The sequence below is a fragment of the Cobetia sp. 29-18-1 genome (assembly GCF_029846405.1).
GTDB lineage: Bacteria > Pseudomonadota > Gammaproteobacteria > Pseudomonadales > Halomonadaceae > Cobetia > Cobetia amphilecti.
Genome location: NZ_JARWKS010000015.1, coordinates 56,733 through 111,912, shown reverse-complemented (window position 1 = coordinate 111,912; position 55,180 = coordinate 56,733). Strand labels below are relative to the sequence as shown.

At 64.8% G+C, this 55,180-nt stretch carries 53 protein-coding genes and 1 other RNA gene (2 of these 54 only partly in view); 28 read left to right on the top strand and 26 right to left on the bottom strand.

The annotated features are described in order from the left end of the window. Nucleotides 1–873, bottom strand: the 5' portion of a protein-coding gene (locus QD208_RS12655; protein ID WP_240548769.1) for an alpha/beta hydrolase. It extends 66 nt beyond the left edge of the window; the window shows 873 of its 939 coding nt (coding positions 1–873); it begins with the start codon at nt 871–873; its stop codon lies beyond the left edge, outside the window. Between the two features lie 462 nt (nt 874–1,335). Between QD208_RS12655 and QD208_RS12650 the strand changes: the two genes are divergently transcribed. Together QD208_RS12650 and QD208_RS12645 are read left to right on the top strand one after the other, a co-directional pair. Then, nucleotides 1,336–3,516, top strand: coding sequence for a malate synthase G (locus QD208_RS12650; RefSeq protein WP_279836991.1), 2,181 nt, complete (start codon nt 1,336–1,338; stop codon nt 3,514–3,516). 197 nt (nt 3,517–3,713) lie between these two features. Next, nucleotides 3,714–4,130 (top strand): PaaI family thioesterase, encoded by a 417-nt coding sequence (locus QD208_RS12645; protein ID WP_043336979.1) that lies wholly within the window; start codon nt 3,714–3,716, stop codon nt 4,128–4,130. A gap of 38 nt (nt 4,131–4,168) precedes the next feature. On the opposite strand, the gene QD208_RS12640 is transcribed toward QD208_RS12645, so the two are convergent. Continuing rightward, complete coding sequence (locus QD208_RS12640; protein ID WP_043336980.1) at nt 4,169–4,588, bottom strand: DUF423 domain-containing protein; 420 nt, start codon at nt 4,586–4,588, stop codon at nt 4,169–4,171. A 99-nt stretch (nt 4,589–4,687) separates the two neighbouring features. Between QD208_RS12640 and thiS the strand changes: the two genes are divergently transcribed. From thiS to QD208_RS12620, 4 genes are all read left to right on the top strand, one after another. Then, a complete protein-coding gene (thiS, locus tag QD208_RS12635) occupies nt 4,688–4,888 on the top strand; it encodes a sulfur carrier protein ThiS (RefSeq protein ID WP_043336981.1) in 201 nt (66 codons plus the stop codon). A gap of 79 nt (nt 4,889–4,967) precedes the next feature. After that, the gene (locus QD208_RS12630) at nt 4,968–5,801 is read left to right on the top strand and encodes a thiazole synthase (protein WP_279836989.1); all 834 of its coding nucleotides are present in this window, start codon (nt 4,968–4,970) and stop codon (nt 5,799–5,801) included. Nucleotides 5,802–5,861: 60 nt separating this feature from the next. Continuing rightward, nucleotides 5,862–6,701 (top strand): tRNA (guanosine(46)-N7)-methyltransferase TrmB, encoded by an 840-nt coding sequence (gene trmB, locus QD208_RS12625; RefSeq protein ID WP_082388702.1) that lies wholly within the window; start codon nt 5,862–5,864, stop codon nt 6,699–6,701. A 189-nt stretch (nt 6,702–6,890) separates the two neighbouring features. Next, a complete protein-coding gene (locus tag QD208_RS12620; RefSeq protein ID WP_279836988.1) occupies nt 6,891–7,808 on the top strand; it encodes a putative RNA methyltransferase in 918 nt (305 codons plus the stop codon). Between the two features lie 263 nt (nt 7,809–8,071). On the opposite strand, the gene QD208_RS12615 is transcribed toward QD208_RS12620, so the two are convergent. Next, on the bottom strand, nt 8,072–9,001 hold the full coding sequence (locus QD208_RS12615; RefSeq protein WP_279836987.1) for an AEC family transporter: 930 nt from the start codon (nt 8,999–9,001) through the stop codon (nt 8,072–8,074). 267 nt (nt 9,002–9,268) lie between these two features. Between QD208_RS12615 and QD208_RS12610 the strand changes: the two genes are divergently transcribed. Further along, the gene (locus tag QD208_RS12610) at nt 9,269–9,862 is read left to right on the top strand and encodes a hypothetical protein (RefSeq protein ID WP_052384509.1); all 594 of its coding nucleotides are present in this window, start codon (nt 9,269–9,271) and stop codon (nt 9,860–9,862) included. Between the two features lie 63 nt (nt 9,863–9,925). Beyond that, a complete protein-coding gene (locus QD208_RS12605; protein ID WP_279836986.1) occupies nt 9,926–10,642 on the top strand; it encodes an SCO family protein in 717 nt (238 codons plus the stop codon). Nucleotides 10,643–11,180: 538 nt separating this feature from the next. Here QD208_RS12605 and QD208_RS12600 read toward each other — a convergent pair. Both QD208_RS12600 and QD208_RS12595 read right to left on the bottom strand, forming a co-directional pair. Further along, a complete protein-coding gene (locus tag QD208_RS12600) occupies nt 11,181–11,888 on the bottom strand; it encodes an FKBP-type peptidyl-prolyl cis-trans isomerase (RefSeq protein ID WP_043333314.1) in 708 nt (235 codons plus the stop codon). 139 nt (nt 11,889–12,027) lie between these two features. Next, nucleotides 12,028–12,633, bottom strand: a complete 606-nt coding sequence (locus tag QD208_RS12595) for a TIGR02444 family protein (protein ID WP_279836985.1) — start codon at nt 12,631–12,633, stop codon at nt 12,028–12,030. 183 nt (nt 12,634–12,816) lie between these two features. On the opposite strand from QD208_RS12595, the gene QD208_RS12590 reads away from it, so the two are divergent. Both QD208_RS12590 and QD208_RS12585 read left to right on the top strand, forming a co-directional pair. Beyond that, nucleotides 12,817–14,751, top strand: coding sequence for an ATP-binding cassette domain-containing protein (locus QD208_RS12590; RefSeq protein WP_107335718.1), 1,935 nt, complete (start codon nt 12,817–12,819; stop codon nt 14,749–14,751). Nucleotides 14,752–14,754: 3 nt separating this feature from the next. After that, on the top strand, nt 14,755–15,519 hold the full coding sequence (locus QD208_RS12585) for a pseudouridine synthase (protein ID WP_279836984.1): 765 nt from the start codon (nt 14,755–14,757) through the stop codon (nt 15,517–15,519). Between the two features lie 121 nt (nt 15,520–15,640). Here QD208_RS12585 and QD208_RS12580 read toward each other — a convergent pair whose 3' ends face one another. Together QD208_RS12580 and QD208_RS12575 are read right to left on the bottom strand one after the other, a co-directional pair. Further along, complete coding sequence (locus QD208_RS12580) at nt 15,641–16,873, bottom strand: patatin-like phospholipase family protein (RefSeq protein WP_131431122.1); 1,233 nt, start codon at nt 16,871–16,873, stop codon at nt 15,641–15,643. A 348-nt stretch (nt 16,874–17,221) separates the two neighbouring features. Next, entirely contained in the window at nt 17,222–17,653 is a 432-nt protein-coding gene (locus QD208_RS12575; RefSeq protein ID WP_054556479.1) for a YqaA family protein, read from the bottom strand. Nucleotides 17,654–17,796: 143 nt separating this feature from the next. Between QD208_RS12575 and thiD the strand changes: the two genes are divergently transcribed. Both thiD and QD208_RS12565 read left to right on the top strand, forming a co-directional pair. Then, complete coding sequence (thiD, locus tag QD208_RS12570; RefSeq protein ID WP_043333319.1) at nt 17,797–18,597, top strand: bifunctional hydroxymethylpyrimidine kinase/phosphomethylpyrimidine kinase; 801 nt, start codon at nt 17,797–17,799, stop codon at nt 18,595–18,597. A gap of 92 nt (nt 18,598–18,689) precedes the next feature. Continuing rightward, the gene (locus tag QD208_RS12565; protein WP_279836983.1) at nt 18,690–19,367 is read left to right on the top strand and encodes a chalcone isomerase family protein; all 678 of its coding nucleotides are present in this window, start codon (nt 18,690–18,692) and stop codon (nt 19,365–19,367) included. A gap of 243 nt (nt 19,368–19,610) precedes the next feature. On the opposite strand, the gene dctP is transcribed toward QD208_RS12565, so the two are convergent. Further along, nucleotides 19,611–20,702, bottom strand: a complete 1,092-nt coding sequence (gene dctP / locus QD208_RS12560) for a TRAP transporter substrate-binding protein DctP (RefSeq protein ID WP_234368071.1) — start codon at nt 20,700–20,702, stop codon at nt 19,611–19,613. Between the two features lie 455 nt (nt 20,703–21,157). Here dctP and QD208_RS12555 point away from each other — a divergent pair, with 455 nt between their 5' ends. From QD208_RS12555 to dtd, 3 genes are all read left to right on the top strand, one after another. Beyond that, a complete protein-coding gene (locus tag QD208_RS12555; protein WP_159055814.1) occupies nt 21,158–21,820 on the top strand; it encodes a TRAP transporter small permease in 663 nt (220 codons plus the stop codon). Between the two features lie 78 nt (nt 21,821–21,898). Further along, nucleotides 21,899–23,173, top strand: coding sequence for a TRAP transporter large permease (locus QD208_RS12550; protein ID WP_054556427.1), 1,275 nt, complete (start codon nt 21,899–21,901; stop codon nt 23,171–23,173). A gap of 140 nt (nt 23,174–23,313) precedes the next feature. Next, the gene (dtd, locus tag QD208_RS12545) at nt 23,314–23,763 is read left to right on the top strand and encodes a D-aminoacyl-tRNA deacylase (protein ID WP_131431125.1); all 450 of its coding nucleotides are present in this window, start codon (nt 23,314–23,316) and stop codon (nt 23,761–23,763) included. A 99-nt stretch (nt 23,764–23,862) separates the two neighbouring features. Here dtd and QD208_RS12540 read toward each other — a convergent pair whose 3' ends face one another. From QD208_RS12540 to QD208_RS12515, 6 genes are all read right to left on the bottom strand, one after another. After that, entirely contained in the window at nt 23,863–24,909 is a 1,047-nt protein-coding gene (locus QD208_RS12540) for a TRAP transporter substrate-binding protein (RefSeq protein ID WP_240548770.1), read from the bottom strand. Nucleotides 24,910–25,167: 258 nt separating this feature from the next. Beyond that, on the bottom strand, nt 25,168–26,574 hold the full coding sequence (locus QD208_RS12535; RefSeq protein ID WP_054556429.1) for a TRAP transporter large permease subunit: 1,407 nt from the start codon (nt 26,572–26,574) through the stop codon (nt 25,168–25,170). After that, the gene (locus QD208_RS12530; protein ID WP_043333327.1) at nt 26,574–27,143 is read right to left on the bottom strand and encodes a TRAP transporter small permease subunit; all 570 of its coding nucleotides are present in this window, start codon (nt 27,141–27,143) and stop codon (nt 26,574–26,576) included. The genes QD208_RS12535 and QD208_RS12530 overlap by 1 nt, the downstream gene beginning before the upstream one ends. A 683-nt stretch (nt 27,144–27,826) precedes the next feature. Continuing rightward, the gene (locus tag QD208_RS12525) at nt 27,827–28,564 is read right to left on the bottom strand and encodes an endonuclease/exonuclease/phosphatase family protein (RefSeq protein ID WP_240548771.1); all 738 of its coding nucleotides are present in this window, start codon (nt 28,562–28,564) and stop codon (nt 27,827–27,829) included. Nucleotides 28,565–28,656: 92 nt separating this feature from the next. After that, nucleotides 28,657–29,301 (bottom strand): thiol:disulfide interchange protein DsbA/DsbL, encoded by a 645-nt coding sequence (locus QD208_RS12520; protein ID WP_153635052.1) that lies wholly within the window; start codon nt 29,299–29,301, stop codon nt 28,657–28,659. A 277-nt stretch (nt 29,302–29,578) separates the two neighbouring features. Then, a complete protein-coding gene (locus QD208_RS12515) occupies nt 29,579–30,226 on the bottom strand; it encodes a c-type cytochrome (RefSeq protein WP_342357211.1) in 648 nt (215 codons plus the stop codon). Nucleotides 30,227–30,635: 409 nt separating this feature from the next. On the opposite strand from QD208_RS12515, the gene yihA reads away from it, so the two are divergent. After that, nucleotides 30,636–31,325, top strand: coding sequence for a ribosome biogenesis GTP-binding protein YihA/YsxC (gene yihA, locus QD208_RS12510; protein ID WP_054556430.1), 690 nt, complete (start codon nt 30,636–30,638; stop codon nt 31,323–31,325). A 142-nt stretch (nt 31,326–31,467) separates the two neighbouring features. Here yihA and QD208_RS12505 read toward each other — a convergent pair whose 3' ends face one another. The 8 genes from QD208_RS12505 to argH form a co-directional block, all read right to left on the bottom strand. After that, on the bottom strand, nt 31,468–31,878 hold the full coding sequence (locus QD208_RS12505; protein WP_279836982.1) for a hypothetical protein: 411 nt from the start codon (nt 31,876–31,878) through the stop codon (nt 31,468–31,470). Nucleotides 31,879–32,130: 252 nt separating this feature from the next. Further along, nucleotides 32,131–32,850, bottom strand: a complete 720-nt coding sequence (locus QD208_RS12500) for an HAD family hydrolase (RefSeq protein ID WP_192839074.1) — start codon at nt 32,848–32,850, stop codon at nt 32,131–32,133. Further along, a complete protein-coding gene (locus tag QD208_RS12495; RefSeq protein WP_279836981.1) occupies nt 32,847–33,941 on the bottom strand; it encodes a tyrosine recombinase XerC in 1,095 nt (364 codons plus the stop codon). Before QD208_RS12495 ends, QD208_RS12500 begins: the two co-directional genes overlap by 4 nt. Next, entirely contained in the window at nt 33,938–34,729 is a 792-nt protein-coding gene (locus QD208_RS12490) for a DUF484 family protein (RefSeq protein WP_279836980.1), read from the bottom strand. Before QD208_RS12490 ends, QD208_RS12495 begins: the two co-directional genes overlap by 4 nt. Nucleotides 34,730–34,809: 80 nt before the next feature. Then, nucleotides 34,810–35,640: a diaminopimelate epimerase gene (gene dapF / locus QD208_RS12485; RefSeq protein WP_215823692.1), complete on the bottom strand. Its 831-nt coding sequence runs from the start codon at nt 35,638–35,640 to the stop codon at nt 34,810–34,812. Then, nucleotides 35,640–36,911 (bottom strand): diaminopimelate decarboxylase, encoded by a 1,272-nt coding sequence (gene lysA, locus QD208_RS12480; RefSeq protein WP_043333334.1) that lies wholly within the window; start codon nt 36,909–36,911, stop codon nt 35,640–35,642. Before lysA ends, dapF begins: the two co-directional genes overlap by 1 nt. Before the next feature lie 60 nt (nt 36,912–36,971). Further along, entirely contained in the window at nt 36,972–37,193 is a 222-nt protein-coding gene (locus QD208_RS12475; RefSeq protein ID WP_240548660.1) for a lipoprotein, read from the bottom strand. Nucleotides 37,194–37,273: 80 nt separating this feature from the next. Next, nucleotides 37,274–38,668 (bottom strand): argininosuccinate lyase, encoded by a 1,395-nt coding sequence (gene argH / locus QD208_RS12470; RefSeq protein WP_279836979.1) that lies wholly within the window; start codon nt 38,666–38,668, stop codon nt 37,274–37,276. Between the two features lie 275 nt (nt 38,669–38,943). Between argH and hemC the strand changes: the two genes are divergently transcribed. From hemC to QD208_RS12445, 5 genes are all read left to right on the top strand, one after another. Next, nucleotides 38,944–39,891 (top strand): hydroxymethylbilane synthase, encoded by a 948-nt coding sequence (hemC, locus tag QD208_RS12465; protein ID WP_043333340.1) that lies wholly within the window; start codon nt 38,944–38,946, stop codon nt 39,889–39,891. A gap of 10 nt (nt 39,892–39,901) precedes the next feature. Next, nucleotides 39,902–40,786, top strand: a complete 885-nt coding sequence (locus QD208_RS12460) for a uroporphyrinogen-III synthase (protein WP_279836978.1) — start codon at nt 39,902–39,904, stop codon at nt 40,784–40,786. Continuing rightward, nucleotides 40,787–42,367: a uroporphyrinogen-III C-methyltransferase gene (locus tag QD208_RS12455; RefSeq protein WP_279836977.1), complete on the top strand. Its 1,581-nt coding sequence runs from the start codon at nt 40,787–40,789 to the stop codon at nt 42,365–42,367. Next, nucleotides 42,364–43,587, top strand: a complete 1,224-nt coding sequence (locus QD208_RS12450; protein WP_043333341.1) for a heme biosynthesis HemY N-terminal domain-containing protein — start codon at nt 42,364–42,366, stop codon at nt 43,585–43,587. The genes QD208_RS12455 and QD208_RS12450 overlap by 4 nt, the downstream gene beginning before the upstream one ends. 533 nt (nt 43,588–44,120) lie before the next feature. Beyond that, entirely contained in the window at nt 44,121–44,705 is a 585-nt protein-coding gene (locus QD208_RS12445; RefSeq protein ID WP_159055812.1) for a DUF2780 domain-containing protein, read from the top strand. 153 nt (nt 44,706–44,858) lie between these two features. Here QD208_RS12445 and QD208_RS12440 read toward each other — a convergent pair whose 3' ends face one another. Then, complete coding sequence (locus QD208_RS12440; RefSeq protein ID WP_279836976.1) at nt 44,859–47,231, bottom strand: mechanosensitive ion channel domain-containing protein; 2,373 nt, start codon at nt 47,229–47,231, stop codon at nt 44,859–44,861. A 606-nt stretch (nt 47,232–47,837) separates the two neighbouring features. Between QD208_RS12440 and QD208_RS12435 the strand changes: the two genes are divergently transcribed. From QD208_RS12435 to QD208_RS12420, 4 genes are all read left to right on the top strand, one after another. After that, nucleotides 47,838–48,803 carry an ABC transporter substrate-binding protein gene (locus QD208_RS12435; RefSeq protein ID WP_234368067.1) on the top strand — a complete coding sequence of 322 codons (966 nt, stop codon included), beginning with the start codon at nt 47,838–47,840 and terminating at the stop codon, nt 48,801–48,803. A 176-nt stretch (nt 48,804–48,979) separates the two neighbouring features. Further along, nucleotides 48,980–49,948, top strand: coding sequence for an iron ABC transporter permease (locus QD208_RS12430; RefSeq protein ID WP_279837000.1), 969 nt, complete (start codon nt 48,980–48,982; stop codon nt 49,946–49,948). 138 nt (nt 49,949–50,086) lie between these two features. Then, nucleotides 50,087–51,145: an iron ABC transporter permease gene (locus tag QD208_RS12425; protein ID WP_279836974.1), complete on the top strand. Its 1,059-nt coding sequence runs from the start codon at nt 50,087–50,089 to the stop codon at nt 51,143–51,145. Nucleotides 51,146–51,298: 153 nt separating this feature from the next. Further along, nucleotides 51,299–52,156, top strand: a complete 858-nt coding sequence (locus tag QD208_RS12420) for an ABC transporter ATP-binding protein (RefSeq protein WP_052384524.1) — start codon at nt 51,299–51,301, stop codon at nt 52,154–52,156. Between the two features lie 204 nt (nt 52,157–52,360). Here QD208_RS12420 and ssrA read toward each other — a convergent pair. Both ssrA and smpB read right to left on the bottom strand, forming a co-directional pair. Beyond that, nucleotides 52,361–52,715, bottom strand: a transfer-messenger RNA (tmRNA) gene (ssrA, locus tag QD208_RS12415). 135 nt (nt 52,716–52,850) lie between these two features. Next, on the bottom strand, nt 52,851–53,327 hold the full coding sequence (smpB, locus tag QD208_RS12410; protein WP_043333345.1) for an SsrA-binding protein SmpB: 477 nt from the start codon (nt 53,325–53,327) through the stop codon (nt 52,851–52,853). Between the two features lie 162 nt (nt 53,328–53,489). On the opposite strand from smpB, the gene QD208_RS12405 reads away from it, so the two are divergent. Together QD208_RS12405 and QD208_RS12400 are read left to right on the top strand one after the other, a co-directional pair. Beyond that, a complete protein-coding gene (locus QD208_RS12405; protein ID WP_043333347.1) occupies nt 53,490–53,927 on the top strand; it encodes a type II toxin-antitoxin system RatA family toxin in 438 nt (145 codons plus the stop codon). An 87-nt stretch (nt 53,928–54,014) separates the two neighbouring features. After that, complete coding sequence (locus QD208_RS12400; RefSeq protein ID WP_166019033.1) at nt 54,015–54,326, top strand: RnfH family protein; 312 nt, start codon at nt 54,015–54,017, stop codon at nt 54,324–54,326. 91 nt (nt 54,327–54,417) lie between these two features. On the opposite strand, the gene bamE is transcribed toward QD208_RS12400, so the two are convergent. Further along, nucleotides 54,418–54,846: an outer membrane protein assembly factor BamE gene (gene bamE / locus QD208_RS12395; protein WP_052384519.1), complete on the bottom strand. Its 429-nt coding sequence runs from the start codon at nt 54,844–54,846 to the stop codon at nt 54,418–54,420. A gap of 78 nt (nt 54,847–54,924) precedes the next feature. Between bamE and fur the strand changes: the two genes are divergently transcribed. Continuing rightward, nucleotides 54,925–55,180: the 5' portion of a ferric iron uptake transcriptional regulator gene (gene fur / locus QD208_RS12390; protein ID WP_043333352.1), read on the top strand. The gene runs 167 nt beyond the window's last position; 256 of the gene's 423 nt are visible here — the first part of the coding sequence; it begins with the start codon at nt 54,925–54,927; its stop codon lies off the right edge, out of view.

The following is a 55,180-nucleotide window of genomic DNA, read 5'->3' as shown; positions in this document are numbered from 1 at the left end:
CAGCTCGGCAAACAGCTCCTGACGAATCGGCTCGGCTTCATTGACCAGATGGTGCTGGGCCTCGGGATGGCGATAGATGCGCGCATTGGGGAACTTGCTGGCCAACACGCCGAGATTCCATTGCCAATCGACGGTGGTGTCCTGCTCGCCCTGCAGGATCAGGGTCGGCAGTGAGCAGGGAGGCAGGGCGCGCAGACGGGGAATCCACTCCCGCATCGCCGTCACCCACTTCACTGCGAGGCGATCGGCCTGCAGCGGATCATTGGTGCTGAGAAACTCGTAGAAGGCCACATCATTGGTATTCGCGCGGTACTTGCGCGGAATGGAGTCGATGAAGGGACGCGCCATGCTGTGCAGCCAGCGTGACTGCGACCAGCCCCACGGCCGCACCAGCGGTGCGAGCAGGGCGATTCCCTGCCAGCGCGATTCATCGCCGCGCATCAGGGCATCGGTGGCCAGCACCGAGCCGCCGGTGCTCTGGCCGATGCCGAACCACGGGTGCGGCGCCAGACTGTGGTCTTCCAGGTAATCCTGGAAGGCCTGCAGGCAGCCGACATAGTCGCCGAAGTCATCGATGGAGGCGGGCTCGCCGGATGACAGGCCATGGCCCGGCAGGTCCCACAAGGCGACCTGCCAGCCGTTGCGCAGCAGGTGCGCCAGCAGATGGCGATAGAGGGCGAGGTGATCGAAGTAGCCGTGGACCACGAAGACGGTGCCGCGCGGCTTGCGCGGTGTCCACAGCTGGGCCCACAGGCGAAAGCCCCCGGCCTCCAGGTGGCCGGCATGCACGGCGATGTCCTCGCTGCGCAGCGCATCGAGACCATAATGGCCCAGGTAACGCTCCAGTGGACTGGACGTCTGGCCCGGCAGCATGTCAGGCAGGCGGATAAAGGGGCCGTGGTCGAGCAGTTCACTGAAATCGGGCATGGTCATCTCCATAATGCTGCCATGCTAGCGGCTGGCGCGGCTGCGAGCTACACAAAGAACAGTGTTTCTTCACTGTTTTGCCCGCCTGTCGCCGAGCAACAACAGCGACGCGGAATCAACGCTGGGCGGGTAATCGGGCTCCATGAGCTTGTTCATTGGTCATAGCAGTCCTTTCGCCGGCCTCGCCATCGGGTATGGTGATGGGATTCGTCCCCGCCCGGCAGGTGACAGCGTCTTCCTGCCCGGCGCCTCGATGGCTCACGCTGGTCGGGCAGTCGCGCCTCAGCAGTCGCGTCAAACGCCGCGCCAGTGAGTGCCGTCTGGCGAAAATCCTTTTGAACACCACTGCTTGCAGTGTTGTCAGCCGTTGAGGGTTTCCAGCGATTCGTTTTCAGGGAGAGCAAACGCATGACCGACCGTATTCAACTTCAGCGCCTGGCCATCGACGCCAGCCTTCACCGCTTCATCGAGCAGGAAGCGCTGCCGGGCACAGGGATCGCGCCGGAGACCTTCTGGGCGGGTGTCGATTCACTGCTGCACGAGCTGGCACCGCGCAACCGCGAACTGCTGGCGACCCGCGAGCAGCTGCAGGGCGAGATCGATGCTTGGCACCGCGAGCATCCGGGCAAGGTAGACCTCGAGGCCTACAAGGCGTTTCTGCACAGGATCGGCTATCTGCTGCCGGAGCCGAATACGGTCGAAGCCAGCACCGCCTTCGTGGATAGCGAGATCTGCCAGCAGGCCGGCCCGCAGCTGGTGGTGCCGGTGATGAATGCCCGCTACGCCCTGAATGCCGCCAACGCGCGCTGGGGCTCCCTCTATGATGCGCTCTACGGCACCGACGCGATCAGCGAGGAAGATGGAGCCGAGCGTGGCAAGGACTACAACCCGGCGCGCGGCGCCAAGGTCGTCGCCTATGCGCGCCAGGTGCTGGATACCATCGCGCCGCTGGCCGGCGGCAGTCACCACGACAGCGAAGGCTACACGATTCGTGATGGTCATCTGCTGGTACGTGCCGGAGGACGTGACCTCAGCCTCAAGTCGCCGGAACGCTTCCTCGGTTATCGCGGCGACGAAAGCGCGCCGAGCGCGATCATCTTCGCCCACAACGGTCTGCACGCCGAGCTTGTGATCGATGCCGAGCACCCCATCGGCAAGACCGATCCCGCCAATGTCAGTGACCTGATCATGGAGGCCGCGCTCTCCACCATCATGGACTGCGAGGACTCGGTGGCCGCCGTCGATGCCGAAGACAAGGTGACGGTCTATCGCAACTGGCTGGGCCTGATGAAGGGCGACCTGACCGAGACGCTGGAGAAGAATGGCCGCAGCATGACGCGCAAGCTGAATGCGGACCGCGAATACACCGGCGCCGATGGCACCACGCGTGTGCTGCATGGTCGCTCGCTGATGCTGATTCGCAACGTCGGTCATCTGATGACCAACCCGGCCATCCTGCTCGAGGATGGCAGCGAAGCGCCGGAAGGCATCATGGATGCCATCTTCACCAGCCTGATCGCGCTGCACGACCTCAAGGGCGACAAGCAGGACCGCGGCGGCATCTGCAACTCGCGCACCGGCTCCGTCTACATCGTCAAGCCCAAGATGCATGGTCCCGAGGAGGTCGCCTTCGCCGATGAGCTGTTCGCGCGGGTCGAGCAGCTGCTGGGGCTGCCGGACTCCACGCTCAAGATGGGCATCATGGATGAGGAGCGCCGCACCACCGTCAACCTCAAGGCCTGCATCGCGGCCGCCAGTTCCCGCGTGGCCTTCATCAACACCGGCTTCCTGGACCGCACCGGTGACGAGATGCACACCTCGATGGAAGCCGGCCCGATGCTGCGCAAGGGCGACATGAAGGGCGCTGCCTGGATTCAGGCCTACGAGAAATGGAACGTGGATGTCGGCCTGGAATGTGGCCTGCGGGGTCGCGCCCAGATCGGCAAGGGCATGTGGGCCATGCCCGACCTGATGGCCGCGATGCTCGAGCAGAAGATCGGCCACCCGCGCGCCGGTGCCAACACCGCCTGGGTGCCGTCACCGACCGCCGCCGTGCTGCATGCGCTGCACTATCACCAGGTCTCGGTGAAGGACGTGCAGCATGATCTGCTCAGCCGTCCGCGTGCCAGCCTCGATGACCTGCTGACCATCCCGCTGGAGCTCGACCCCCAGTGGAGTGCCGAGGAAATCCAGGCCGAGCTGGACAACAATGCCCAGGGGATTCTCGGCTACGTGGTGCGCTGGATCGATCACGGCACCGGCTGCTCCAAGGTGCCGGACATCCATGATGTCGGCCTGATGGAAGACCGCGCCACGCTGCGCATCTCCAGCCAGCACATCGCCAACTGGCTGCATCACGGCATCGTCGACAGCGCTCAGGTGCAGGACACGCTGGAGCGCATGGCCGGCGTGGTGGACCGCCAGAATGCCGCGGACCCCAGCTATCAGGCGATGACGGATGACCTCGAGGGCTCCATCGCCTTCCAGGCCGCCTGCGAGCTGGTCTTTCAGGGTCGCGTGCAGCCGAGTGGCTACACCGAGCCGGTCCTGCATCGCCGTCGTCTCGAGAAAAAGCAGCAGGCGCGCTGATCGCAGGGCGGCTGACGACAGGAAACAGTGAACACGACAACGGCGACCCTGGGTCGCCGTTGTCGTCTGTCGCCTAGCAGGAATTGCCCGGCCACTATTTTGCCAGGCGCATGTTTCCCGAGGCCGCATTTGCCGCTAGCCTTGCCCCAGAAACCGCGTAACCGCGCGATCGGACCCAGTGTGTCGAGGAGAATGTCATGCCCGTGATGAGCGCCGCCGCCATCGAGGATTTCCTCGATGAAGTCTTCCCCCAGCGTCTGGGCACCATCGAGGCCGTCGGCGATCGCTGGGCGACCATGGGGTTGGCCATCGAGGACGAGCATCTGCGTCCCGGCAGCTGTGTGTCCGGGCCGACGATGATGGCGCTGGCGGATGTCTGCCTGTATGTCGCGATTCTCGGCGAGATCGGCCCGGAGCCGATGGCCGTCACCAGTGATCTCAGCATCCACTTCCTGCGTCGCGCGCGCGGCGACCGCGATCTGATGGCCACCGCGCGTATCCGCAAGCTGGGTCGGCGGCTGGCCGTTGGCGAGATCGAGCTTTTCAGCCACGGTGATACGGACCCGGTCGCCATCGTGACCGCGACCTATACCTTGCCGGACAGCGATGACTGACCCCGGGCGGGTCATGGGCAACGCCGTGGGCCAGTCCGCTACAGCTTGTTGATGTCCTTCTCTTCGCTGCCGCGCTGACGCCAGCCGGTGACGGCCAGGCTCAGCCAGCCGGCGATCAGCAGCAGGCCGCCGATGGGCGTGATGATGCCCAGCTGGGTGCGCGCCGTGGTCGCCAGGGCATACAGCGACCCCGAGAACATCAGGATGCCGGCGGCCCACAGCCCCAGCGTCAGCATCTGGCCGCGCAGCGGCTGCACCGAGCGCCAGGCGAGTACCCCGACCGCCGCCAGCACGTGCCACATCTGATAGCGTACGCCGGTCTCGAACACGCGCAGCATGTCCGCGCTCAGGGTGCCGCGCAGGCCATGACTGGCGAAGGCACCCAGCGCGACGGTGGACATGCCGGCCAGTCCCATGGCCAGCCACCAGTGGCGGGAGTGGGAGTCGTTGTGACGCATAGACAATAATTCCTTGAGGGCAGGTGGCGCGGCACGATGTGCCTACGCCTGTCCACGTAAAGCCGCTACAATAGCGGCCTCTTTTCGCGGGAGGACAGCATGCAGATACAGCTCAACGGTGAAGACCACGTGGTGACGGACGACACGACGATTGCCGCTCTGGTCGAGAGTCTCGGTCTCCAGGGCCGCCGACTGGCAGTGGAACGCAATGAAGACATCGTGCCACGTAGCGCGCACGCCGACACCCGTCTGCATGCCGGTGACCGCATCGAGATCGTCCATGCCATCGGTGGTGGCTGATCCGTCCTGTTTCCAGGATTGACACTTTTCACTACTCGCTCGCGCTCAGCGCGTTCACGTCCAGCTCGATGAGGTCATCATGACAGACAGTTCTGCCCCGACATTGAACACCCCCGTCACCCAGGTCGCCGGCGACAGCCCGTTGATCGTCGCCGGTCGCGAGTTCTCCTCGCGCCTGCTGGTCGGTACCGGCAAGTACAAGGACATGGACGAGACACGCTCCGCCATCGAGACGTCCGGCGCGGAAGTGGTCACCTTTGCGGTCCGCCGTACCAATCTGGGTCAGAACGCTGACGAGCCGAACCTGCTCGACGTGCTGTCACCGGATCGCTATACCTTCCTGCCCAACACCGCCGGTTGCTACAACGCGCGTGACGCGGTGCGTACCTGCAAGCTGGCCCGTGAACTGCTGGATGGCCACAACCTGGTCAAGCTGGAAGTGCTGGGCGATCAGGACACGCTGTATCCCAATATCGTCGAGACGCTCAAGGCCGCTGAAGAGCTGGTCGCCGATGGCTTCGACGTGATGGTGTATACCTCCGACGACCCCATCGTCGCGCGCCAGCTCGAGGAAATCGGCTGCTGCGCCATCATGCCGCTGGGCTCGCTGATCGGCTCCGGCCTCGGCATTCTCAACCCGCACACCCTATCGCTGATCATCGAGCGCGCCAATGTGCCGGTGCTGGTCGATGCTGGTCTGGGTACGGCGTCAGAAGCCGCCTTCGCCATGGAGCTGGGCTGTGATGGCGTGCTGATGAACAGCGCCATCGCCCACGCGCGCCAGCCGCTGTTGATGGCAGATGCCATGCGTCAGGCCGTGATTTCCGGCCGTGGCGCCTTCCTGGCCGGCCGCATGCCGACTCGCCTGACGGCACGTGCTTCCTCACCGGGCGCTGGCCTGATCACCGGCTGAGCCCTGAAACATTCGAATCCGATGCTCGCGCATCGTTCATGCAAAGACCAAGACGACCCCATGACTGACGAGACTTCCAAGCCGCAGGACGACACGTCCACTTCTGCTCCCGCTGACGATGCGCAGCAAGAGAGTGTGCAGAACGAGAGCGCGCAGCCCGAGAGCGTGCAGACCGAAAGCGCGCCAGCGACCCCTTCCGTTGCCGATGAAGCCGTCGCCCGCAAGCGTGGCATCAAGAGCTACGTGATTCGTGGTGGCCGCATGACCCAGGCCCAGACCCGTGGGCTCGAAGAGGTCTTCCCGCGCCTTGGCCTGCGTCACGAGCAGGGCGAGCTGGATCTCGAAGCGCTGTTCGGGCGTCGGGCGCCGCTGGTGATCGAAGTCGGCTTCGGCATGGGCAAGTCACTGTGTGAGCAGGCGCAGGCCAACCCGGACACCGACTTCATCGGCATCGAAGTGCACGCGCCGGGCGTCGGCAAGCTGCTGGATGATGTCGACAAGCTGGGCCTGACCAACCTGCGTGTCTATCGTCACGATGCGCTGGAAGTGCTGGCGGATTGCGTGCCGGCCGGTTGCGCCGACACCTTCCAGCTGTTCTTCCCGGACCCGTGGCCGAAGAAGAAGCACCACAAGCGTCGTATCGTTCAGCCGGCCTTCGTCGAGCTGGTGCGTCGCGTGCTCAAGCCGGGCGGCCACTTCCACATGGCCACCGACTGGGCCAACTACGCTGAAGCGATGGCGGAAGAGATGGCCGAAGCACCGGGCTTTGCCAACACCGCTCCGGCGGAAACCGCGCCCTACGTGCCGCGTCCGGACTTCCGTCCGCTGACCAAGTTCGAACAGCGCGGCGAGCGTCTCGGCCACGGCGTGTGGGACCTGATCTTCGTCAAGCAGGACTGATCAGCGCCTCGTGCGCAGTGGCGGCGTCTTCATGACGCTGCATCGCGGCCGCCTTCGGGTGGCCGCTTGCGTGTGAGGCCCATCGCCATGGTGCGGTTCTGCGTGCCAAGGCCATTTGCCTGCGTGGCGGTCTGTGCCGCTTGCCGTGTTTGCTGTCCCTTTCTTTCCTCGTCCCGAGAGTTGCTGACCATGACGACGCCTACCGCCGACTCGGCTGATCGCCCGACCATGACCCCCCTGACGGCCCTGACCTGTCCGCTGGATGCCCAGCCGCTGGTACGTGATGGCCAGAGCTGGTGCTGTGCCGACGGGCATCGCTTCGATATCGCACGCCAGGGGCATGTCAATCTGCTGCCGGTGCAGCGCAAGCGCAGCCTGGACCCCGGCGACAGCAAGGCGATGGTCAGTGCCCGTCAGCGCCTGTTCGCCCTCGGCGGCTATCAGCCGTTGGCGGCGGCCCTGGCCAGCCGTGTGCTGGCATTGGCGGCGGCCCAGACGTCTCAGGCGCCGCTGGCCGTGCTGGATGCCGGCTGCGGCGAAGGCTTCTATCTGCGACAGCTGGCGTGCGCTGCCGGCGAGCAGAATCTCTCGCTGTCGGCGGCGGGGCTGGATATCTCCAAGCACGCGGTGCTGGCCGCGGCGAAGCAGTCACGTGATGCCGCCTGGCTGGTGGGCACCAACGCCGCTCTGCCGCTGGAGGATGCGTGTGTGGATGTCGTCATCTGCGCCTTCGGCTTCCCTGTCTGGCAGGAATTCGCACGAGTCCTCAAGCCCGGTGGCCACGTCGTGTTGCTGGAAGCGGGGGGCGAGCATCTGCTGGCGTTGCGCAAGATTCTCTATCGCGAGCTGAAGCCCGCGCGTGGCGAGGCTGGACTGAGCGCTGCCGAGTCCGCTGGCTTCGCCATCAGTGGCGAGGTCGAGCATCTGCATGCGGGGCTGTCTTTGACCAGCAATGAGCAGATTCGGGACCTGCTGACCATGACCCCGCATCTGTATCGCGCCGAGCGTGATGGCCTGGCGCGTGCGGAAGCCATGACGGCGTTGGAGGTCGAATTGCATGCGGAGCTGAGGGTGTTCTCGCTCGAGGATGCACAAGATAAAGCTTAAATAGAAATTCTTCGCATTTGCCTTGCAAAAGCAAATGAGAATGATTATCTTGTCTGTGCGGTGTCCGGGCAGACATCGCAGGGCGCAAGCCCAGCCGTAGCGGCGGAGTCAGGCCCCCGCTACGGTGTTTCTCCTCATCAAGCTAGTCACGGTCTTGGGCATCCTCATCTGGGGATGCCCTTTTTGTTGTGCGCTGCGCATGCTTTGGGTGCTCAAGTCGCGTTTCGGATGTGCGGTCGACAGCTCGACAGCTCGACAGGAGCTCAGGTCGCCAGCCACAGGGGCAGGGTCAGCATCGCCAGCAGCGTCTGGGCGGTGATCAACGCCGCCATCAGCTCGGCATTGCCGCCCAGCTGGCGGGCCAGAATATAGGCGGAAGTCGCGGTGGGCAGCGCCGCGAACAGAATCGCCACATCGCGCGCCACTCCCTCGAGGCCGAACCACCGGCAGAGCACGACCACCAGTGCCGGCATCGCCAGCAGCTTCAGCAGGCTCGCCAGCCACGCCACGCTGCCACTGCTCACCAGTACACGCGGACGCAGCGCCACGCCCACCGCGACCAGGCCGAGCGGCAAGGCGGCGCGCCCCAGCAGGCTGATGGCGTCGCCACTCCAGCCCGGCAAGCCGATGCCGCTCAGGTTGAGCGCCGTGCCGGCCAGACACGCCAGCACCAGCGGATTGCGGGTCAGTGCCTTGAGCGAGCGCATCAGGCCGCCTTCGCCCAGGGTGCCTGCCCCGATGAAGGCCATCACGCACAGCAGGTTGGCGGCAGGCACCATCAGCGCCAGCGCCACGGCCGCGACGGTCGCCCCGGCACTGCCATGCAGCGCTGCTGCCCCGGCCACGCCGACATAGCTGTTGAAGCGGATGCTGCCCTGGAAGAGCGAGGTAAAGGAGGCGGCGTCGCCCATATGACGGCTCAGCCAGTCCGGCGCGTGACGCCAGCTCAGCCATAGCGCGGCGGCGAACAGCAGCATCGCGCCCAGCATCACGCTGGCCAGTGCCACGACCGGCACGCTGGCCATGTCGGCACGCGCCAGCGTGGACACCAGCATGGCGGGGAACAGCACGTAATAGATCAGGCGTTCCAGTTCGCTCCAGAAGCCTTCGCCGGGGAAGCGCTTCCACCCGAGTAGCGCCCCCGCGAGGATCAACAGGAAGAGGGGGCCGAGCGCCTGCTGTACACTTGCCATGCTGACTCCTTGTCGGGGCTGAGTGCGAATGCCTTGAGAGCGATGTGGCGTGCGCGTGACATGATGTCTCGCCTGCTGCCGCGGTGAGGCGGGCTGGTAAGCTTGTCATGACTCGCTCAGCGCTGCACTTGGACTCAGGTCTTGTTCGCCGGTCACGCGTTGCCGTCATGTCGTGGCTGAGCGCAGACCATTCCCATCACGTCACTTTCTTTCCCATTCGGGGCGCCTTGCCTGTCGATGCGCTGCCGGACCGTTGCCGGAACTGCCATGTATCGCGTAGAAGAAGACAATGCCCGCCCGCGGCTGCTCAATCTGCTGATCATCGTCACGCTGATCACCATCGTGGTCTCGCTGTATTACCTGATCGACTATTACCTGGTACGCGACGGCAGCAACGGCAAGGTGACCTGGTTTGCGCCCAATCAGTCCTGCGAGCTCAATCATGCCCCCTGTACTGCCGAGCTGGGCCGCTTCGGGCGTATTACCCTGGCGCTGGAGGGCGATATCAGTCCGCTGACGCCGCTGGGCATTCGCGTGATGACGGAAGGCGTCTCACCGGAGGGGGTCGAGGTGGACTTCATCGGCCGCCACATGGACATGGGCGTGAAGCGCAGCGTGCTGAATACCACCGATGCCCAGAGCCTCGAGCGCCAGCATTGGCAGGGGGAAGGGCAGCTGGGGTTCTGCAGCAGCGCGACCATGGCGTGGCGTGCGCAGGTGATCGTCACCACCGAGCGTGGCCGACTGGGCAGCTGGTTCGATTTCGATAGCCACCCGCAGGCCACCACGGCAGAGCAGCTCGAAAGCTCGGTCGATCAATTGTTTCGCAGTGATACCCGCCCGACGCATCAGGGCAGCTAGCCGCTGGCGCTGAGCCCGGCCGGCAGGGACGTCGTTTCAGGCAGAAGGCACCGGGAGGCAGGGATGGGCGCAGAGCGAAAGTCACAGGACGGGCAAGCAGGCACTCGCCGACAAGAGAGCCATCAGCTGGACAAGGGCGTCGCCAGACGCTGGTGGCTGCTGAGCGCCGTCGGCCTGGCGGCCGTGATCGGTGCCGGTGTCGCCTGGCAGCAGGCGCAGCGGGATCTGGCGCCAGTCGCGGGCATGCAGGCCTGGGCCAGTCTGGGCGGCCCCATCCAGCTCGAATCACAGCAGGGTGACTTCACGCTCGCGGAGGTGACGATGGGCGAGGCCGCAGACGCGCAGGCCACGCCGGTCGTCGCGCTCTACTTCGGCTATACCCAGTGCCCGGATGTCTGCCCGATGACGCTGGCGGCGCTGCGTCAGGTGATGTCTGAACTGCCACCGCAGGCGGCGGCGCGCGTGGTGCCGGTGATGGTCTCGCTGGACCCCGAGCGCGACACGCCTGCCCGGCTGGCCGAATACACCGGGCACTTCGGGCCGCGCTTTCAGGGCATCACCGGCAGTCAGGCGGCACTCGCCGATGTGGCGCGGCGCTATGGCGTCAGCTATCGGCGTGTCGAGGCACAGGACTCCGCGCTGGGTTACACCATCGATCATGGTGCCGCGCTCTATCTCGTCTCTGCTCAGGGACGCATCTACGATCGTATTCCTTTCACGCCGGGGCCGGCCGGTGTTCGCGCTGGCGTGACGCGTGTCCTGAGCGAGACCGCTGATTGAGCGCTGAGTGGCACCCGCTGATCGAGCCGCGTCTTGAGGCCTTTTTCAGCGGTGAAATACACATTGTCCACAAGTTGGCAAGCGCTCAAGGAAAATTTTGTGGATAATCATGACGCCTCGAACGCGCAACGCAGTGCCGTCAAGTGCTGATTTATAAAGGCTAGTAAAAACAAACTGTTACGCGATATCGACTAAAAATATCAAGTCAGTGGTTGCTTTGCGTTCAACCAGCATCACTGCCGCGACAGGCACCGGAAAGGCCGGTTGTCAACCTGTGGTCAATAGCTTCCCCACAGATTTATCCACAGGCTGGCGGCGTCCGCATCGGGCCTTCTGGAGGGGAGAATCAGCGGACATCAGCCATTGCCGTAGTGATGGCATGCCCCGTTGTCCTGTGCGCAGCATGCGCTTGGATGAGCTTGCCGATAGCCCTCATCCAGCCTTGCCAGAAACGCAAAGAGCCGCCCGATGGGCGGCTCTTTCGTTGCTACCGGCAGCAGTGCTTGCCGGTTACCAGCAGGGGAGGCTCACGCCGCCATTACTGCTTGGCGTCGGCCTTGGTCACGTCGAGCAGCTCGACCTTGAAGGTCAGCGTCTCGTTCGGGCCGATCGGGCCGCCGGTGCCAGCCTTGCCGTAGGCAAGCTCAGCCGGGACGTAGAGCATCCAGGTATCGCCGACGCTCATTTCCTGCAGTGCTTCCTGCCAACCCTTGATGACCTGGTTGACCTTGAAGCTGACCGGCTCGCCACGCTGGTAGGAGCTGTCGAAGACGGTGCCGTCCAGCAGCTTGCCTTCGTAGTTCACCTTGACGGTATCTTCAGCGGACGGGGTCGCGCCGTCACCGGATTCCAGCACCTTGTACTGCAGGCCGGAATCCAGTGTCTTCACGCCGTCCTTCTTGGCGTTGTCGGCGAGGAACTTGTCACCCTCTGCCTTGTTGTCGGTCGCTTCCTGCTCAACCATCTTCTTCTGCTCTTCCATCTTCTTCTGCTGGAAGCGGGAAAGCGAATCCGCGATTTCCTGGTCGCTCATCTTCATGTCGCCCTTGGCGTAGACATCACGCACGGCTTGCGTGAAGGCGTCGAGATCCAGATCGGTGATGTCCTGGGAGAGGCTCTTGCCCAGAGTTGCACCGATGCCATAGCTGAGCTGTGCCTGCTCGTCTGCGAGGCTGTCATCGGCGGCAAAGCTGAACGGGGTGACCAGGAGGGCGCCGAGCGCGACGGCACTGACCAGCTGTTTCATGAAAACTCCTTCAGGATGGAATGGGCCTGAGACGGGCCCGAAACACGCAATTGGCACTGAGGCGGCATGGCCTGCCTCGGGCACTAGTGTTACTCCGACTCTACCAGCCGCGTACAAGTTCCGCATCTCGCTGGCGTTGTCAGGCGCCGGCGGGCACGCGGGCCAGTGCCAGCCGGCGCAGGGCACGTGCCGATGGGTGGTCCCCCAGGGTGAGCGTCGTCTTGCCGCTCAGCAGGGCCAGCGATTGCTGAAAGGCCTGCAGCGGGTCCGCGACATGCGCGAAGGGCGCCCGCAGGCCGGTCGCGCCTTCGGCTGACGACAGCGCAGGACTCAGCCCTTCCAGCTGGGCGAGGGTTTCCTGCTCGGCGGAAAGCTCGCAGGCCTTGAGCTGCTGATAGAGGCGTTCCAGGCGTTGCACCGCGGCCGGGTCCTGGGTCGCGGGCAGCGTCGTCAGCTCCTGCTTCAGCTGGCGGCGCCGCTCGCGCAGCATGCCGGTCATCCAACCCTGCCAGTCGCGCACATCTTCCAGCAGGCGAGTGGGCGAGGCGGCCAGGGCGATGCCGTGGGCGGACAGCCAGTGAATCCACAGCAGCTCGCAGACATCGAGGCCCGCCTCGTCCTGCAGCAGCAGGCAGGTGCTCATCATGTCCGGCGTCGGCTGAGGGTTGCCCGCAGAGCCGACCTCGCCGGGCAGGGCATACAGAGACAGCGCGTAGTCCCATAATCCGATAGAATATGCGCCCATCAAGTCGGCCTCTTCGTGTGTCACGGATGATGTCTCTTCATGTGCCACCGATGATGTCTCTTCATGTGTCACGGATGATGTCTCTTCACGAGTCGCGCCCAGCAGCTTGCTGAGTCGTAGCGCTCGTGTCGGTGGCGGTGAACGGGAGCCCGACGTCCCCCGTATTTTCTGATCGAGGTTGTCATGATTGCACTGCGCCAGCTCGCCCTGCAACGCGGCGGAGCACCGCTGATCGACGAAGCGGACCTGACGCTGCATGCCGGTCACAAGGCCGGTATCGTCGGTCCCAACGGCGCCGGCAAGTCGAGCCTGTTCGGCCTGATCCTCGGCGAGTTGACGCCCGACAGCGGCACGGTATCGCTGGCCGGTGGCGTGCGTGTCGCGCACATGGCGCAGGAAATCGATGCGCTGGAGCGCCCTATCGTCGACTACGTCATGGACGGAGACCACGCGCTGCGCGAGACCGAGCGCGCCCTGGCGGCCGCCGAAGAGAGCGGCGAGCACCAGCGTCAGGCCGAGCTGCACGCCCACTTCGACACCCTCGATGGCTACACCGCGCGGGCACGTGCCGAGCAGCTGCTGGTCGGCCTCGGCTTCAGCCAGGCGCAGCTCAGTCAGCCGCTGGCGGCCTTCTCGGGTGGCTGGCGCATGCGTGCCAATCTGGCGCGCACCCTGTTCACGCCCTCTGACCTGCTGCTGCTGGATGAGCCGACCAACCACCTGGATCTCGATGCGTTGCTGTGGCTGGAGCAATGGCTGGCGCGTTATCCCGGCGCGCTGCTGCTGATCTCCCACGACCGCGACTTCCTCGATGCGGTGTGTGATCACATCATCCACTTCGATCGCCGCAAGCTGGTGGTCTACAAGGGCAACTACAGCCGCTTCGAGCGCACGCGTTCCGAGCGCCTGGTGCGCGAGCAGGTCGAGCACGAGAAGACCATGGCGCGGCGCGCCGAGATCGAGGATTTCGTGCGCCGCTTCAAGGCCAAGGCCACCAAGGCGCGTCAGGCCCAGAGTCGCATGAAGATGCTGGAGCGCATGGAAGAGACGGCGGCGGTCAAGGCCGATTCCCCGTTCCACTTCACCATCCCGTGCTCCGACAAGATCTCGCATCCGCTGCTGGGGCTGGACCGCGCGGTGATCGGCTATCCCGGTCAGCCGCCGCAGCTCTCCGGGGTGCGCTTCTCGCTGCTGCCGGGGCAGCGCATCGGTCTGCTCGGCCCCAACGGCGCCGGCAAGTCGACGCTGATCAAGGCGCTCACCGGCGAGCTTGCGCTGGTCGAGGGCCAGCGGACCGCCGGCGAGCATCTGGCCATCGGCTACTTCGCCCAGCATCAGGTGGACGGGCTCGACCTGTCCTCGACGCCCTTCAATCATGTGCTGCGCCTGTCACCGTCGGCGGGTGAGCTGGAGATCCGCACCTTCCTCGGCAGCTTCGGCTTCCACGGCGATGAGGTCTACGCCACGGTGGAGTCGTTCTCCGGTGGCGAGAAGGCGCGTCTGGCGCTGTCGCTGATCGCGTGGCAGAAGCCCAATCTACTGCTGCTGGATGAGCCGACCAACCACCTGGACCTCGACATGCGCGAGGCGCTCACCGATGCACTGGCGACCTTCGAGGGCACCGTGATTCTGGTCTCCCACGACCGCCACCTGCTGCGTGCCTGCGTCGATGAATTCTGGTGCATCGCCGATGGTCGCGTGACGCCCTTCGATGGTGACCTGGATGACTACCGTGCCTGGCTCAAGGCGCGGGTCGAGGGCGAGCGGCGGGAAGCGCGCGCCCAGAAGGATGCCGATGCGGGGACTGACAGCACGCGCACGCCGGACCGCAAGGAGGCGCGCCGTCAGGCGGCTGAACTGCGCGAGAAGCTGCGTCCGCTCAAGAAGGTCAGCGACAAGGCCGAGCAGAAGATGAGCAAGGCGCAGGGCGAGCTGGACAAGATCGAGGAAGCGCTGGGCGATGCCACGCTCTACGAGGCGGACCGCAAGGCGGAGCTGACCAAATTGCTGGCCAGCCAGGGCGAGATCAAGAGTCGCCTCGATGAGGCCGAAGCCGAATGGTTCGAGGCTCAGGAAGCGCTGGAAGAGATGGAAGCCCAGCTCAAGGCGGCGGACTAGGTCATGCGGCTGGACCGCTGGCTGACACGTCAGCCACAGCTCAACCGTCGTCATGCGCTCTCGGCGCTGGCGGCGGGGCGCGTGCGGGTCAACGGCGCGACGATCAGCGACCCGCTGCATGAGGTCGGCCCCTTCGATGACATCCACCTGTCAGCGAGTGACGCGACCGTCTGCCTGCAGATCGCGCGGCGTCCGCGTCATATCCTGCTCAACAAGCCTGCCGGGGTCGTGACGGCCTGTCATGACCCCGAACACCCCACCGTGATCGATGTGCTGCGTGACACGCTGAATGCACGCGGCGAGGACAGCGGCTGGCTGGCCGAGATCCATCATGTCGGTCGTCTCGACCGTGCGACGACCGGTGCCCTGCTGCTGACCAACGACGGCGATGTCTCGGCGCGCATCAGCGATGCGGGGCTCGAGGGTCCCGCCAAGCGCTATCGCATGGGGCTGGAGCGGCCCCTGACGGAGGCCGAACAGGAAAGCGCCATCGCACAGGTTCGCCAGGGGGTGCTGCTCGAACATGATCCGCGCCCGACACTGCCGGCAAAGCTTGCGTTTCTCACCGCGAACCAGGCACGCCTGACGCTGCACGAGGGACGCCATCACCACGTCAAGCGACTGTGGCGTAGCTTGGGCAATCGCGTGGTGTGGCTGCACCGTGAGTCGGTGGCGGGCTTGAGTCTCGAGGGGCTGGTGCCGGGGGAGTGGCGCGAGCTTACCCGCGAGGAGTGTTCACGGCTGGGGGCCGCGCAGCCTCGCGGGTGAGGCCACCCGGCGGGTGGCGTCTTGCCGACACCGGGTTATCCACACCCGCCTGGTGCGCCGCCAGCGCGTGACGGCTGCGATGGGGTGTGGATAGATCGTTCTGAATCGTCGTCAGCGCTGCTCAGCTGCCGGTCGCCTGACTGGGCAGGTCCTCTGCCGTGATGCTCGCCTGGTCATCGTCGACGGGGCTGGCATCAGGCGTCGACAGGCTGACCAGCTCGCCCTCGGCGTTGCGCGTGAAGTTGCGCACGATGACCCCGATATCCTCCGGCAGCGGCGCAAACTGGCTGCAGCGGCTCAGCACTTCCTGCATGTCCTGATAGCCACTGTCGCGACGCGAGTCGATGGTCGCGCGCGAGAAGTCGATATCCTTCAGTGAGGTCTCGCCCGGGCGCGCCGAGGCCAGCAGACGCACCACGTTGATCGAGGGCTGCTGGGTCATGGCGAGGATGCGCTGGATCTTCGGCGACTGGCGCAGCTCTTCCGGCAGATGGTCGGCGAGATTCTCGATTCCCATGCGCAGCGCCTGATTCTCTTCCAGCAGATTGAGGTGCTCGCCGGCACGGCTGGAATACTGGATGTCCTTCTCGCGCAGCTGCGCCTCCTGCAATGTCTCCGGCACCTTGCCATCGGCACTCCACAGGTCGATCACGTAGCAGTTGACCACCGTTTCGCCATGCGGTCGCTCCGACAGCACCCAACTGACGGGCGTATTGGAGTACAGGCCGCCATCCCAATAGGCTTCGCCATCGACCCACACCGGCGGGAAGGCCGGTGGCAGGGCGCCGCTGGCCAGAATATGGCGGTGGTCCAGCGCTTCATGCGAGGAGTCGAAGTAGCGCAGTGCGCCGCTGCCGATATTCACTGCCCCGACCGACAGGCGAACGTTCTCCGGATGGCGGGCATCCAGGCGCTCGAAGTCCACCAGCCGGTTGAGCGTGTCGCCCAGCGGCTCGGTGTCGTAGAGGCTGGGCGGCTCGCCGAAGAAGCTCTGCCAGATCGGTACCGTCCACAGCGGGCGCGGGCGGAAGAAGCCCGGAATGCCCCACAGCATGGCGGAGGTACGCGCGACACTGCGCTCCCACGGATGAAAGGCGGGACCCATGCTGGCAGCGGGTTGGGCGATGCCATACCAGAATGACTCGAGGGCCTTGAGGCGCTCGCCCTCCGGATTGCCGGCGATCAGGGCGCCATTGATGGCGCCGACCGAGGTGCCGACCACCCAGTCGGGCTGGATGCCGGCTTCGGCCAGCGCCTCGAAGATGCCGATCTGGTAGGCGCCGAGCGCGCCACCGCCTTGCAGCACCAGAATATTGAGCGCATCGGCGCAGAAGTCGCAGGATGTATCACGCATGAAACCTTCTCCTCTCTAGCAGTGCAGCACTCCGCCGGGGAATGCCCGAGGTCAGGGGGACCGTCGCGAGCGAGACGCCATGTGATGGGGGAGGCGTGGGCTCGTGGAGGCGGCGAAAGGGTGACGAGGTGCATATCAAGGGCAGCGAAGCACCTGATCAAGGCAATGAGGCACTGGTGAAAAGCAATCGAAGTGCTTTTATTGTGCAGTGCAGCATGGCGCTTGTCAGCATAGCACGCATCCTCGCCTTGCGTGTCTGCGATCTCATTCAAGCGACTGACTGAGGCAGCAGGGACAAAGAAGAGGGTGAGGCCAGGAACAGGAGCAGGAGCAGCGGCCGTGCGGCGGTCATTGGCACCAGGGCGTCAGCCACAGGTCGGCTGCCAGCAGCAACAGGGCATAGCGTCCGCCCTTGGCGATCACGATCAGGACGATGCTTTTCCACCACGCCAGCCGGAAGACGCCTGCCAGCACCGTCAGCGGGTCGCCGATCAGCGGGGCCCAGCTCAGCAGCAGGCTCCAGGCGCCGAATCGGCGATACCACAGGGTGCCGCGCGCCAATGCGCGCCGCGAGACCGGAAACCAGCGCCGTGTGCGCAGACGACGGGCGCCACGCCCCAGGGCGACGTTGATCAGGCTGCCGAGCGTGTTGCCCAGCGTCGCCGCGATCCATAGCGCCCAGGGCGCGTGCCCCTGGCACCACAGCCCCGCGAAGGCCGCCTCCGATCCGCCGGGCAGCAGGGTGGCGCTGGCCAGCGAGATCACGGCGAGCGAGGTCAATGCCGGCAATGACAGTAGGGCCACTTCATTCATATCACTTTCTTCTGTTTTTCACGGTGGCAGGGCGCTGGGGGTGGCTTTCTTCCCTCCTCAGCTCGGGTATGCTGTTGGCACGTCAAAGCCATATTTCGGGAGCTTCCTGCATGCATATTCCGTGCGTCCTGACGATAGCGGGCTCAGACCCCTCCGGGGGAGCCGGCATTCAGGCGGACCTCAAGACATTCTCTGCGCTGGGCGCCTACGGGGCCAGCGTGATCACGGCGCTGACGGCGCAGAATACCTGCGGCGTGCGCAGCGTGGAGGCGGTCTCGCGGGAATTCATCGCCGCACAGCTGGACGCCGTGCTGGATGATCTCGATATCCGCGCCGCCAAGATCGGCATGGTGGCCGATCCGCTGGTGGTGGAAATGCTCGCCGACCGCCTTCAGCAGCGTCGCCCGCGCTGGGTCGTGCTCGACCCGGTGCTGGTCGCCAAGAGTGGCGATGCGCTGGTCAATGATGCTGCCATCCAGTCGGTGGCCGAGCACCTGGTGCCGCTGGCCGACATCATCACGCCCAACCTGCATGAAGCCGCGGTACTGCTGGGCGAGCGGCGCCTGATCGGGCGCTCCGACATGCCTGAGGTCGCCCGCGAGCTGCGTGCCCGAGGCGCGAAGGCGGTGTTGATCAAGGGCGGGGCGCTTGAGGGGCAGGCCTGTGATGACCTGCTGGTCAGCGATGCCGGCGAGCAATGGCTGTGCGCACCGCGTATCGAGACCGACAACCTGCACGGCACCGGCTGCTCGATGTCTTCCGCCATCACGGCGCGACTGGCGAACGGTCTGCCGTTGCCGCAGGCGGTGGTCGAGGCGCGCGAATGGCTGCTGGGCGCGCTGCGCGCCTCCGACCAGCTCAACGTCGGCAAGGGCCGTGGTCCGGTGCATCATTTCCACGCCCTGTGGTAAGCCAGCCAGAGCCAGGCCTGTGAAACCCGGTCTGCAGGAGTGATGAACCCCGTAAGCTCCCCTTGATCACTGCCAGCCAACGAGTAGATGCCATGCCTATATCGCCGCTGTATCGCTTGTCCGTGTCAGCTGTCCGTGGCGCCGCTTGCAGCCTGAACGCCGCCTGTCATGCCGTCAGCCTGCCGGTGGCGAGTGCGCCGCGCTGGCTGGCCGCGGGCGTGATGGGGGCGCTGCTTGCCACCACCAGCCCGGCGGCGCTCGCCGTCGAGATCAAGGGGGTGACCTTCGCGGATCAGGTGACCACGCAGTCCGGCCAGCCGCTGACGCTGATCGGCAGTGGGCTCTTCACCTACCTGCTGTGGGACGCCTATGTCGGCGCCTATTATCAGGATGCACGTCGCCCGCGTCCGGCGCCGCTCAAGGATGTCGCGCGCCGCCTGGTGCTGGAGTACTTCCATGCCATCGATGCCGAGGACTTCGCCAAGGCGACCACCAAGGGCGTGCGCAAGAACCTGTCAGCGGCGGATTTCGCGGCGATCGAGCCTGAATTGGCGCGCTTCAATCGTGCCTATCAGGACGTCGTGCCGGGGGATCGCTATGCGCTGCAATGGTTGCCCGCCGGTGGCGGCAGAGGCACGCTGTCGCTGGTGCTGAACGGGCAGGTGATCTTCGAAAGCGATTCACTGGCGCTGGCCAACGGCCTGTTCGCGATCTGGCTGGGCGATGAACCGGCCCAGCAGGATTTCCGTACCCAGCTGCTGGGGCAGTAGCGCGCGCTCTCCATCTGGCCCCTCTCTAGCTTATCTAGCCTATCTGGCCCATCTGTCGCGGCATCGCCATCGTCTTGCACCTCTGTCGCGCCTCTATCGAGACACCACGAAAAACGCCCCTGCCGGGAGTCCCGGCAGGGGCGTTTTTTCATGCTCGTCTTTCTAACATTCTAACTTTCTATCTTTCCATCACTCTTTCGATCCTTGCTATCTACCTGGCGGGGCTGACGCGCTTGCCTGGGCTTACTTGCCTTCGGCAGCCTTGATGTCGGCCTGCAGGGTGTCGAGGATCTTGCTGCCACGCTCACCGGATTGCTCACGGTAGACTTCCCAGCCCTTCTCGCCGACGGGGCGGAAGGCTTCGCGCTGCTCATCGGTCAGCGTGATGATCTCGATGTCGCTGTCTTCCTTGATCTTCTCCAGACGGTCGGCGTTGTACTCCTCCTGCTTCTCGAAGATGTACGGACGCATCTCGTTGGTGACCTTGTCGAGCATCTGCTGCTGCTCGTCATCCAGACCGGAATAGAAGTCACTGGAGGCCACCAGCGTGGTGATGAACTGCGCCTGCTTGGCCTGGATCATGTAGTCCTGAACTTCGTAGAAGCTCATTTCCTGGATGGCGAACACCGGGTTCACCTGGCCGTCGATCTGGCCCAGCTGCAAGCCGGAGTAGACCTCGGAATAGGGCATCGGCGTCGGGTTGGCACCGTAGCCGCGATAGCTCTCGACCAGAATCGGCGAGGTCATGGTGCGGATCTTGAAGCCTTCCATGTCCTCGGGGGTCTTGATGTCGCGGTTGCCGGTCCACACCATCCAGCCTTCCGGAATCACGCCCAGCAGCTGAAGGTTCTGCTCGGTGTAGGCCTCGGACAGCATGTCGATGGCCTTGGAGTTGCCGAGTACCTCTTCATTGACGGCATTGTCGTCGGAGAACAGGAAGTGCAGCGTGAAGACGCCCGACTCCGGAATCACCGAGGCCAGGTGACCCGGTGAGGCAAAGGTCAGCTGGATGGCATCGCTCTGCACCAGTTCGGTGAGCTGTGAGGAGGTACCCAGTGCACCGTAGGGGTAGATCTCGACATCGATGTCACCACCGGAAGCCTCTTCGATACGCTTCTTGAATTCCTGGGCGTAGGCATCCTGCACGCTGCCGGAGACTTCCTCCAGCGCGAAACGCCAGGTGTCCGCCTGCACGCCCGCGGAGGCCAGCGCCGCCATGCCCAGGCCGGACGCGAGGGCGCCTCCCTTGATGAACGCGGCGAGACGAGAAAGGGGAACAGGAGTCCTGGACGTCTCGCGATTCTGCTCGGGTGACGGGTTCCATTGCATCGTCATCTTGTTCTCCTTGTGTGATTTCCATCAGCGTCGGGCGGCTCTGGGCATACCCGGCGTGCAACTTGCATCATTTAGATAATATTGCCATTCTTAATATAATAAAAAAATTACCAAATTGGATAGTATGATTAGAATTTATTATGAATAAGCTGAGCCTGTGCGCATGAGTCTCTGGTACTCGAGCCTTGGTGCTCGAGGATCTGTCCGTCGCTCGCCAGAGCTTCACGATCGGCCCCGGCGCCAGACCGACATGCCGCGCGTCGGCCGCATACTGATTTCAAGCGCCGCTAATAAAGCTAGAACAAGAGTAGCCAAAGTGAAAATCGCGGCGGTGCCGCGGAAAATTTCAATGGATCGTACTGGCAAATGCAGGCCGTCTGGCGCAAATCACTGCGCTCATGACGTCTGGTAGAAAGCCTATCTGGCAGGATGCCACATCAACAGGAAGCCGCTTCATGAACTCGCCCCCCTCCAAGTCTCCCTCCGCTGACGAGACCCGCCCCGCCCCGGCCGAGACGAATGGCGCTCAGGACCCCCTCGCACATCTGCCTGCGCCGCTGCGCCGTCTGGCCGCCTGGTTCGAACGTGGTGACCAGGGCCTGGCGCATGTCGAGCGCTGGTTGATCGCCCTGTGCGTGCTGGGCATGGCGACGGCCAGCATCGCCAACGTCATCGGGCGCAACGTCTTCAACTACAGCCTACCGTTCACCGAAGAGCTGATGCAGATCCTGCAGCTGTGGCTGACCTTCCTCGGCATCAGTTACGGCGCGCGCGCCGGGCGTCATATCCGCGTGACGGCGCTGCTGGACTTCATGCCGCCGTGGTTGCGCAAGGTGCTGCTGATCGCCGGACAGGTCATCACCTGTGCCTTGCTGGCCTACCTCGCCTGGCTGGCGGTGGATTATCTGCAGAGCCTGGCCAAGTCCGGGCGTGTCACGCCGTCGCTGCGCTGGTCGCTGGCGGCGCTCTATGCCGTGGTCCCGCTGGGACTGGCGCTCGGGGCGCTCCAGTACCTGATGGCGATTCTGCGCAACCTGCTGGCGCAGGGCGCCTGGTTGTCATGGCGTACGGCGGAGATGGACGAGAACGAGGAAGTCGACGGCAGCGGCGCGCTCTAGCCACTGTGGCTGGAATGTCTTCTCGATGTCTCGATAGACGATTGATCACACTTCATTGACCCAGGGACGGAAGCTGCGATGTGGATTCTGCTCGTGATGGTGGGGCTGCTGTTGCTTGGGGTACCCATGATGGTGCCATTGAGCGTCGGCACCTTTTTCTTGTTGTTCAGCGATTTTCCCTTCCTCAAGCCGGAGCTGGTGATCCAGCAGATGATCGGCGGTCTGCAGCCGGTGGTGCTGACGGCGGTGCCGATGTTCATCCTGGCGGCCGATATCATGCTCAAGGGCTCCACTGCCCAGCGCCTGCTGGATCTGGTCGAGCGCTTCGTCGGCCACTGGCGCGGCGGCCTGCCGGTGACCACCGCGCTGGGCTGCACCCTGTTCGGCGCGGTGTCCGGCTCGACCCAGGCCACGGTGGTGGCGATGGGGCGCCCGCTGCGCCCGCGGCTGCTGGAAGCCGGTTACAGTGACAAGTTCACCATCGCATTGATCATCAATGCCTCCGATATCGCGCTGCTGATTCCGCCCTCCATCGGCATGATCATCTATGGCGTCGCGACCGGTACCTCGGTGGGTGACCTGTTCATCGCCGGTATCGGCCCGGGGCTGATGATCCTGGTGCTGTTCTCGCTCTACTGCATGTGGAAGTCGTGGAAGCTGGGCATCGCCCCGCAGCCCAAGGCGGACTGGCCCGCACGCCTCAAGGCCTTGAAGCGCGCCAGCCTGCCGGCGGGCTTCCCGGTGATCATCATCGGCGGCATCTACTCGGGCATGTTCTCGCCGACGGAGGCCGCCACGGTCTCGGTGATCTACGCGCTGATTCTCGAGATGCTGATCTATCGCGGCGTGACCCTGAAGGACCTGCCCAGTGTGGCCTTCTCCACGGGGCTGATCACCGCGGTGGTGTTCATCCTGGTGGCGGCGGGCGCGGGCTTCTCATGGATGATCTCCTTCGCCAAGATTCCGGATGCCATCCTCGGCGGCTACATCCCCTACCTGTCGGAGCATGCTCTGGCGCTCTTGGCGGTGATCGCGGCGGCCTACTTCGTCGGTTGCATGTTCGTGGACCCCATCGTGGTGATCCTGATTCTGGCCCCGGTGTTTGCGCCGGCAGTCGATGCCGCCGGACTGGACCCGGTGCTGGTCGGTACCCTGGTCACCCTGCAGGCGGCGATAGGTTCGGCGACCCCGCCCTTCGGCTGCGACATCTTCACGGCGGTGGCGGTGTTCCGAAAACCGTACATGGAGGTCATCCGGGGGACGCCACCCTTCATTGCCCTGCTGTTGCTGGCGACGGTGCTGCTGATGCTGTTCCCGCAGATCGCGCTGTTCCTGCCGAGCCTTGCCAACTAGCAGCTCGCCAACTGGCAGCTCGCCCACTCAAGTAGCACCTGTCGCGCCCCGCAGGCTCAGTCTGCGGGGCGTTCGCGTCTGGTATGCTCCCGAACACGAAATGTCATGAACATCATCCATCTCTTGAAGGAGCAAGCGGCATGCGAGCATTGATCCAGCGCGTCACACGGGCAGAAGTCGTGGTCGAGGACGAGAGCGTCGGCGCCATCGAGGGCGGTCTGCTGGTGCTGGTGGGCGTCGAGAAGGGCGATGATGAGGCGCGTGCCGACAAGCTGCTGCACAAGCTGCTGCATTACCGGGTCTTCGCTGACGAGAACGACAAGATGAACCTCAACGTCCAGCAGGCGGGCGGCAGTCTGCTGCTGGTCTCGCAGTTCACGCTGGCGGCGGACACCGGCAGTGGCATGCGCCCCAGCTTCTCCTCGGCGGCGCCACCGGCGGAGGGCGAGCGGCTGTTCACCTATCTGGTCGACAAGGCGCGTGAGCGCGGGCGAGAACTGGGCGTAGGGATCGAGACCGGACGCTTCGGCGCCAACATGCAGGTCTCGCTGCTCAATGACGGGCCGGTGACCTTCCTGCTCGAGAGCTGATCGCGCAGACCCAAAAAAGCCGCCCCCGAGGGGGCGGCTGCAAGCATTGGATGACGGGACTGCGCCGTCTCGCGGGAGCGCGGCGCAGGTAACGCAGTCTTACTGCACGCCTTCCGGATTGCGCGCGTTCAGGTAGGCCTGCTCAGAGACCTCATGCCACTTCTCGACCTTGCCTTCGAAGGTGGTGTAGGACTCGTAGATGCGGCCGGCCAGATCGTTGGAGTCGCCGAGTTTCTTGACCACTTCGCCGGACAGCTCACGCGCCTTGTCGAGCACGTCCTGCGGGTAGCGGCGCAGCTCGACCTTGTGCTCGTTGAGCAGTGTCTCGAGGGCGTCGTTGTTGCGCGCGGTGTACTCGTCGAGCATGTCCTGGTTCACGTCACGTACCGCGGAACGCAGGATGGCCTGCAGGTCCTTGGGCAGCTCGGCCATGGCGTCGTCATTGACGATGGCCTCGAAGGTGACGGTCGGCTCGTGCCAGCCCGGATAGTAGTAGTACTTGGCGGCCTGATAGAGACCGAAGGCCAGGTCGTTGTACGGGCCGATCCACTCGGTGGCATCGATGGCCCCGGACTGCAGCGAGGTGAAGATCTCGCCGCCGGGCATGCTGACCGTCGCCACGCCCATCTGCTGCATGACATCGCCACCCAGACCCGGGATGCGCATCTTCAGACCATCAAGATCGGCGACCGAGTTGATCTCCTTGTTGAACCAGCCGCCCATCTGCACGCCCGAGGCGCCGCCCGCCATGACTTCGACGCCGAACTTGTCGTAGACCTCGTTCCACAGCTCCAGACCGCCGCCGTAATGCAGCCAGGCGTTCATTTCCTGCGCGGTCATGCCGAAGGGCACGGCGGCGAAGAACTGGGCTTCCGGCGCCTTGCCTTTCCAGTAGTAGGAAGCCGAGTGACCGATCTGCGCGGTACCGGAAGATACGGAGTCCAGGACCTCGAAGCCTGGGACCAGCTGGCCTGCGCCATAGACCTTGATCTTGAGACGGCCGTCGGACATCTCATCGACCAGACGTGCGAGGCGTTCCGGCCCCTGGCCCACCCCCGGGAAGTTCTTCGGCCACGAGGTGACCATCTTCCAGGTGAAGGTATCGGCGGCGTTGGCGACGGCCGGCAGGGTGCCCATGGCGGTCATGGTGCCGACGGCGATGCCGAAGGCGAGTTTGTTGAGTTGCATGGCATGCTCCTTGAAGTGCCCGATTGTTGTTGTGCACCGGTCATGAACTGGTGCTGGGCAAGAGGTGGGCCGCGAACGACCCCCGGATATGATGCATCTGCATGAGCCGACTGGCGGCTCTCCCATCAGCTGGCGGGGCAGGCCCCGCCAATTCAGTTGCTGCTCTGTCTTTGTTCTGTCCGTGTTCTGTCCTTGTGCTGTCTCGTCAGTCGTGGCCTAGAACTGGGCCGGCAGCCAGGTCGCCAGCCCCGGGAAGGCGGCCAGGGCGCCCAGCATGCACAGCTGGATCAGGATGAACGGCACGACACCCTTGTAGATCTGGCTGGTGCTGACTTCCTTGGGCGCCACGCCGCGCAGATAGAACAGCGCAAACCCGAAGGGCGGCGTCAGGAAGGAGGTCTGCAGGTTGATGGCGATCATGATGCCCAGCCAGATCGGGTCGAGGCCCATGGCCAGCAGCACCGGGCCGACGATCGGCACCACCACGAAGGTGATCTCGATGAAGTCGAGGATGAAGCCGAGCAGGAAGATCACCAGCATCACCACCAGGGTGGCACCGATGACGCCGCCGGGCATGTTCTCGAAGATCTCGGTGACGACCTCTTCGCCGCCGAAGCCGCGGAACACCAGCGAGAACAGCGCGGCACCGATCAGGATCAGGAACACCATCGAGGTGACGTTGGTGGTGGAGCGCACCACTTCCGTCAGGGTCTTCAGGCTCAGCTTGCGATTGGCGAGGGCCAGCATCAGGGCGCCGAAGGCACCCACGGCAGAGGCTTCGGTCGGGGTCGCGAGACCGCCGAGAATCGAGCCGAGCACACAGACGATCAGCACGATCGGCGGCACCAGGCCCTTCATCAGCAGCCAGAAGATGCTACCGGTATGTCCCAGCTCTTCCATCAGCGCATCACGATCGACGGCCGGCGCCTTCTCCGGCTTCAGCCAGGCGACCATGGCGATGTAGACGATATAGGCGAGCACCAGGATCAGGCCCGGAATCAGCGCGCCGATGAACAGGTCACCCACCGAGACGGTCTTCGGGCTCCAGATGCCCATCGACAGCTGCGCCTGCTGATAGGCGGAAGACAGCACGTCGCCCAGCAGGACCAGCGCGATGGACGGTGGGATGATCTGCCCCAGGGTGCCGGTGGCACAGATGGCGCCGGTGGCCAGTGACGGGTCATAACCGCGCTTGAGCATGGTCGGCAGTGACAGCAGGCCCATGGTGACGACGGTCGCGCCGACGATACCGGTGGAGGCGGCCAGCAGCATGCCGACAATGGTCACGGAAATCCCCAGCCCGCCACGCAGCGAGCCGAACATCAGTGCCATGGCGTCGAGCAGCGTCTCGGCGACCTTGGACTTCTCCAGCAGCACGCCCATCAACACGAACAATGGCACGGCCAGCAGGGTCTGGTTGGTCATGGTGCCGTAGAGGCGGTTGGGCATCGCGGACAGGAAGCTGGCATCGAATACGCCCTGGGTAATGCCCAGCGCATCCAGCCCCATGCCGAGTCCGGCGAAGGCAAGCGCGGTACCGGCCAGTGACAGCGCCACCGGATAGCCCAGCATCAAGACGATACAGATACACACGAACAGCAGCAGTGGCATGATCTCGAGCATTACACCAGCTCCTCATCGTGGTCAGGGGTGTCATCGCTCGCATGCGGAGAGGGCAGGCGGCCCATCAGGAACAGCAGATGGCGGCCGGCTTCCGCCACGCCTTGCAGCATCATCAGGATGGCGATGGCCGGAATCAGGGTCTTGAGCAGGTAGACGCCCGGCAGGCCGCCGGATTCGGGCGAGGCTTCCTTGATGCCCCAGGAATCGCCCACGTAACCGAGGCTGGAGAGCAGGATGAAGGTCATCACCGGGAACAGCAGGAACAGGGTGCCGCCGAGATCGACCCACGACTTCCCGCGGTGCGACATGCGCTGATAGAAGATATCCACCCGCACATGGCCGTCGTGCTTGAGCGTGTAGCTGGCGGCGAGCAGGAAGACGGCCGCGTGCATGTACATCACGGATTCCTGCATGGGGATGCTGTTGATGTTGAAGGCGTAGCGCAGCATCACGATGGTGAATTCGACCAGCATCATGATGACGACCAGCCAGGACACACAGCGTCCCAGCCCCTCGGTCATGCGGTCGAGCCCTGTGAGCCAGCCGGGGGTAGAGGCATTGGCAGACATGGAGTCCCCTTGGCCTGCGGGTAGCAGGTGATGATTGTTGGTGTTGTTGTTGCTTTGCCGACAGCGTCTGCTGTGTCTTTGCCAAGCGCTTGTGTTGCAAGCAGTTGTGTTGCAAGCGATTGCTGGCAAGGTCGCCAATTCAGATGTTGCTCATGTTGTGGTCAGTCGCGGTGTCCAGCAAGCCGTGATGGCATCGCTTTGAACAACGCTATTCCACGCTTCATCCCTGTAAGTGACGTCGCTCGGATGCGGCATGCCATCAGTCATCGCTAAGTCAACGATTAATCCACGTCATTGGCAGACAAAGAGTAGCGAGCGGCGCCGCAACAACAAATGGATCATTGGTCTGACAGGCGGTTTTTGTCTTTGCTTACAGTGAGATAGGCGAAGAAATGCCGGCAGGCAGGCAGGCAAGGAAACGGACAAGTAAGGGCGCGGCAGATCGCGTTATGCGCATCCAACAGTCCGCAAGCGATGCGTCGCAGACGCGGCGGCAGGGGTGAGCATCATGGCGCAGACAGCTGCCGGCAAGCCGTAGCTGAGGGAAGCCTGGGTCGGGAAAGTCAGGCGGGAAAGCCAGGCGAGAAAGCCAGGCGGGAGAGCCAGGCAGTAGAGGGGCGATATGCGAGGGATCGATATCCGAGGGGCAGGCGTCAGGGATGCTTATGCAAGAGAGACAGGCGTCAGGCGAGCCCGATCGCCTTGCGGCATGCGGCTGGCAGATGGACTTCTACCGCAAGCGGCAGATGGTCGGAGAACAGGTGCGACAGCGTGGTCGGGTTGCTCAAGCGCAGCGTCGAGGAGACCAGGATATGGTCGAGCCCACGGCGTGGCTGCCAGGCTGGGTAGCTGTTGATGGCCTTGCTGGGACGGGAGTCGAGTGCCTCGCTGAACGCCTTGTGCTGACGAAGCTGGGACAACGTGCAATTGAGGTCGCCCATCACGATGACATGCTTGAGGGGCGCGATCAGCTCGCCGAGGTACTGCAGCTGACGATGCTGGATACGGGCGCCGAGTGCCAGGTGGGTCACGAAGACATGCAGGGCGTGTTCGCCCTCGCCGAAGCGGGCATGGATGGCCCCGCGTCCCGGTAGGGTACCGGGCAGACTGTGCTCCTCGAGATGGCTGATCGGCAGGCGCGACAGCAGGCCGTTGCTGTGCTGAGCCAGGCGGCCCAGGTTGCGGTTGAGCTGCTGATAGCGATGCGGGAATTCGGCCGTCTCGGCCAGTGAATCGACCTGATTGACGTTGCCGGAGCGGAAACTGCCGCCGTCGACTTCCTGCAGCCCGACGATATCGTAGGGCGTGATGGCGGCGGCGATCAGCTCCAGACGCTTGCGACGCATCGGGTGTGGCAGCACATGCTGCCAACCGCGGGTGACATAGTGATGCCACGCCGCGGTATGGATGCCGACCTGCATGTTGAAGGTCAGCAGACGCAGGGGAGGTGCCGTCTCGTCGAGTCCGGCACCTCCCGCGGCGCTGGCGGCCACTGGGTCAGCAGCCGCTGCCATCAAGCGGCGTCCTTGCTGCCGGCTTTCTCTTCACGCACCTGCTCGACCAGCTCGTCGGTGATCTTGAGCATGTTCTGCAGCGAGCCAGCCGTGCTCGGCGAGATGACATAGCGGCCATCGACGATCAGTGCCGGTACGCCCATGATCTTGTAGGCGCGCATCTGGGCGTGGGCCTGATTGACCTGGCTCTTCACGCCGAAGGAGGTCAGCGACTTCCTGGCGTCTTCTTCGCTGACGCCGTAGTCGCTGTAGAACTTGGCGATATCATCCGGATCGGTCAGGCGCTGGTGGTCCTGATGGATGGCATCGAAGAAGGCCTTGTGGGTCTCGTCGAGGATGCCCAGGTCCTTGGCGGCATAGAAGGCATAGGCGTGCTTGACCCAGTCCTGCCCCATGGTGGCCGGCAGACGGTTGAAGGTCACGTCACTCGGCAGCTCATCGACCCACGGCTCGAGGCTGGATTCCAGCTTGTAGCAGTGCGGGCAGCCATACCAGAACGCTTCGACCACTTCGACATTGCCCGCCGGCGCGTCGGTCTTCACCGGCTCGTCGAGTACCTGATAGTCCTTGCCAGCTTCAGCGGCGAACACGCTTGCTGACAGGCCAAGGCCCGCCACCAGAGTCAGTAGGGGTTTCCACTTCATGGAACATCTCCATCGGATTGAGGCATGCCCGGGCATGATACCCGGCAACATTAGTGATGCATCGAGTATGCGTGTCAGCCACCACTGCTGTCGAGACTGCCGGGCGGGACACGGCGGATCACTCTCGGGCCAGCCTAGCGTGACAAGGTTGACCGTTGGATGAACGCCGTTCGATCACGCGCCGTACAAGGCGTCGCTCGAACACGCCCCGTGAACGGCGTGCTGGTGCCGGTCGTCATCAAGTCAGTCATACGCGATACCCGGCTGAACGGATGCCTCAGCGCAGGCCGTGGAGATATTCGGCCACCTGCTGCATGTCGCTGTCACTCATGCGCGCGGCGATGCTGCTCATGATGGCGTTCGGGTCGTTGTCGCGGCTGCCGTCACGGAAGGCCTTGAGGGCCGTCACGGTATAGGCGGGGAATTGCCCGGCCAGCGCCGGATAGCCTGCTGAGTCGATGCCTTCACCGCGCGGGCCATGACAGGCTGTGCAGGCCGCGATGCCGCGCTCGAGCGAGCCTGCCCGATACAGCACCTCGCCGGCTCGGGCCGCCTCTGGCTCGGCCTGGCCGCGATTGGCGGGCTGCGCGGCGTAATGGGCCGCGATATCGGCGATGTCCTGATCGCTCAGGTTGTCGGCGATACCGGCCATCTGCGGCACCGAGCGGCGACCATCCCGGATGTCGGCCGTCTGCTTGCGCAGGTAGTGGGCCTGCTGGCCAGCAAGATGGGGGAAGGCCGGCGTCGGCGAGATGCCCTGGGCGCCATGACAGGCAGCACAGACGGCAGCCTTGGCCTTGCCTGCCGCGGCATCGCCGACCAGCGACTCGGCGGCGGCCCCCGTCGGCAAGGTGGCGGCCAACGTCGTGGCAGCAAGTGCCAGCAGCAGGCGCAAGGGGCGCTCGGGGGTCTGCCTTGGTCTCATCAGCTCATCCATTTCACTGGTCCCTGTTTCACGAAGAGGCCCGTTCGGGGCTTGTATCATCCGGCGTGGATGGTGGCCTCTGTCATTTCCCCGGTGCCCGCGCCGTGCTGCGCGCGGTGAGAAGTGCACCCCACTCTCGCAGCCCGTGAGAGCAGGGTGGTACACTAGGCCTCATGATCGCCATGCTGACCTTGCAGGCAGTATAGCGAATCCCCTCAGGGCGCGTGAGCGTGCCTGTCGCCAGTCGTGTCATCGCAGTAATCCAGTGCATCTTCCCGCTGTCGTCGGCAAGTTGCAGCGCCGATGACAGGGCATGCGGCACTCTTTTCGTTACACCGGTCGTTTCTTCTGCTCTCTCGTGATGTCGCGCGGGCGAGACGTCCGCCTTCAACAGGTATTCAGAACTCCCATGGCCGAATCAGCTCCTTCGACCCCCAAGCTCCATTATCGTCAGGCGCGCTTCCTGATCAGTGCCGCGACTCTGGCCCAGTGCCCGACGGACGTGGGTGCCGAAGTGGCCTTCGCGGGTCGCTCCAATGCCGGCAAGTCCAGCGCCATCAATGCGCTGACCTCGCAGAAGGCGTTGGCCCGTACCTCCAAGACTCCCGGCCGCACCCAGCTGATCAACTATTTCACCATCGGTGAAACGGGCCGCCATCTGGTCGATCTGCCCGGCTATGGCTATGCCAAGGTGCCGGACAAGGTGAAGCGCGAGTGGCAGTCCCATCTGTCCAACTACCTGCGCAACCGCCAGTCGCTGCGGGGCCTGGTGCTGCTGATGGATGTGCGCCATCCGCTGTCCGAATTCGACCAGATGATGCTGGGCTGGGCCGATGAGGCCAAGATGCCGGTGCATATCCTGCTGACCAAGGCGGACAAGCTGAAGCGCGGCCCTGCTGCGGCAAGCCTGCAGAAGGTGCGTCACGCGCTCAAGGAGTGGGAAGACCTGGTCACCGTGCAGCTGTTCTCGTCGCTGAAGTACTCTGGTGTCGAGCAGGTGCATGCCAAGCTCGACGAGTGGCTGGCGGACCCGTCGGTGATGGACGGCGTGGAAGAGATGGCAGGCGATGAGGCACCGCAGGACCCCTTCGACGACTGACTGAAGGGGTAAGGCGATTTGGGGCGAAGCCTCGAACCAGGCCACCTTGCATGACGAAACGGCCACCCCTCGGGGTGGCCGTTTGCGTTACGACAGGCACGCTGTCACTCACCTCTGCGCTTTTGCGCTTCCCCAGGGCCACTCACATGAACAGGCTGCGCGGCGCGCTGCTGATGGGGTCAAGGCGGGTCAGAGAGCTCGTCTCCCTGGGCGCCGAGAGAATATGCGGCACCTTTGCCGCGGGCTCGACGACTTCCGGCATCGTCACGGCCTCGCTGGGGACGAGCAGGCTGCGCATGGCCTCCTGTGGTGAGGCCGCCGGCGCTTCCTGCACGCCGGATTGCAGCGTCGCGAGGCTGGCACGCCCACTGTAGACCGCCACGATGACCAGCAACGCGGATGCCATCACGATGGCCACACCTTTCAGCAGGGCGCGGCTGGTCTGACGCGAGGGCGTCATGATCGGCGCGCGCTGCTCGCCTTCACCATGCAGGGGCGGCCTCTGGGGGGAGGAAGATGACACACGGTAGCGCGGGAGTGAGTGGGTGCTCATGCTGGCCTCTCCTTTTGAGGTCGAGGTGGCAGGCATCTCCCAGCGCAGACTCAGGAACCCCAGACAGGGTTCAATATCGACGACGCTGAGAAACTTGTACATGAAATATGGTTGAGGCGCCATTTTTGTACAAGTTTTAATTCACTCAGCCATCGGGCACACCAGGCGCATCAGGCGCGCCACACCTTGAGCCTCAGCCGTCGGTCGCTCAGTCATTCCCACACTCAGTCATCCCGCCACTTGCACCGTCACTCAGTCATTCAGGCGTGCAATCAGCGCCGGCAGCTCGCGGACATGCGAGATGACATGTACGCCTGCCGGGACGGGGCCCGGGGCGCCCTGGCCCTTGACGTCGATCCAGGCGGCCTGCATGCCCAGGCGCGCGGCAGGCAAGGCATCTTCCTTCCATGAGTCACCGACATGCAGGGTGGTGGAGGGGCGGCTGCCCAGGCGAGCCATGGCGGCGAGGAAGGGGCGCGCATCCGGCTTGGGCGCCAGCCATTCGCCGGCGGCGATGCTGAACTCGAAATGATGATCCAGCGCGAGGCGAGCTAGGTCGACATTGCCATTGGTGATGGCACCAAGGCGGTAATCGCGGGCGAGGGAGTCGAGCAGCTCGCTGGCTTCCGGGAAGGGCGTCAATTCGTGGCGCAGCGCCAGGAAGCGCTCGATGGCGGCGCGCGACCAGTGGCCCGCCTGCTCATCATCATGCCCGGCATCGCGCAGCATGGCGTGCATGGCCTCGCGGCGCAGCCAGGTGAAATCACCGCGGCGCAGCGGATGCTCCAGCCCCAGCGCCATGCGGCGACGCGTGTATTCCTCGAGGGGGAAGTCGTTGGCATGCCCGATCTCGCCATCCAGCCAGGCGTAATGCTCGGCCTCGGCGCGCTCCATCACCGCGCGATTGGCCCACAGGGTGTCATCGAGATCGAAGGTCAAGGCCGTCAGGCGAGGCGCGTTGGCAGGCGTCACAGGGTGTCATCCTTGAGTGGAGCATCAATAGGGGAGGTGGCGTCGGTGTCTGACGTTGCCGTCGCTGATCCGCGCTGGCGGCGGGCGCGAGGGTGCGCCTGATCATAGGCGCTGGCCAGTTGCTGCCAGTCGAGGCGCGTGTAGACCTGGGTGGTCGAGAGGTGAGCGTGCCCCAGCAGTTCCTGCACGGCGCGCAGGTCGCCGCTGGATTCGAGCAGATGACTGGCGAAGGAGTGGCGCAGGCGGTGCGGGTGCAGATGCTCGGGCAGGCCGCGTTCTTTCGCCTGCGTCACCAGCCTGAGCTGCACGCCACGCTGGCCGAGGCGACGCCCCTGCTGGCCTACGAACAATGCCGGCTCGTCCCGGGCGGCGAGCTGGCCACGCACCACCAGCCAGGCATCCAGCGCCTGACGGGCGCGTGAGCCGATCGGCAGCTGGCGGGGCTTGTCGCCCTTGCCGCGCACGCGCAGGCGGCGGGTTTCCAGCATGTCGAGGTCGAGGCTGACCAGCTCCGAGAGACGCAAGCCCGCGCCGTAGAGCAGTTCCAGCATTGCCTGATCGCGGATCGCCAGCGGCGTGCCGTCATGCGGGCAGTCGAGAAAGCGCGCCAGACTGTCGATATCCACCGGGCGTGGCAGATGGTCCGGCAGGCGTGGTGTCTGCACCAGTCCCGCCGGGTTGTGTGGCAGCACATCCTGCTCGACCAACCAGCCACAGAAACGGCTGATCGCCGCGCGCCGCCGTGCCAATGAGCGCGGTGCGAGGCCACGGCTACGCTCGGCACCCAGAAAACGCCTGAGCGTCGGCACGTCCAGCGCCTGCCAATCCTGCGGCAGGGGCGGCGAATCCTTTGCACGAGCGGCGCTGCTGTCCGCTGCGGGGCGCAGCATGAAGGCGGTCAACGCCTGCAGATCACGCGCGTAGGCGCTGACGGTCGCGTGGCTGCTGTCGAGGGCAAGCTCGGACAGAAATTCCCGACAGGTCGCGGACAGGGCCTGCTCGGCGGCAACACGCTCGGCGTTGCTCGCTGAGGCGTCGTCGGTGGATGTGTCGACGACCGAGGCGCCGTGGGCCGACTCGAGGCGGCTCATCGGCTGGCCTGGTCGTCACGGCTCGAGGAGCGCAGTGGTGCCTGGCCCTGGGCATCGCGGCCCAGGCAGCGGGCCAGCACGTCGCCGAGGTATTCGGGAAACAGGGTGTCGAGACCGGCACGGAACTGCTCGGCATCGGCACTCGCCACCACCAGATAGCCCAGGCACTCGCCACGGGTCAGGCGCACGATGACGGCGGAGCCGCGCGTGGCATCGGCCTGGCTGGCATCGACGAGGTCTGCGCAGTCGGCGCCGAGTGGCCACTGATGGTCGGGCAGCAGGGCTTCCCAGCGCGTGCGCGGCATGGCCAGGCAGCGGCTGGCGCGCCCCTCGAGCAGGCGCTCGAACTGCTCGCCGCGCGCATCGTCGAGCGCCTGGCGCGGTGGCTGTGCCGAGGCACCGGCATCGCGCTGCCACAGACAGACGGCCGCGATGTCGAACAGCTCGCTGAGACGCGTGGCCAGCGTTTCGGCCAGCGCATCATCGGACTCGGCATCGAGCAGATCCAGCACCAGCTGACGCAGACGCTGATAGCGACTCTCGTTGTCGCGCGCGGCGGTCAACAGCTCCTCGAGGCGCTCTTCTGCCTGATCAGTCCGCCCGCGCAGGTCATGTACCAGCCGCTCCAGCAACGAGATGCTGCCGCCGCGTGCTTCCGGGTGTGGCACCCGCATGCGTTGCAGCAACCCTTCACGCCCCTCGAAGAAATCGGGATGCGTGGCCAGCCATTCGGCGACCCGATCCGGGTCCAGCGTACGCGGGCGACGTGACACGGGTGACTCGGCCATGTGGGACTCCTTGCGGACGGTTGGCAGCGGGACGCCGTCGGCCATGTTTCCGGCAGCGTCCCTCGGCTGGGGCTGGCGATCTACAGGATGATGCGGCCTTCGAAGACGGTCTCGGCGGGGCCGGTCATGAATACCGGCTGGCCGTCGCCAGCCCATTCGATGCTCAGGGTGCCGCCGGGCAGCGTGACATTGACCGGGCTTGCCAGCAGGCCACGGCGAATGCCGGACGCGACCGCCGCACAGGCGCCGGTGCCACAGGCCAGCGTCTCGCCGACACCGCGCTCGAAGACACGCAGGCGCGCTTCGTGCGGCGAGACGACCTCGAGGAAGCCGGCATTGACGCGCTTGGCGAAGCGCGGATGCGCTTCGATCCGCGGGCCCAGCGTCAGTACCGGGGCCTGCTCGACACTGTCGACCAGCAGCACCGCGTGGGGGTTGCCCATCGAGACGACGCCGATTTCCAGCGTCTCGCCGTCGACGTCCAGGGTATGCACCGGCAGGTCGGCCTCGGCCTCGAAGGGCAGCGCGGCGGGGGCGAAGCGCGGCGCGCCCATGTCGACGCGCACACGACCATCCTCGGCCACGACCAGGGTCAGCGGGCCGCCGGCCGTCTCGACGCGAATCTCGCGCTTGGTGGTCAGGCGCTGTTCACGCACGAAGCGCGCGAAGCAGCGCGCCCCGTTGCCGCAGTTCTCGACTTCACTGCCATCGGCATTGTAGATGCGATAGCGGAAGTCCATGTCCGGGTCGCGGGGCGGCTCGACCACCAGCAGCTGGTCGAAGCCGATGCCGAAGTTGCGGTCCGCCAGACGGCGGATATCGGCATCGCGCAGGCGACTGCGCTGCGAGATCAGGTCAATGACCATGAAGTCATTGCCCAGTCCGTGCATCTTGGTGAAGTTCACCAGCATCAGGCATCACCTTCCGGCAGCAGTTGCTCACCGGTCCACAGTTCTTCGAGGCGCTCGCGACGACGCACCAGGTGCATCTCGGGGCCATCGACCATCACCTCGGCAGGACGGCAGCGGCTGTTGTAGCTCGAGGCCATCACGAAGCCGTAGGCACCGGAAGAGCGCACGGCGAGCAGGTCGCCCGGCGCGATGGCCAGTTCGCGGTCCTTGCCGAGGAAGTCACCGGTCTCGCAGACCGGGCCGACCACATCGTAGCTGGCGGACTTGCGCGTCTCGCGCGTGTCGACGGTGACGATGTTCTGCCACGCCTGATACAGCGACGGACGGATCAGGTCATTCATGCCGGCATCGATGATGGCGAAGTTCTTCTCTTCACCGGGCTTGAGGTATTCGACGCGGGTCAGCAGCACGCCGGCGTTGGCGGCGATGGAGCGGCCCGGTTCGAACAGCAGCGTCATCTCGCTGCCGTGCTCATAGCGGGCCAGGCGCTCCAGTAGGGCGCTGGCGTAGGCGAAGGGCTCCGGCGGAGTCTCGTTCTGGTAGGGCACGCCGAGGCCGCCGCCGAGATCGAGGTGCTCGATGACGATGCCGCGTTCACGCAGGCGATCCAGCAGGACCAGCAGGCGTTCGAGGGAATCGAGGAAGGGCGCCAGCTCGGTCAGCTGGGAGCCGATATGGCAGTCGGCACCGACCACCTGCACGTGCTCCATGGCGTTGGCGATCTCGTAGACCTCCAGCGCCTGTTCGACCGGAATGCCGAACTTGTTGGCCTTGAGGCCAGTAGAGATGTACGGGTGAGTGCCGGCATCGACGTCGGGATTGATGCGCAGCGACACCGGTGCGACGCGTCCGAGACGGCCGGCGACGGCGTTGAGGCGCTCAAGCTCCGGCAGCGACTCGACGTTGAAGCACTTGATGCCCAGCTCCAGCGCACGCTCCATCTCGCCGGCCTGCTTGGCGACGCCGGAGAAGACCACCTTGGCGGGGTCGCCGCCGGCCTTGATGACGCGCTCCAGCTCACCGGCGGAGACGATGTCGAAGCCGGCGCCCAGACGTGCCAGCACATTGAGCACCGCCAGGTTGGAATTGGCCTTCACGGCATAGCAGATGAGATGCGGGTGGTCGCCCAGCGCATCCTGATAGGCCTTGAAGTGGCGCTCGAGCGTGGCACGGCTGTAGACGTAGCACGGCGTGCCGAACTGCTCGGCCAGCGTGGCGAGCGAGACGTCTTCGGCGTGCAGCACGCCATCCTGATAAACGAAGTGATCCATGATCCGGCCTGCAAGATGTCGCGCCGGCGGGCATCACCCGCCGGAGATGAATAAGGGGGCTCAGGCGTCGCTGCCGGAAGTCTCGGCAGCGGCGGTGCTCTCTGTCTCGGAGGCGTCAGCGGCCGGCGCGGGAGCTTCGGCACGCTGACCACCGGCATCGGCGTCCGCCGGCAGATAGAGCGGGCCTTTCTGGCCGCAGCCGGCCAGCAGGCCAGCACCCAGCAGCAGCGCCGCGAGGGTGCGAAGGGTATGACGGGCGGACTGGCTCATCAGATGACGCATCGGGCGGCCTCCTGGTAGCAAGCGATAGAGCGATGCGGGCCCGGTTGCCATGGCTGGCGACCAGGCCCGAAAGAGGATGATCAGGCGCGCGAGGCCAGGGCGTCACGCGCACGCTGCACGGCAGCGCGGACCTGGTTCGGCGCGGTGCCACCGATGTGATTGCGCGCCGCGACGGAGCCTTCCAGCGTCAGCACGTCGAAGACGTCCTGCTCGATGGTGTCGGAGAACTGCTGGAGCTCTGCCAGGGTCATCTCGGACAGGTCGCGCTGCTGCTCGATGCCGAAGGCGACGGACTTGCCGACGATCTCGTGGGCATCACGGAAGGCGACACCCTTGCGCACCAGGTAATCCGCCAGGTCAGTCGCGGTGGCGAAGCCCTTGCTGGCCGAGGCGTACATGTTGTCGGACTTGGCGCGGATCGCCGGAATCATGTCGGCGAAGGCACGCAGGCTGCCGCGCACGGTATCGATGGTATCGAACAGCGGCTCCTTGTCTTCCTGATTGTCCTTGTTGTACGCCAGCGGCTGGGACTTCATCAGGGTCAGCAGGCTCATCAGGTGGCCATAGACACGGCCGGTCTTGCCGCGCACCAGCTCCGGCACGTCCGGGTTCTTCTTCTGCGGCATGATGGAGGAGCCGGTGCAGAAGCGGTCCGGCAGGTCGATGAAGTCGAACTGGGCGCTGGTCCACAGCACCAGCTCTTCGCTCATGCGTGACAGGTGCATCATCAGCAGGCTGGCGAAGCTGGTGAATTCGATGGCGAAGTCACGGTCGCTGACCGAATCGAGGCTGTTCTCGGTCGGACGGTCGAAGCCGAGCAGCTCGCTGGTGACGTGACGGTCGATGGGGAAGGTGGTGCCGGCCAGCGCCGCGGCGCCAAGCGGCAGCACGTTCATGCGCACGCGGCAGTCACGCAGGCGGTCCTGGTCGCGGGCGACCATTTCCTGCCAGGCCAGCAGGTGGTGGCCGAAGGTGACCGGCTGGGCGCTCTGCAGGTGAGTGAAGCCCGGCATGATGGTGTCGGCTTCCTGCTCGGCCAGCCCCAGCATGCCTTCGCGCAGACGCGTCAGTTCGGCGTCGATGGCGTCGATCTCGTCACGCAGATAGAGGCGGATGTCGGTGGCGACCTGGTCGTTGCGTGAACGGCCGGTGTGCAGCTTCTTGCCGGTGATGCCGATCTTGGCGGTCAGGCGTGCCTCGATGTTCATGTGCACGTCTTCCAGTGCCACGGACCACTCGAATTCGCCCCGCGCGATCTCTTCGCTGATTTCCTTCAGTCCCGCGATGATGACGTCGCATTCTTCTTCGCTCAGCACGCCGACACCGGCCAGCATGGTGGCGTGGGCGATGGAGCCCTGGATGTCGTGCTGCGCCATGCGCTGATCAAAATCGACGGAGGCGGTGAAACGTGCCACGAAGGCATCGGTCGGCTCGCTGAAGCGGCCGCCCCAGGACTGATTGGTAGATTCGCTCATCGGGATCTCGAATTGTGGTGACGTGTCCAGAGTTCGGCGTCCGGTGCACGGTCGCGCAGCCGGTATCGTTGACCTTGGAGTGTACCAGACTCCTGCGCGTGGGCGAGGGGCCGCGGCCAGTCCGGCGGATCGCAGGAAAGCGTGCCACGGATTTTCCCCCTGAGGTGACTGGCTTTATGATAAGTGTCATCAGAGGGCAGCGCTGTTCGTCAGTCAGGTTTGCTCAACAACTTCGAATCAGATGGCGTGCGTTGCGCGCCAGCAAGGAGAATGCCGTGCCCCGCCGTGAGATTCTGCGTATCGCGACCCGCAAGAGCCTGCTCGCCCTGTGGCAGGCCGAACACGTCAAGGCGCGACTCGAGGCCCTGCATCCTGGCTTGAGCGTCGAGCTGGTGCCGATGTCGACGCGTGGTGACAAGATTCTCGATACCCCGCTGGCCAAGATCGGCGGCAAGGGGCTGTTCGTGAAGGAGCTGGAAGAGGCGATGCTCGACGGGCGCGCCGATATCGCCGTGCACTCCATGAAGGACGTGCCGATGCACTTCCCGGAGTCGCTGGGACTGGCGGTGATTCTCGAGCGTCACGCCCCGACCGACGCCTTCGTGTCCAACACCTGTGCCAACTTCGATGCCCTGCCGCAGGGCGCGCGCCTGGGCACCTCCAGCCTGCGCCGTGGTCTGCAGGCCAAGGCGGCACGCCCGGACCTGGAAGTGCTGAGCCTGCGCGGCAATGTCCAGACGCGTCTTGGCAAGCTGGATGCCGGCGAGTTCGATGCCATCATCCTGGCCACTTCCGGCCTGCAGCGCCTCGAGCTGGATGCGCGCATCACCGCCGAGATGGACGCCGAGACCTGCCTGCCAGCCTGTGGTCAGGGTGCGCTCGGCATCGAGTGCAACCTGCAGGACGAGGAGATTCTTGCGCTGCTCGAGCCGCTGGCCCATGAAGACTCCAGCCGTTGCGTGCTGGCCGAGCGCGCCATGAACACGCACCTGGAAGGTGGCTGTCAGGTGCCGATCGGCGGCTATGCCGTGCTCGAGGAAGGCGGCAGCCAGCTGTGGCTGCGTGCGCTGGTCGGCAACCCCGACGGGACGGTCATCCTGCGCGCCGAAGCGCGTGGTCCGTCCGATGCCCCGGAAGCGCTGGGCGTCGCCGTCGCGGAAGACCTGCTCTCCCAGGGTGCCGGCGAGATTCTGGCGGCGGTCTACGGCGACGCTCGTGGCTGAGGTGTCAGCGATGGCAAAGGCGTCGCGTCTTGAGGTGTTGACGACGCGGCCGGGCTCGCGCGGAGCGGTTCTCGATGCGATGCTGAGTGAGGCGGGCTGCGAGGTGGAGTGCCTCAAGCTGATGGCGCTCGAGGCCTTGCCGCTGGAACCCGCCGCGCGTCAGGCGATCATCGATGTCGATCTGTATCGCGGCGTGATCGTGATCTCGCCCCAGGCCGCCGGCTATCTGGCCGATTGGCTGGAGGAGTGGTGGCCACAGCTGCCTGAAGGCGTCAGCTTCTATGCCGTCGGCGCGGCCACGGCCGAAGTGCTGCATTCGCGGCTGGGGGTGCCGGTGCGTGTCCCGCCGCGCGCCACGCGCGGTGAGCATGCCGAGCGCGATGCGCCGGTCGGCACCACCAGCGAAGCCTTGCTGTCGCTGCCATCGCTCAGGACGCTTGCGGGTCAGCGCTGGTTGCTGGTGGCCGGGGAAGGCGGGCGTCCGCTGCTGGAAGAGACGCTGGTGGCACGGGGCGCTCAGGTCACGCGTCTGGCACTTTATCGACGCCTTCCGTTGGCTTTGTCGCCGCAACAGGCTGGCCGTCTGGCGGCGGGCGCGTATGATGCAATGGTGGTGACCAGCAATGAACTGCTCGAGACGGTGATGGCATCGGTGACGCCGCAGGCCTTGCACCAACCGCTAATCGTGTCGAGCCACCGTTTGGCTACACTGGCACACGCTCATGGTTTCGAGCGCGTGACGGTCGCCGAGGACGCTTCACCCGGGGCCCTGACGCAGGCAGTACTTCGCGCCTGCGCCCCCATCAGCAAGACTCGCCATGCAGTGACCGGCGCCACTGCGCCTGGTCCGCGTGAGGCCATCGATTCCCAAGAATCCGGAAAAGGGCAAGCGTAGATGAGCAACCGAGAACACGATCAGGAAGATAACGGCTCTGCCGGCATGACGCCCGGCAAGTCGGGCGACAAGGATGCTGCCGCTCGCGCATCAGATGCTTCTTCCGCTTCCGGCGTTTCCGCCGATGACACTGCCTCTGGCCGCCCTGGCGCCGAGGCCTCCCGTTCGTCCTCTTCCTCGTCATCCGACACGGCTGATGCCCCGCGCGAGCGCCGCTCGCGAGGTGGGCGCAATCGTCGTGGGCGTGGCAAGGGGCAGGGCAGCTCCTCCTCTTCAACCTCATCCTCCACTGCCAGTGAGTCCACGCCCGTGAGCCAGACTTCAGACGACAACGCATCGACGCCTTCCGGCGCAAAATCGCCGCTTCCGGAGCGTAGCGAACCCGCCAAGGAGGCGTCTGCCGCCAAGCCGAGTGCTGGCAAGGCCTCTTCCAGCAAGGCGACTCCCGGCAAGCCCTCCACGCCGGCTGGCAAGACGGCCAGCGCGAGTGGCGCTGGTGGTGCAGGCCTGGGTGGCACGACGGCACCCGGCACACCGCCGCCCGGCGAGCCGCAGGGCAAGAAGAGCAAGGCCGGCAGCATCGCGCTGATTCTCGTCATCTTGCTGGCCATCGTGGTCGCGGTGCTGGCGTGGTTCGGCTGGCAGCGTCTGAACGCGCTGCCGGATGCCCAGGGCCTCGACAAGCAGGTCAGCGAGAGCGTGACCCAGCAGGTCGGCCAGGTCTCCAGCAAGGTCGATGGCCTGTCGAGCACGCTGGAGAAGAATGAATCCCGCGTCAGCGAGCTCGACAAGCGCCTGTCCAGCGAGAGCCAGGACACCGAGCAGGCCCTCAACAAGGTGCTCGAGGAGCTCAGCAAGTCCCAGCAGACCGACGCGCGTGACTGGCACTATGCGGAAGCCGAGTACCTGCTGCGCCTCGCCAACCAGCGTCTGCAGCTGGAACGTGACGTGAACGGTGCCGATGCGCTGCTCGAGAACGCCGATGCGCGTATCGCGGCGGCCAACAATCCGGCGCTGCTGCCGGTGCGCAAGGCCATCCAGTCCGAGCTGGCCAGCCTGGACAGCGTGCCGCGCGTCGATCGCAGCGGTATCTATCTGGCGCTGCTCGCCGAGCAGGAACAGCTGGCGCGTCTGCCGCTCAAGCAGGACGTGGCCGAGATCGCCGCCAAGGTCGAGAACGACGCGGCGCCGACAGGCGGTTGGCAGCAGCAGCTGGCCCGCTTCGGCAACGAGCTGAAGGACCTGGTCACCGTGCGTCGTCATGACGAGGCACTGGAAGCCCTGATCACGCCGGAGCAGGAATCCTACCTGCGTCAGAACGTGCGTCTGGTGCTGGAGCAGGCGCAGCTGGCGCTGCTCAAGGAGGAGCCGAAGCTCTACCAGGCCGCCATCGACAAGGCCATCACGCTGGTCAATGGCTACTACGACACCAAGACCGATGGCGTGCAGAATGCCGTCGCCAAGCTGGAAGAGCTCAAGAGCAAGACCATCCGTCCGGAGCTGCCTGACATCTCCGCCTCTCTGAGCAAGCTGCGTGAGCTGATCGAGCGTCGCGCCCAGCAAGGGGGTGGCAACGCATGAGAGTCCTGATACTGCTGATCATCATCGGGCTGGCCATCGGTGCCCTGTTCGGGCAACTGATGCAGGCCTTCCCGGGCTACTGGCTGATTCGCGTCGGCGATACCTCGGTCCAGACCTCCTTCTGGTTCGGCTTGATCCTGCTGTTCGCGGGCTTCGTGGTGCTGCACTTCGGTCTGCGCCTGCTGTCGCGCTTCGCGCATCCGTTCTCCCGCCTCAAGGTGTGGAACAGCCGTACGCGTCACCGCAATGCCACGCGCAAGACCGTACGGGGTCTGGTGGCGCTGGCCGAAGGCCGCTGGAAGAGGGCCGAGAAGTCGCTGACTCACTCAGCGGAAGATTCCAGCACGCCGCTGGTCAACTACCTGTCCGCCGCCCTGGCCGCGCACTATCAGGGGCGTTTCGAGCAGGCGGATACGCTGCTCAAGCGGGCGCACGAGTCCACCCAGGGCTCCGAGAGTGCCGTGGGTCTGGTGCAGGCGCAGCTGATGCTGGACCGCCAGCAGCATGAACAGGCGCTGGCGACCCTGACGCGTCTCGACAAGCAGCTGGGCGAGCACCCGCAGGTGCTCAAGCTGCTCAAGCAGGCCTATCTGGCGGTCAATGACTGGGATGGTCTGCGTCGTCTGATGCCGCGTCTCGACAAGCAGGACCTCATCTCCCCCGAGGAGAAGAAGGAGCTGGAACAGCGTGCCTATGTGGCGCTGATCCAGCAGGCCGCGCGCAATCCGGAAGACATCGAGCGCGTGCGCAACCTGTGGGCCGACATGCCGGACCACCTGCGTACCGACGTGAATCTGGTCGCGCTCTACGCCGAGGCGCTGATCGCCGGTGGTCAGGAAGGTCTGGCCGAGCGTCTGCTGCGTCACTCCCTCAAGGAGTGCTGGGATTCGCGTCTGGTGCTGCGTTACGGCCTGCTGGACGTGGATGCACCGCGTCAGCTGGTGTATGCCGAGAAGTGGCTGCAGGAGCGTCCGAATGATCCGGACCTGCTGCTGTCGCTGGGCCGTCTGGCACTGCGCAACGCCAGCTGGGGCAAGGCTCAGGAGTACTTCGAGGCTAGCCAGCGCCAGCGTCCGAGCGGTACGGTGTGTGCTGAACTCGCGCGTCTGTTCGCCAACCTGGGCGAGCACAACAAGAGTCAGCTCTACTACCGTCAGAGCGTCGAGCTGCTGGATCGCTCACTGCCGGCCCTGCCGCAGCCGAGCAAGGACAACGCCTGAGGGGCGGCCGCCGAGTGTCAGTCAACCGTCGAGCTACAGCCGCCTGGTGCCAACCCCCGAGTGCCAACTAAGGCATGACAGGCGTCATGAGGGCTGGCGGACAAGACACTCGGCGGCTTGCACGATGTTTCCTTGTTTGATGAAAGGTATTGCCCAATTGCACCGGTCGCGCTGTCGGCCGGTGATGCAGGTTTCTCTCCGGGGTATCCACGTTCACACGCTGTGTGACGGGATGCCCTTCTTTTTGCCCGCATGACGGGCGCTGAGGGCATTCTCGCCCAGGCTTTCGCCCTGTCAGCACGCCGCCGTGAGATGTCGGTGGGTGCATGCTGGCGTGGGCATGGCCGGTGCCGGATTTCTCGTTGCTGATCCGGCAACGATGCGTCCGGGCCTGCACGGCCAGAGCGTGAGCGTGTGGCGCTGGCTGGAAGCGATTCCTCCGTGCGATGATTCTGCGTGTCGGATGCGCCCATGCACGTGGTGCATCTACGGGCCGAGTCCGGTCCGTTTCCCCAAGCGATGATGGAGTCTGCATGTTGCATAAGTCCCTGGCCCTGATGGGCGCCTCTGTACTGGCCGTGTCACTGGCCGGTTGTGCCGCTACCGGTAACAGCTCGTCCAGCAACGCCGCCAGCTCCTCCAGCTCGTCCAGCTCCATGATGAGCCTCGCCAGCAGCATGCTGAGCAGCCAGACAGGCCAGTCCCTGCCGGCGGCCGACCTGATGTCCAGCCTGACTTCCCAGCTGGGTGTGTCCTCCACTCAGGCGCTGGGTGGCTCTGCTGCCATGCTGGCGCTGGCCCAGTCCCAGCTTGGCACCAGCGCGACCTCCGAGCTGTCCACCGACGTGCCGCAGCTGTCCAGCCTGACCAGCAGCAGCTCGCTGTCCACGCTCTCCAGCCTGGCGAGCCTGAGCGGCAACGACAATGCCACGGCATTGGCCAGCACCGTCGGCAATGTCGATGACAGCGCGTCTCTGGACAGCGCCTTCTCCGCGCTGGGCATGGACAGCAGCATGGTCTCCCAGTTCGCGCCGGTGCTGCTCAGCTACATGGGCGGCGAAGGCGTCAGCTCGACGCTGCTGAGCTCGCTGTCCAGCATGTGGGGCACCGGCTCCTGAGCCAGCCTCGTGTATGAGGTGTGAGGCAGTGTTTTATGCCCGCACATGAAAACGCCCCCGAGCCACTGGCTCGGGGGCGTTTTCGTTTCAGGACGGCTGCCTGCGCAGGCAGCCGTGTCGGGGCAGCCGTGTCGGGATAGTGCAGGCGCTTGATCAGTCGCCGTCGGCATCCGGTTGGGTGGTCTGACGGATGCGCTGTTCCTCGGCATCCACGACTTCGCCGTCTTCGGTGGCATGACGCGTCAGCGGATTCTCCTCGCGACGCTTGGCGACCTTGGCGGCTGCCTCGCGCTGCTCGGGGGTCTTCGGTTGACCGGCGGCCGAGCCATCGATCACGAACGGCGCCTGCATGGTGCGCACGTTGGCCGGCGGCGCACCACCGTCCTTGTCCTGACCGAAGTACATGGTCATGTGCGGGAACGGGATCTCGATGCCAGCGGCGTCGAAGTGCTGCTTCACGAGTTTGTTGTACTCGCGGCCGATGGCCCACTGGTTGCCCGGGCTGGTCTTGATCATCACGCGGATGTTGACCGAGCTGTCGGCCAGGGCCGAGACGCCGGCGATGGTGACCGGCTCGAGAATCTCCGGACCATAGCTGCCTGCCTCGAGCTCATCGAAGGCCGCACGCAGGTGCACGATGGCGTGGTCGACATTCTCGCGATAGGAGATGCCGTATTCGCCGACATGGTAGGCGAAGTCACGCATGTAGTTGGAGACGGTATCCACCGACGAGAACGGCACGATATGGAAGGTGCCGGACAGGTCACGGATGCCCACCGAGCGGATGGTCAGGCGTTCCGCGGTACCGGTCACGCCACCGGCAGAGACCACATCGCCGGTGTTGATGGCGTTCTCCAGCTGGATGAACACCCCGGTGATGATGTCCTGCACCATCTTCTGGGCGCCGAAGCCGATCGCCAGACCCAGTACCCCGGCACCGGCCAGCAGCGGCGCGATGTCGATGCCGATCTCGGACAGCACGATCATCGCGGTGAAGACGATCATCGCGATGGCAATGGCATTGCGGAACAGCGCCAGCAGAGTCTCCACCCGCGAGGACGGCTTGCCCTTGCCGGTGTCCGGATTGAGCTTGTGCTCGATCAGGCTGGCGATGCCTACCCAGACTGCGATGGCGAAGGCGAGAATGAACAGCACATGGAAGATGCGCGACAGCAGCAGGGCACCGGCATCGGTTGCCAGCCACTCGCCGAGCGCCACGATGTGCCAGGCATTCAGCACCATGCCGACCACCACGATCAGGATGATGGCGCGCATGATGCGCAGCGCGGTGGGGATGTAGGAGTTGAGGCGCTTCTCGAGCAGCGGCAGCTGACCACGCAGCTTGTCGGAGATCTGGATGCGCTTGCCGATCAGCTGCGTCACCACGCGCGACAGCAGAGCACCGCCGCCGATGGCGAGCAGCGTCTTGAGCGTCGCCCCCATCATGAACGGCAGCGCCTCTTCAGGCGTCGTCTGCGAGATGATGAACAGGGTGGCGAAGTAGGCCAGCGCGATCAGGTGCCAGGTGCGCGCCAACATGCGCAGACACACGGCGATGATCGCGTTGTGCGCCTCGCGGGCTTGAGTGAGCAGGCGGTCACGCAGAATGATGCGATTGCGCGAGATCACCACGATGGCCCAGACGAGGGTGATGGCCATGATCAGCAGATTGACGAAGCTGCCGACGGCCGGCGCCAGGTTGTTGTTGATCATCGGCACCACGACCAGGATGCCGTAGCCGATGAAGCCGGCCAGCATGGCCAGGGAGCGGTTCCAGTACCGCGCCACGTCATCCGGCATCGGCAGCAGACGCAGCCCCTTGTAGCCGGAGGAGAACAGCATGCGCATCAGGGCCTTGAACAGCTCGATGACCAGATAGGCGTTCAGGAACATCGACTCGCGCTGACCGATCACGCCCTGTTCGCCATAGGCGAAGATGGCGAGCAGATAGCCGCCGAGGAAGGCGAGACCGATGACCGCGATGTCCACCACCGCCGCGACCAGCACTGCCAGCAGGGTGCGCAGCAGCGGGCTGCGGTGCTGGCCATCCAGTGACCACTGGCTGACGCGCGAGAACAGCGGCTTGGCGAGTCTGCGCAGCACGAGGAACAGTGCGATGGTCGAGATGACGACCAGCCCGAGGCTTACGGCCTCGCCGGTGAAGCGACTCCAGTCGATCTCGTCGGCGTCCTCGTTGGCCAGACCATCGAGGGTGCCTAGCATGCGGTCCAGCGTGGCGGAAAGATCCGCGACCAGGTCCTGGCTGATGGCCGCCAGCTGGCGCGACAATGACGGCGAGTCCTCGCTCAGGGTGACGTCTTCTCCCGCCACCTCGACGGCTTGTTCACTCGCCTTGCTGTCCAGCTGTCGCAGGCCTTCGATCAGGGCCTCGCGCTGACTGGGGTCTTCCAGCAGCGTGGCCAGACTCTCGTAGGAGGATGTCGCGCCATCGCCGCTGCCGCCCTCGGCCGGGGCGGCATGGGACAGGCTGCTGAACCCGAGGCTCAACACCATCAACAGCATCATCAGGGCGGACCTCAGCCAGGCAGGTCGCCATGAGTCCGGTTGGCGCGAGGCAGCAAGGGTGGGAGGGGAGTGCGGGGGTGTCGGAATCGCCACAGATGGCTTCTCCATGTCGGTGAGTGTGTGAGGCGTCGGGGTAGAGAGTGAGAGCAGGCTCCGCAGGTGCATCAGAGGCTCGCAAGCGTCCCATCAATAACGCGAGGATCTGTCAGGTAGATGTTGAAGGGGCGTCACGCGCGTCCTGCGCGCACGCCGAGCGAGAGTCCATCCCTCAGTTATCGGGGCACTTGGTGCTATCCCAACCCCTGCGGGGCTCCGCCAGAGACATTCTTGCGCACAGCCTGCGGCAGGCGCCGCCAACCTTCAAGGTCTTCAGGCGCTGCTCGGGGGAGAGGCGGGACCTGCTGCCACGCAGGATGTTGCAATGTCGCGTTGCATGAACTGGTGTGGTGAGTCACAGGATGAGTCGGTATTGTTGCGATTGATTATTATTCGCTGTTCAGGTGTGATAGTCATGCGCACAGGGGCCGCCTTGCGGTATCGTCCTGCGCAGGATCACGCCTGCCTTCGCTTGAGTGCGAGATCATTTCCTTCATTTCGGAGTACTGCATGACCGTCTCGTCGACTGCTTTTACTGCTCGTGGCATGACCCGGCCTGCATGGTTCAAACAGGGCCTGATGGCGACCTTGGCGGTAGCGCTGATGGGGGCTTCCCTGTCTGCCGAGGCACGCAGTGTCGAGACGGCCTACGGTGAGCTGGACATCGAAGGCACGCCGCAGCGTGTCGTCACCCTGTACGAAGGCGCGCTGGATGTGGCCGTCGCCAGTCAGGTGACGCCGCTGGGCACCGTGACCACGCGTGGCGGTGATGGCGTGGCGAGCTATATCCAGTCGCAGGTGCCGGACATCAAGATCATCGGCACGCCGCGTGAATTCAATCTCGAGGCGATCGTCGCGCTCAAGCCGGACCTGATCCTGGCACCGCCGGGCCTCGACAAGACCCAGTACCAGCTGATGTCGCGTCTGGCGCCGACCGTCGTGCCGAGCGCTTCGGCGCTGAGCCAGCAGGGCTGGAAGGAGCAGAGTCGTGTCTATGCCGAGGCGCTGGGCGAGACGGCCGAAGCGGAACTCGAGACACGTCTGGCTGCCATCGACGCGCACGCCGCGCGTCTGAAGGCCGAGATGACCACCCCGGAAACCGCCAGCCTGGTGCGTCGCATGCCGGGCGGCCTGATGGCGATGTCCGACCAGCTGTTCGCGACCGGCCTGATGGCGGCCAGCGGCTATGAGCTGGTCGGTGGTGATCTGGTCAAGCCGGGTCGCCCGCATTCCGATCCGCTCAGCGACGAGAACATGGCACGCATCGATGCGCAGACCATCTTCCTCGCCACCATGGACGATTCCTCTGATGCCGCGGTCGACGCTTTGGCGGCAGAACCGGCCTTCCAGCGTCTCGAGACAGCGGACCGCGACAGCCTGGTCGGCGTGAATGGCCAGCTGTGGACCAGCGCCAGTGGCCCGTTGGCCGCGGAAGCACTGCTGAAGGATATCGACCGGGCGCGCGATGATGGCTAGTCGCAGTCATGTCGGTGCACGACGTTTGACCCCTGCGCAGGCAGGGGACCTCCCGCAACCGCGACGCGGGAGGTGGTATGCAGGCTGAAGAGACCTCTCCACAGGTCCGCAGGCCACGCGCACATGCCGCCCGGATGACCCGCAGGGTCTCCGGGCGTCTTGCGTTGCGTCAGGTGATGCCGCTGGCCTGCCTGAGTGCCCTGCTGACCTGTCTGGCCAGCCTGCTGTGGGGGGCTGGTGATGTCGGCCCCTGGCAGGCGCTGCAGGTGCTGGCCGGACAGGGCAGTGATCAGGCGCGCTTCGTGGTGCTCGAGCTGCGCGCGCCGCGTACCCTGATCGGCATGGTGGTCGGCATGATGCTCGCCTGTGGCGGCGCCCTGATGCAGGTGGTGGCACGCAACCCGCTGGCGGAGCCGGGCTTGCTGGGCGTGAGTGCCGGGGCCTCCTTTGCCGTGGCCGTGGCGTTGTTGCTGGGGATGGAAGCGACCGGCATGCACGTGATGGTGGCGCAGAGTGGTGCGCTGCTGGGCTGTCTGTTTGTGATGAGCACCGTGCGGATGAGCGGCGCACGTCAGGACCCGGTGCGCCTGGTGCTGGCCGGCGCGGCGCTGTCGAGCCTGCTGGTGGCGCTGACGTCTCTGGCCTTGCTGGTCGATCAACGCGCGGCCGACGAGATCCGCTTCTGGGTGATCGGCAGTCTGGCCGGGCGCTCGCTGGAGGCGCTTTACAGCAGCCTGCCCAGTATCCTGCTCGCGGTGCTGCTGACGCTGTGGCTGGCGCGGCCGCTCTCCGCGATGGTGCTGGGTGAGCAGGTCGCCAGTGGCCTGGGCCATCATCCCAAGCGCGTGCGCAAGGTCGCGATCCTGGTGGTGGCGCTGCTGGTCGGTGCCGCGACGGCCCTGGCAGGGCCGGTGGCCTTTGTCGGCCTCGCCGTGCCCTATGTGGCGCGTGCGCTGTGCGGCGCCGATGTGCGGCGCACGCTGTGGCTGTGCCTGCCGCTGGGCGTGACCATGCTGCTGAGCGCCGATGTGGTGTCGCGGCTGGTCGTGCCGCCCTCGGAGCTGCCGTTGGGGGTGCTGACGACCCTGATGGGCGCGCCCGTGCTGATTGCCGTGGTGCGTGCTCGCCGTCTGCCCACCCTGTAGTAGTTGGTGCCTCTGGCGCTTGCGGCGTGAACGATGATGGAGGCCAGGCTGGCGCGCATGCCGGCGCCATCGCCTCATTGCTTGAATCGACCGGCCCTGTCAGGCGTTGTCCTGACAGGGCCTTGTTTGGAATCGATGATGTCTAGACCTTCACCGCCTGATCCCCTTCGCTCGGCCCCTACCGGCACGCTCTGGTGGCGACATGGCAAGCTGTCCCTGCTGCTGTTGCGTGCGCCATTGCTGGCGGCCGGAATACTGCTGCTGGCGCTGCTGATGGCCAGTGTCGCCTCGCTGATGCTGGGCAGTGCCGGCCTCGGGCCGTGGGATGCCTTCAAGGCGGCCTTCGGGCACGGCGAGTTCGCCACCGTCTTCGTGGTGCAGGAGCTGCGTCTGCCGCGCCTGCTGGCCGGCATCGCCACGGGCGCTGCCTTCTCGCTGGCGGGCTGTCTGATGCAGACCCTGGCCGGCAACCGTCTGGCGACGCCGGGTATCATCGGCATCGACAATGGCGCGACCGCCTTCGCGGTGGCCTCCGTGGTCGGAATGGGCATCTCGCTGGCGCCGCCGGTGATGGCGCTGAGCGGTGCCGTGATCGCCACTGCGCTGGCCTTCGGGCTCTCCGGCGGCATCGGCACGCGCGGTTATCGCTTCCTGGTCGCCGGTATCGGGGTCGGGGCGCTGTTCGGTGCCGGAACGCAGCTGATGCTGGCAAGAGTCTCCATCGATGCCGCCAACAGCGCCTATCCGTGGACGGTCGGCAGCCTCAATGCGCGTGACGCCGACTCGCTCACCTGGCTCGGGCTGGCCTTGCTGATCGGCGTGCCGATCGCGCTCTGGCTGGGGCGCGGGCTGAATACGCTGCGCTTCACCGACCGCGTCGCGACCGGGCTGGGGCAGCCGGTCTCGCGTGTACGGCTGATCACGCTGTGGCTGTCGGTCGTGCTGACGGCGGCGGCTGTCGCGGTGGCCGGGCCGGTAGGCATGGTGGCGCTGGTGGGCCCCGAGATCGCACGCTACCTGTCGCGCCACAAGGGCGTGCCGCTGCTGGCCTCGGCGCTGGCCGGTGCGCTGGTGATGGTGCTGGCAGACCTCGCCGGTCGCACCCTGCTGTCGCCACTGGAAATCCCGGTAGGTATCGTGATGGCCGTGGTCGGCAGCCCTTATCTGCTGTGGATACTGCTGCGCAGCCCGCGCTAGCCGTTGCCCCTATTTTCCTGCTGAGCGGCCCAGGGCCAGCCCTGGCCACTCAGCGTCGCACGACATGTTTCAGCGGCTGATGATGTTCCAGCGGCCGATGATGTTTCAGGAGAGTGCGCCATGAGCGCTGAGACGATGCTTGATCCGCGAGCGATGAATTCCCCGGCCGATCGCCACGCCGCGGCCACCACCGATACCCTGCGAGCGAACGAGCTGTCGCTGGGCTATGGCGCGCGCCAGCGCCATGTCACCGTGATCGATTCGCTGACCCTGGGGCTGCCCGACGGCAAGGTGACGGCGATCGTCGGGCCCAACGGCTGTGGCAAGTCGACACTGCTGGCAGGGCTGGCTCGCCTGCAATTGCCTGAGTCAGGCGCGGTGCTGCTGGAGGGCAAGGACATTCACGCCTACAAGCGGCGCGAAGTGGCCCAGCGCATCGCGCTGCTGCCCCAGGAGACACACTCGCCCGAGGGGGTGACGGTGCATGAGCTGGTGCGTTTCGGTCGCCAGCCCTATCAGGGCGCGCTGAGCCAGTGGTCTGAGGAGGATCAGCGGCTGGTGGCCGAGGCGATGGCCGCCGCCGATATCGAGAGCCTGGCGGACCGTGAGCTTGCCTCGATGTCCGGTGGGCAGCGCCAGCGCGCCTGGATCGCCATGGCGCTGGCACAGCAGACACCCTTGCTGCTGCTGGATGAGCCGACCTCGGCGCTGGATCTCGGCCACCAGATCGAGGTCTTCGAGCTGATCCAGCGTCTGGCTCATGAAGAGGGCAAGACCATCGTGATGGTGGTGCATGATCTGGCCAGCGCCTGCCGCTATGCCGACCACATCGTGGCCATGCACGCCGGTCACGTGATCGCGGAAGGCGCGCCCGCCGAGGTGGTGACGCCGGAGCTGGTGCGCAAGCTCTATGGGGTCGAGTGCCGCCTGATCCCCGACCCCGACACCGGCACACCGCTGCTGATCGGCGTGCGCCGCACCAGCGAGCGCCTGAGCGGCAGCGCGACTTGAACCCGAGTCTGTAGCCATGACGGACGCTGTGGCGCCTGCGTGGCCGCTGCCGGGCCCTGAGAAGGCCTGAGGGGGGTGACTTGAGAGGGCGGCTTGATGGGCGACTTGAGAGAGTGCTCTGCCTCTGACAGGAAAGCCCCAGCCAGAACTGATCGCCCACAAACAGAAAGGCCTCCCCGAAGGGAGGCCTTTCTGTCACGGATATGGTGGAGGCGACGGGAGTCGAACCCGTGTCCGCCGGCACTCCGCCTTCGGCTCTACATGCTTAGTTTCATTATTTGATTTAACACTACTGCCGCCAATGAACAGGCTACAGCAATGCGATTCTCTGAGTTTTAATCTCGACCTTAGAGACGTCGGCCAAGACGATCCTGTTTATACGGGCTCGTTCTCAATCCACCTTGAACAGGCGCAACGGTATCATGAGCAGCTTATGCAGCTAGAGCGTAGTTGTCGTCGTTTGCGACTATATATTTGCAACGTTTTATTTACGAGATACGTTACGATCTCGGCATGCACCTCAGGGTTTGCCACCAGCGTCGAATGCCAGAACGCCCCCATAACAGTGTTACCACTTTACTGCGTTGCTACGTCTTCATCATAACAGGTGGGGACTGTGCTACGCCAGTTCAAGCGTTCAGGAAAATTTCTGACCTGACAGTAGCTTGCTGGTGTGAGCTGCCTCACGCTGTCCTCAGCGGTCGCGCAGGATACGGGCCTTCTGACGGTTCCAGTCACGGTCTTTCTCGGTGGCGCGCTTGTCGTGCAGCTTCTTGCCTTCCACCAGCGCGATCTCGCACTTCACGATCGCATTTTTCCAGTACAGCTTGACCGGCACACAGGTGTGGCCCTTGTCCTGGGTGCGCGAGAAGATGCGTGCGATCTGCTTCTTGTGCAACAGCAGCTTGCGCGTGCGCTGCGGGTCCGCCACCGCGTGGGTGTTGGCGGTTTCCAGCGGGTGGATGTGGCAGCCTAGCAGCCAGGCTTCGGCATTCTTGATCACGATATAGGTATCGGTCAGCTGGCCCTTGCCTGCGCGCAGCGCCTTCACTTCCCAGCCTGCCAGTACCAGACCCGCTTCGAAGGTTTCCTCGATGTGGTACTCGTGGCGTGCCTTCTTGTTCTGGGCGATCAGATTGCCGCCCTGTTCGGGTTTCTTTTTCTTGCCCATGTTGCCTCATTTGTCGTGTGCGCCTGCCGTCATCCAGTGTGGATATGGCACATCCTTCTGGATGGGGGGAGGCGTGTTACCATTCAAGGCCAGACGGCACTTCATGCGCCGGCCCATTGTTCATGATACGCATGCTGCGTATCCAAGTCAGCGGAGAGCTAGATGCCTACGGTCAACCGGTCTGCCCTGGTGCGGCATTCGGCCCGGGCAATGTTCGATCTGGTCAATGATTTCGAGCGTTATCCCGAATTCCTGTCCGGCTGCAGCAACGCGGAATTGCTGGAACGTGATGAGGACCATCTCAAGGGCAGGCTCACCCTGTCCAAGGCAGGCATGCAGCAGAGCTTCGTCACGCGCAATGACCTGTATGCCCCCGAGCGGATAGAGCTGAATCTGGTCGATGGCCCCTTCAAGCGTCTGCAGGGGACCTGGCTGTTCACGCCACTGGGCGAAGATGCCTGCAAGGTCTCGCTCGAGATGGACTTCGAGTTCAGCAATCGCCTGCTGGGCATGGCGTTCGGCAAGCTGTTCAGTCAGGTCGCCGCTCAGATGGTCGAGGCCTTCACGCGCCGCGCTGACCAGATCTACACCCAGCGCTGACACCTGGCCGTTGGCCAGGGTGAAACGCCGCGCAGGTGATATATCGCACAGGTGGTATATAAAGGTGGCGAGAGCAAAGGAGCAGACATGACAGACAGAATCACGGTCGAGGTGGCCTATGCGCTGCCCGACAAGCAGAAGATCGTCTCGCTGGCGGTCGCCCCCGGCACCACGGCGCGCGAGGCCGTGCGCATGGCGCGTCTGGAGCAGCACTTTCCGACGATTGCCGCCGAGGTGTTTCTCGAGGCGGACCTGGGCATCTTCGGCAAGGCGCTGCGCAAGCCCGATGAGCATGTGCTGGACGCCGGGGATCGAGTCGAGGTCTATCGCGCCTTGATCACCGACCCCAAGCTTGCGCGCAAGCGGCGCGCCGACAAGGCCGCCCGCGCCGGTCAGTAAGACGAGATACAGGCGAGAATCAAAAACAGCGGGGCACCTTGAAAGGTGCCCCGCTGTTTTCTGGCTTGTCACTGAGTGAAGAGGACAGTGATCAGCGCTCTTCAGGCAGGTCGGCTGCGCCTGCCTTGGGTTCAGCACGGTTAGGCTGTGCCGCGCGAGGGTCGATGTCCAGGTCCGGCACGATGACGGTTTCCTGGTCGATGTCGCCGCTCTTATCGATGTTGGAGAGTGAATCGCCTGCGAAGGTCAACGTCACGCGCTTGTTGATGATTTCGCCATCCGCTTTCTTGAGGCGATAGACGTAGTCCCAGCTATCCTCACTGAAGGGGGCGGTCAGCAGCGGTGAGCCCATCACGTAGATGACCTGTTCGCGGCTCATGCCCGGCTTCAATTGCTCGACCATTTCCGGCTTGATCAGGTTGCCCTGAGGAAGGTCGCGCTTGTAGACGCTGAAGTAGCTGCACCCGGTGAGCAGCGACAGGGCGCTGCAAAAGGCGACTGTTTTGATCAAGTTTTGCATTTGCCCTGAAGATTCCCTATCGTTTTGCCTTGGCCGATCATACCTGATACATCAAGCGACTGCGAAGAGTACCCCAGCATGGCCGATCAGAACCATGAACTGCGCAAGGCGGGACTCAAGGTAACCCTACCGCGAGTCAAGATCCTGCAGATCCTCGAGAAATCGACGGATCGACACCTGAGTGCCGAGGACGTGTACAAGGCGTTGCTTGAGGCTGGCGAAGATGTCGGTCTGGCGACGGTTTATCGTGTGCTCACCCAGTTTGAAACAGCGGGACTGGTGATGCGTCACAACTTCGATGGCGGTCACGCCGTCTTCGAACTGTCCCAGGAAG

What these genes read in the sequence shown, in the direction of transcription:
- QD208_RS12445 (WP_159055812.1), top strand. Translation starts at nt 44,121, where the DNA reads ATGTTGCATAAGTCCCTGGCCCTGATGGGCGCCTCTGTACTGGCCGTG.
- QD208_RS12650 (WP_279836991.1), top strand. Translation starts at nt 1,336, where the DNA reads ATGACCGACCGTATTCAACTTCAGCGCCTGGCCATCGACGCCAGCCTT.
- QD208_RS12620 (WP_279836988.1), top strand. Translation starts at nt 6,891, where the DNA reads ATGACGACGCCTACCGCCGACTCGGCTGATCGCCCGACCATGACCCCC.
- thiS (WP_043336981.1), top strand. Translation starts at nt 4,688, where the DNA reads ATGCAGATACAGCTCAACGGTGAAGACCACGTGGTGACGGACGACACG.
- QD208_RS12580 (WP_131431122.1), bottom strand. Translation starts at nt 16,873, where the DNA reads ATGCGTGATACATCCTGCGACTTCTGCGCCGATGCGCTCAATATTCTG.
- bamE (WP_052384519.1), bottom strand. Translation starts at nt 54,846, where the DNA reads ATGCAAAACTTGATCAAAACAGTCGCCTTTTGCAGCGCCCTGTCGCTG.
- QD208_RS12610 (WP_052384509.1), top strand. Translation starts at nt 9,269, where the DNA reads ATGTATCGCGTAGAAGAAGACAATGCCCGCCCGCGGCTGCTCAATCTG.
- argH (WP_279836979.1), bottom strand. Translation starts at nt 38,668, where the DNA reads ATGAGCGAATCTACCAATCAGTCCTGGGGCGGCCGCTTCAGCGAGCCG.
- QD208_RS12495 (WP_279836981.1), bottom strand. Translation starts at nt 33,941, where the DNA reads ATGAGCCGCCTCGAGTCGGCCCACGGCGCCTCGGTCGTCGACACATCC.
- QD208_RS12605 (WP_279836986.1), top strand. Translation starts at nt 9,926, where the DNA reads ATGGGCGCAGAGCGAAAGTCACAGGACGGGCAAGCAGGCACTCGCCGA.
- thiD (WP_043333319.1), top strand. Translation starts at nt 17,797, where the DNA reads ATGCATATTCCGTGCGTCCTGACGATAGCGGGCTCAGACCCCTCCGGG.
- QD208_RS12600 (WP_043333314.1), bottom strand. Translation starts at nt 11,888, where the DNA reads ATGAAACAGCTGGTCAGTGCCGTCGCGCTCGGCGCCCTCCTGGTCACC.
- QD208_RS12540 (WP_240548770.1), bottom strand. Translation starts at nt 24,909, where the DNA reads ATGACCGCCATGGGCACCCTGCCGGCCGTCGCCAACGCCGCCGATACC.
- dtd (WP_131431125.1), top strand. Translation starts at nt 23,314, where the DNA reads ATGCGAGCATTGATCCAGCGCGTCACACGGGCAGAAGTCGTGGTCGAG.
- QD208_RS12565 (WP_279836983.1), top strand. Translation starts at nt 18,690, where the DNA reads ATGCCTATATCGCCGCTGTATCGCTTGTCCGTGTCAGCTGTCCGTGGC.
- QD208_RS12595 (WP_279836985.1), bottom strand. Translation starts at nt 12,633, where the DNA reads ATGGGCGCATATTCTATCGGATTATGGGACTACGCGCTGTCTCTGTAT.
- smpB (WP_043333345.1), bottom strand. Translation starts at nt 53,327, where the DNA reads ATGGGCAAGAAAAAGAAACCCGAACAGGGCGGCAATCTGATCGCCCAG.
- yihA (WP_054556430.1), top strand. Translation starts at nt 30,636, where the DNA reads ATGGCCGAATCAGCTCCTTCGACCCCCAAGCTCCATTATCGTCAGGCG.
- QD208_RS12585 (WP_279836984.1), top strand. Translation starts at nt 14,755, where the DNA reads ATGCGGCTGGACCGCTGGCTGACACGTCAGCCACAGCTCAACCGTCGT.
- QD208_RS12460 (WP_279836978.1), top strand. Translation starts at nt 39,902, where the DNA reads ATGGCAAAGGCGTCGCGTCTTGAGGTGTTGACGACGCGGCCGGGCTCG.
- QD208_RS12455 (WP_279836977.1), top strand. Translation starts at nt 40,787, where the DNA reads ATGAGCAACCGAGAACACGATCAGGAAGATAACGGCTCTGCCGGCATG.
- QD208_RS12640 (WP_043336980.1), bottom strand. Translation starts at nt 4,588, where the DNA reads ATGCGTCACAACGACTCCCACTCCCGCCACTGGTGGCTGGCCATGGGA.
- QD208_RS12520 (WP_153635052.1), bottom strand. Translation starts at nt 29,301, where the DNA reads ATGAAGTGGAAACCCCTACTGACTCTGGTGGCGGGCCTTGGCCTGTCA.
- QD208_RS12535 (WP_054556429.1), bottom strand. Translation starts at nt 26,574, where the DNA reads ATGCTCGAGATCATGCCACTGCTGCTGTTCGTGTGTATCTGTATCGTC.
- dctP (WP_234368071.1), bottom strand. Translation starts at nt 20,702, where the DNA reads ATGACGATGCAATGGAACCCGTCACCCGAGCAGAATCGCGAGACGTCC.
- QD208_RS12525 (WP_240548771.1), bottom strand. Translation starts at nt 28,564, where the DNA reads ATGCAGGTCGGCATCCATACCGCGGCGTGGCATCACTATGTCACCCGC.
- QD208_RS12615 (WP_279836987.1), bottom strand. Translation starts at nt 9,001, where the DNA reads ATGGCAAGTGTACAGCAGGCGCTCGGCCCCCTCTTCCTGTTGATCCTC.
- QD208_RS12645 (WP_043336979.1), top strand. Translation starts at nt 3,714, where the DNA reads ATGCCCGTGATGAGCGCCGCCGCCATCGAGGATTTCCTCGATGAAGTC.
- QD208_RS12400 (WP_166019033.1), top strand. Translation starts at nt 54,015, where the DNA reads ATGACAGACAGAATCACGGTCGAGGTGGCCTATGCGCTGCCCGACAAG.
- QD208_RS12550 (WP_054556427.1), top strand. Translation starts at nt 21,899, where the DNA reads ATGTGGATTCTGCTCGTGATGGTGGGGCTGCTGTTGCTTGGGGTACCC.
- QD208_RS12450 (WP_043333341.1), top strand. Translation starts at nt 42,364, where the DNA reads ATGAGAGTCCTGATACTGCTGATCATCATCGGGCTGGCCATCGGTGCC.
- QD208_RS12515 (WP_342357211.1), bottom strand. Translation starts at nt 30,226, where the DNA reads ATGAGACCAAGGCAGACCCCCGAGCGCCCCTTGCGCCTGCTGCTGGCA.
- QD208_RS12420 (WP_052384524.1), top strand. Translation starts at nt 51,299, where the DNA reads ATGAATTCCCCGGCCGATCGCCACGCCGCGGCCACCACCGATACCCTG.
- QD208_RS12425 (WP_279836974.1), top strand. Translation starts at nt 50,087, where the DNA reads ATGTCTAGACCTTCACCGCCTGATCCCCTTCGCTCGGCCCCTACCGGC.
- QD208_RS12630 (WP_279836989.1), top strand. Translation starts at nt 4,968, where the DNA reads ATGACAGACAGTTCTGCCCCGACATTGAACACCCCCGTCACCCAGGTC.
- QD208_RS12430 (WP_279837000.1), top strand. Translation starts at nt 48,980, where the DNA reads ATGCCGCTGGCCTGCCTGAGTGCCCTGCTGACCTGTCTGGCCAGCCTG.
- QD208_RS12590 (WP_107335718.1), top strand. Translation starts at nt 12,817, where the DNA reads ATGATTGCACTGCGCCAGCTCGCCCTGCAACGCGGCGGAGCACCGCTG.
- QD208_RS12435 (WP_234368067.1), top strand. Translation starts at nt 47,838, where the DNA reads ATGACCGTCTCGTCGACTGCTTTTACTGCTCGTGGCATGACCCGGCCT.
- QD208_RS12530 (WP_043333327.1), bottom strand. Translation starts at nt 27,143, where the DNA reads ATGTCTGCCAATGCCTCTACCCCCGGCTGGCTCACAGGGCTCGACCGC.
- QD208_RS12490 (WP_279836980.1), bottom strand. Translation starts at nt 34,729, where the DNA reads ATGGCCGAGTCACCCGTGTCACGTCGCCCGCGTACGCTGGACCCGGAT.
- QD208_RS12475 (WP_240548660.1), bottom strand. Translation starts at nt 37,193, where the DNA reads ATGCGTCATCTGATGAGCCAGTCCGCCCGTCATACCCTTCGCACCCTC.
- dapF (WP_215823692.1), bottom strand. Translation starts at nt 35,640, where the DNA reads ATGCTGGTGAACTTCACCAAGATGCACGGACTGGGCAATGACTTCATG.
- QD208_RS12440 (WP_279836976.1), bottom strand. Translation starts at nt 47,231, where the DNA reads ATGATGCTGTTGATGGTGTTGAGCCTCGGGTTCAGCAGCCTGTCCCAT.
- QD208_RS12405 (WP_043333347.1), top strand. Translation starts at nt 53,490, where the DNA reads ATGCCTACGGTCAACCGGTCTGCCCTGGTGCGGCATTCGGCCCGGGCA.
- QD208_RS12505 (WP_279836982.1), bottom strand. Translation starts at nt 31,878, where the DNA reads ATGAGCACCCACTCACTCCCGCGCTACCGTGTGTCATCTTCCTCCCCC.
- lysA (WP_043333334.1), bottom strand. Translation starts at nt 36,911, where the DNA reads ATGGATCACTTCGTTTATCAGGATGGCGTGCTGCACGCCGAAGACGTC.
- trmB (WP_082388702.1), top strand. Translation starts at nt 5,862, where the DNA reads ATGACTGACGAGACTTCCAAGCCGCAGGACGACACGTCCACTTCTGCT.
- QD208_RS12555 (WP_159055814.1), top strand. Translation starts at nt 21,158, where the DNA reads ATGAACTCGCCCCCCTCCAAGTCTCCCTCCGCTGACGAGACCCGCCCC.